51 protein-coding genes and 1 pseudogene (1 of these 52 only partly in view) are annotated in these 56,597 nt (G+C 64.6%); 24 read left to right on the plus strand and 28 right to left on the minus strand.

Going from position 1 to position 56,597, the window contains the following annotated elements; genetic code table 11:
• Positions 1-215, plus strand: partial view of an acyl-CoA dehydrogenase family protein gene (locus NCR39_RS04030; protein ID WP_250450854.1) — the 3' end only. The gene continues 988 nt to the left of window position 1, outside the view; only the last 215 of its 1,203 coding nucleotides appear in the window; its start codon lies beyond the left edge, outside the window; its stop codon occupies positions 213-215.
• Positions 216-229: 14 nt separating this feature from the next.
• A complete protein-coding gene (locus NCR39_RS04035; protein ID WP_250450855.1) occupies positions 230-1,396 on the plus strand; it encodes an acyl-CoA dehydrogenase family protein in 1,167 nt (388 codons plus the stop codon).
• Positions 1,397-1,632: 236 nt separating this feature from the next.
• Here the strand turns inward: NCR39_RS04035 and NCR39_RS04040 are convergent, their stop codons facing one another.
• Both NCR39_RS04040 and NCR39_RS04045 read right to left on the minus strand, forming a co-directional pair.
• On the minus strand, positions 1,633-2,874 hold the full coding sequence (locus tag NCR39_RS04040) for a CaiB/BaiF CoA transferase family protein (RefSeq protein ID WP_250450856.1): 1,242 nt from the start codon (positions 2,872-2,874) through the stop codon (positions 1,633-1,635).
• 29 nt (positions 2,875-2,903) lie between these two features.
• On the minus strand, positions 2,904-4,070 hold the full coding sequence (locus tag NCR39_RS04045) for an acyl-CoA dehydrogenase family protein (protein WP_250450857.1): 1,167 nt from the start codon (positions 4,068-4,070) through the stop codon (positions 2,904-2,906).
• Positions 4,071-4,320: 250 nt separating this feature from the next.
• Here NCR39_RS04045 and NCR39_RS04050 point away from each other — a divergent pair, with 250 nt between their 5' ends.
• The 3 genes from NCR39_RS04050 (at position 4,321) to NCR39_RS04060 (ending at position 7,331) form a co-directional block, all read left to right on the plus strand.
• A complete protein-coding gene (locus NCR39_RS04050; protein ID WP_250450858.1) occupies positions 4,321-5,397 on the plus strand; it encodes a MaoC family dehydratase in 1,077 nt (358 codons plus the stop codon).
• Positions 5,394-6,389 carry an HpcH/HpaI aldolase/citrate lyase family protein gene (locus NCR39_RS04055; protein WP_250450859.1) on the plus strand — a complete coding sequence of 332 codons (996 nt, stop codon included), beginning with the start codon at positions 5,394-5,396 and terminating at the stop codon, positions 6,387-6,389. The genes NCR39_RS04050 and NCR39_RS04055 overlap by 4 nt, the downstream gene beginning before the upstream one ends.
• 204 nt (positions 6,390-6,593) lie before the next feature.
• The gene (locus NCR39_RS04060) at positions 6,594-7,331 is read left to right on the plus strand and encodes a GntR family transcriptional regulator (protein WP_250450860.1); all 738 of its coding nucleotides are present in this window, start codon (positions 6,594-6,596) and stop codon (positions 7,329-7,331) included.
• Between the two features lie 15 nt (positions 7,332-7,346).
• On the opposite strand, the gene NCR39_RS04065 is transcribed toward NCR39_RS04060, so the two are convergent.
• The 10 genes from NCR39_RS04065 to NCR39_RS04110 form a co-directional block, all read right to left on the minus strand.
• A complete protein-coding gene (locus NCR39_RS04065) occupies positions 7,347-7,880 on the minus strand; it encodes a DUF2889 domain-containing protein (protein WP_250450861.1) in 534 nt (177 codons plus the stop codon).
• Between the two features lie 98 nt (positions 7,881-7,978).
• A complete protein-coding gene (locus NCR39_RS04070) occupies positions 7,979-8,749 on the minus strand; it encodes a citryl-CoA lyase (protein WP_040048898.1) in 771 nt (256 codons plus the stop codon).
• A gap of 16 nt (positions 8,750-8,765) precedes the next feature.
• Positions 8,766-9,266 carry a MaoC family dehydratase gene (locus NCR39_RS04075; protein ID WP_040048897.1) on the minus strand — a complete coding sequence of 167 codons (501 nt, stop codon included), beginning with the start codon at positions 9,264-9,266 and terminating at the stop codon, positions 8,766-8,768.
• A gap of 11 nt (positions 9,267-9,277) precedes the next feature.
• Positions 9,278-10,441, minus strand: coding sequence for an acyl-CoA dehydrogenase family protein (locus NCR39_RS04080; protein ID WP_250450863.1), 1,164 nt, complete (start codon positions 10,439-10,441; stop codon positions 9,278-9,280).
• Complete coding sequence (locus NCR39_RS04085) at positions 10,434-11,183, minus strand: SDR family NAD(P)-dependent oxidoreductase (RefSeq protein ID WP_250450864.1); 750 nt, start codon at positions 11,181-11,183, stop codon at positions 10,434-10,436. Before NCR39_RS04085 ends, NCR39_RS04080 begins: the two co-directional genes overlap by 8 nt.
• Positions 11,184-11,229: 46 nt before the next feature.
• Positions 11,230-11,685 carry a MaoC family dehydratase gene (locus NCR39_RS04090; RefSeq protein ID WP_250450865.1) on the minus strand — a complete coding sequence of 152 codons (456 nt, stop codon included), beginning with the start codon at positions 11,683-11,685 and terminating at the stop codon, positions 11,230-11,232.
• Positions 11,686-11,720: 35 nt separating this feature from the next.
• Positions 11,721-12,929 (minus strand): acyl-CoA dehydrogenase, encoded by a 1,209-nt coding sequence (locus tag NCR39_RS04095; RefSeq protein WP_250450866.1) that lies wholly within the window; start codon positions 12,927-12,929, stop codon positions 11,721-11,723.
• 39 nt (positions 12,930-12,968) lie between these two features.
• Entirely contained in the window at positions 12,969-13,880 is a 912-nt protein-coding gene (locus tag NCR39_RS04100) for an SDR family NAD(P)-dependent oxidoreductase (RefSeq protein ID WP_250450867.1), read from the minus strand.
• A gap of 37 nt (positions 13,881-13,917) precedes the next feature.
• Positions 13,918-15,120 (minus strand): acetyl-CoA acetyltransferase, encoded by a 1,203-nt coding sequence (locus tag NCR39_RS04105; protein WP_040048893.1) that lies wholly within the window; start codon positions 15,118-15,120, stop codon positions 13,918-13,920.
• 14 nt (positions 15,121-15,134) lie between these two features.
• Positions 15,135-16,595, minus strand: a complete 1,461-nt coding sequence (locus NCR39_RS04110; RefSeq protein ID WP_250450868.1) for a 3-oxoacyl-[acyl-carrier-protein] synthase III C-terminal domain-containing protein — start codon at positions 16,593-16,595, stop codon at positions 15,135-15,137.
• 356 nt (positions 16,596-16,951) lie between these two features.
• On the opposite strand from NCR39_RS04110, the gene NCR39_RS04115 reads away from it, so the two are divergent.
• The 3 genes from NCR39_RS04115 (at position 16,952) to NCR39_RS04125 (ending at position 21,549) form a co-directional block, all read left to right on the plus strand.
• Positions 16,952-18,508, plus strand: coding sequence for an acyl-CoA synthetase (locus NCR39_RS04115; RefSeq protein ID WP_250450869.1), 1,557 nt, complete (start codon positions 16,952-16,954; stop codon positions 18,506-18,508).
• 60 nt (positions 18,509-18,568) lie between these two features.
• Entirely contained in the window at positions 18,569-19,405 is an 837-nt protein-coding gene (locus tag NCR39_RS04120) for an enoyl-CoA hydratase/isomerase family protein (RefSeq protein ID WP_250450870.1), read from the plus strand.
• 515 nt (positions 19,406-19,920) lie between these two features.
• Positions 19,921-21,549 carry an electron transfer flavoprotein-ubiquinone oxidoreductase gene (locus NCR39_RS04125; RefSeq protein ID WP_250451461.1) on the plus strand — a complete coding sequence of 543 codons (1,629 nt, stop codon included), beginning with the start codon at positions 19,921-19,923 and terminating at the stop codon, positions 21,547-21,549.
• Positions 21,550-21,599: 50 nt separating this feature from the next.
• Here NCR39_RS04125 and NCR39_RS04130 read toward each other — a convergent pair whose 3' ends face one another.
• Positions 21,600-22,145 (minus strand): sterol desaturase family protein, encoded by a 546-nt coding sequence (locus NCR39_RS04130; RefSeq protein ID WP_350029651.1) that lies wholly within the window; start codon positions 22,143-22,145, stop codon positions 21,600-21,602.
• 19 nt (positions 22,146-22,164) lie between these two features.
• Between NCR39_RS04130 and NCR39_RS04135 the strand changes: the two genes are divergently transcribed.
• From NCR39_RS04135 to NCR39_RS04145, 3 genes are all read left to right on the plus strand, one after another.
• A complete protein-coding gene (locus tag NCR39_RS04135) occupies positions 22,165-22,398 on the plus strand; it encodes a Crp/Fnr family transcriptional regulator (protein WP_250451463.1) in 234 nt (77 codons plus the stop codon).
• Between the two features lie 92 nt (positions 22,399-22,490).
• Positions 22,491-23,294 carry a bestrophin-like domain gene (locus tag NCR39_RS04140; protein WP_250450872.1) on the plus strand — a complete coding sequence of 268 codons (804 nt, stop codon included), beginning with the start codon at positions 22,491-22,493 and terminating at the stop codon, positions 23,292-23,294.
• Positions 23,291-24,037 carry a class I SAM-dependent methyltransferase gene (locus NCR39_RS04145; protein ID WP_250450874.1) on the plus strand — a complete coding sequence of 249 codons (747 nt, stop codon included), beginning with the start codon at positions 23,291-23,293 and terminating at the stop codon, positions 24,035-24,037. Before NCR39_RS04140 ends, NCR39_RS04145 begins: the two co-directional genes overlap by 4 nt.
• Positions 24,038-24,087: 50 nt before the next feature.
• Here the strand turns inward: NCR39_RS04145 and NCR39_RS04150 are convergent, their stop codons facing one another.
• Positions 24,088-24,270, minus strand: a complete 183-nt coding sequence (locus NCR39_RS04150; protein WP_035961154.1) for a rubredoxin — start codon at positions 24,268-24,270, stop codon at positions 24,088-24,090.
• Between the two features lie 190 nt (positions 24,271-24,460).
• Here NCR39_RS04150 and NCR39_RS04155 point away from each other — a divergent pair, with 190 nt between their 5' ends.
• From NCR39_RS04155 to parC, 4 genes are all read left to right on the plus strand, one after another.
• Positions 24,461-24,871 carry a DUF4399 domain-containing protein gene (locus NCR39_RS04155; RefSeq protein ID WP_250450876.1) on the plus strand — a complete coding sequence of 137 codons (411 nt, stop codon included), beginning with the start codon at positions 24,461-24,463 and terminating at the stop codon, positions 24,869-24,871.
• Positions 24,872-25,039: 168 nt separating this feature from the next.
• On the plus strand, positions 25,040-26,974 hold the full coding sequence (locus NCR39_RS04160) for an ATP-binding cassette domain-containing protein (protein ID WP_250450877.1): 1,935 nt from the start codon (positions 25,040-25,042) through the stop codon (positions 26,972-26,974).
• A 270-nt stretch (positions 26,975-27,244) separates the two neighbouring features.
• Entirely contained in the window at positions 27,245-29,224 is a 1,980-nt protein-coding gene (locus NCR39_RS04165; RefSeq protein WP_250450878.1) for a DNA topoisomerase IV subunit B, read from the plus strand.
• 37 nt (positions 29,225-29,261) lie between these two features.
• Complete coding sequence (parC, locus tag NCR39_RS04170; protein WP_250450879.1) at positions 29,262-31,580, plus strand: DNA topoisomerase IV subunit A; 2,319 nt, start codon at positions 29,262-29,264, stop codon at positions 31,578-31,580.
• An 81-nt stretch (positions 31,581-31,661) separates the two neighbouring features.
• Here the strand turns inward: parC and NCR39_RS04175 are convergent, their stop codons facing one another.
• Positions 31,662-32,237 (minus strand): PIN domain-containing protein, encoded by a 576-nt coding sequence (locus NCR39_RS04175; RefSeq protein ID WP_250450880.1) that lies wholly within the window; start codon positions 32,235-32,237, stop codon positions 31,662-31,664.
• Positions 32,234-32,701, minus strand: a complete 468-nt coding sequence (locus tag NCR39_RS04180; protein ID WP_250450881.1) for a helix-turn-helix domain-containing protein — start codon at positions 32,699-32,701, stop codon at positions 32,234-32,236. Before NCR39_RS04180 ends, NCR39_RS04175 begins: the two co-directional genes overlap by 4 nt.
• A gap of 119 nt (positions 32,702-32,820) precedes the next feature.
• On the opposite strand from NCR39_RS04180, the gene NCR39_RS04185 reads away from it, so the two are divergent.
• Positions 32,821-33,279, plus strand: a complete 459-nt coding sequence (locus tag NCR39_RS04185; protein ID WP_250450882.1) for a CopD family protein — start codon at positions 32,821-32,823, stop codon at positions 33,277-33,279.
• Between the two features lie 87 nt (positions 33,280-33,366).
• Here NCR39_RS04185 and NCR39_RS04190 read toward each other — a convergent pair whose 3' ends face one another.
• From NCR39_RS04190 to NCR39_RS04220, 7 genes and pseudogenes are all read right to left on the minus strand, one after another.
• Positions 33,367-34,995, minus strand: coding sequence for a WG repeat-containing protein (locus NCR39_RS04190; protein WP_250450883.1), 1,629 nt, complete (start codon positions 34,993-34,995; stop codon positions 33,367-33,369).
• Between the two features lie 136 nt (positions 34,996-35,131).
• Positions 35,132-37,549 carry a bifunctional diguanylate cyclase/phosphodiesterase gene (locus tag NCR39_RS04195; RefSeq protein WP_250450884.1) on the minus strand — a complete coding sequence of 806 codons (2,418 nt, stop codon included), beginning with the start codon at positions 37,547-37,549 and terminating at the stop codon, positions 35,132-35,134.
• A 375-nt stretch (positions 37,550-37,924) separates the two neighbouring features.
• Positions 37,925-38,815: a PhzF family phenazine biosynthesis protein gene (locus tag NCR39_RS04200; RefSeq protein WP_250450885.1), complete on the minus strand. Its 891-nt coding sequence runs from the start codon at positions 38,813-38,815 to the stop codon at positions 37,925-37,927.
• An 83-nt stretch (positions 38,816-38,898) separates the two neighbouring features.
• Positions 38,899-39,360 carry a RidA family protein gene (locus tag NCR39_RS04205; RefSeq protein WP_250450886.1) on the minus strand — a complete coding sequence of 154 codons (462 nt, stop codon included), beginning with the start codon at positions 39,358-39,360 and terminating at the stop codon, positions 38,899-38,901.
• A 27-nt stretch (positions 39,361-39,387) separates the two neighbouring features.
• On the minus strand, positions 39,388-40,584 hold the full coding sequence (locus tag NCR39_RS04210; protein ID WP_250450887.1) for an aminotransferase-like domain-containing protein: 1,197 nt from the start codon (positions 40,582-40,584) through the stop codon (positions 39,388-39,390).
• A 234-nt stretch (positions 40,585-40,818) separates the two neighbouring features.
• Positions 40,819-41,706: pseudogene (locus NCR39_RS04215) on the minus strand (DMT family transporter); the annotation flags it as partial.
• 33 nt (positions 41,707-41,739) lie between these two features.
• Positions 41,740-42,564, minus strand: coding sequence for a VOC family protein (locus tag NCR39_RS04220; protein ID WP_250450888.1), 825 nt, complete (start codon positions 42,562-42,564; stop codon positions 41,740-41,742).
• 187 nt (positions 42,565-42,751) lie between these two features.
• On the opposite strand from NCR39_RS04220, the gene NCR39_RS04225 reads away from it, so the two are divergent.
• Positions 42,752-44,242 (plus strand): aminotransferase-like domain-containing protein, encoded by a 1,491-nt coding sequence (locus NCR39_RS04225; RefSeq protein WP_250450889.1) that lies wholly within the window; start codon positions 42,752-42,754, stop codon positions 44,240-44,242.
• Here NCR39_RS04225 and NCR39_RS04230 read toward each other — a convergent pair.
• The gene (locus NCR39_RS04230; protein ID WP_250450890.1) at positions 44,166-44,747 is read right to left on the minus strand and encodes a Rhs element Vgr protein; all 582 of its coding nucleotides are present in this window, start codon (positions 44,745-44,747) and stop codon (positions 44,166-44,168) included. The genes NCR39_RS04225 and NCR39_RS04230 overlap by 77 nt on opposite strands.
• Positions 44,748-44,926: 179 nt before the next feature.
• On the opposite strand from NCR39_RS04230, the gene htpG reads away from it, so the two are divergent.
• The 7 genes from htpG to NCR39_RS04265 all read left to right on the plus strand — a co-directional run bounded on the left by htpG (position 44,927) and on the right by NCR39_RS04265 (position 52,308).
• Positions 44,927-46,831 carry a molecular chaperone HtpG gene (gene htpG, locus NCR39_RS04235; RefSeq protein WP_250450891.1) on the plus strand — a complete coding sequence of 635 codons (1,905 nt, stop codon included), beginning with the start codon at positions 44,927-44,929 and terminating at the stop codon, positions 46,829-46,831.
• A 129-nt stretch (positions 46,832-46,960) separates the two neighbouring features.
• The gene (locus NCR39_RS04240) at positions 46,961-47,629 is read left to right on the plus strand and encodes a chorismate--pyruvate lyase family protein (protein WP_250450892.1); all 669 of its coding nucleotides are present in this window, start codon (positions 46,961-46,963) and stop codon (positions 47,627-47,629) included.
• The gene (locus tag NCR39_RS04245; protein ID WP_250450893.1) at positions 47,626-48,132 is read left to right on the plus strand and encodes a DNA-deoxyinosine glycosylase; all 507 of its coding nucleotides are present in this window, start codon (positions 47,626-47,628) and stop codon (positions 48,130-48,132) included. The genes NCR39_RS04240 and NCR39_RS04245 overlap by 4 nt, the downstream gene beginning before the upstream one ends.
• The gene (locus NCR39_RS04250; RefSeq protein WP_250450894.1) at positions 48,101-49,000 is read left to right on the plus strand and encodes a class I SAM-dependent methyltransferase; all 900 of its coding nucleotides are present in this window, start codon (positions 48,101-48,103) and stop codon (positions 48,998-49,000) included. The genes NCR39_RS04245 and NCR39_RS04250 overlap by 32 nt, the downstream gene beginning before the upstream one ends.
• Before the next feature lie 289 nt (positions 49,001-49,289).
• Positions 49,290-49,538: a DUF3311 domain-containing protein gene (locus tag NCR39_RS04255; RefSeq protein WP_040048868.1), complete on the plus strand. Its 249-nt coding sequence runs from the start codon at positions 49,290-49,292 to the stop codon at positions 49,536-49,538.
• Positions 49,538-51,088, plus strand: a complete 1,551-nt coding sequence (gene mctP, locus NCR39_RS04260; RefSeq protein ID WP_250451464.1) for a monocarboxylate uptake permease MctP — start codon at positions 49,538-49,540, stop codon at positions 51,086-51,088. Before NCR39_RS04255 ends, mctP begins: the two co-directional genes overlap by 1 nt.
• A 128-nt stretch (positions 51,089-51,216) precedes the next feature.
• Entirely contained in the window at positions 51,217-52,308 is a 1,092-nt protein-coding gene (locus NCR39_RS04265) for an FUSC family protein (protein WP_250450895.1), read from the plus strand.
• 13 nt (positions 52,309-52,321) lie between these two features.
• Here NCR39_RS04265 and NCR39_RS04270 read toward each other — a convergent pair whose 3' ends face one another.
• The 4 genes from NCR39_RS04270 to NCR39_RS04285 all read right to left on the minus strand — a co-directional run bounded on the left by NCR39_RS04270 (position 52,322) and on the right by NCR39_RS04285 (position 56,580).
• On the minus strand, positions 52,322-52,765 hold the full coding sequence (locus NCR39_RS04270) for a VOC family protein (RefSeq protein ID WP_250450896.1): 444 nt from the start codon (positions 52,763-52,765) through the stop codon (positions 52,322-52,324).
• Positions 52,766-52,950: 185 nt separating this feature from the next.
• On the minus strand, positions 52,951-53,904 hold the full coding sequence (gene tal / locus NCR39_RS04275) for a transaldolase (RefSeq protein WP_250450898.1): 954 nt from the start codon (positions 53,902-53,904) through the stop codon (positions 52,951-52,953).
• A gap of 264 nt (positions 53,905-54,168) precedes the next feature.
• Positions 54,169-55,386 carry a benzoate/H(+) symporter BenE family transporter gene (locus NCR39_RS04280; RefSeq protein WP_250450899.1) on the minus strand — a complete coding sequence of 406 codons (1,218 nt, stop codon included), beginning with the start codon at positions 55,384-55,386 and terminating at the stop codon, positions 54,169-54,171.
• Positions 55,387-55,404: 18 nt separating this feature from the next.
• Positions 55,405-56,580 (minus strand): vWA domain-containing protein, encoded by a 1,176-nt coding sequence (locus tag NCR39_RS04285; RefSeq protein WP_250450900.1) that lies wholly within the window; start codon positions 56,578-56,580, stop codon positions 55,405-55,407.
• Positions 56,581-56,597: the final 17 nt, after the last annotated feature.

Here is a 56,597-nt window from a genome sequence, read left to right on the forward strand (position 1 = left end):
TGAGCGCGTTTCTCGTCGAGTGTCTGGGCGATCACGGCGCGGTCGCATGGACGGGTGCGCGAGGCGAGGGCGCGGGCGCGCAGGCGGCGGGATCGCTGCAGGAAGAAGCGCAGGGCATCGCCGCCGAAATGTTCTTCCGTCGCGCGACCACCATTTACGGCGGGACGAGCGAAGTACAGCGCGGCATTGTCGCGAAGATGATGTTTCAGTTCTGAGGATATTGGCCGACATGAATTTCAATCTGAATGACGAGCAGCAGTTGCTTCAGGACAGCGTGCGCCGTTTCATCGACAAGGCCTACGCATTCGAGACGCGCAACGCCATCGTGAAAGCGGCGCGGGGCGGCAACGCGGAAAATTGGCGCATGTTCGCGGACAACGGCTGGCTTGCCGCCGCGCTGCCGGAAGCGTACGGCGGACTGGGCGGCACGCTGCTCGATACCGCGCTGATCACGCAGCAGTTCGGGCGCGCGCTCGTGGTCGAGCCGTACCTGGGCTGCGCGGTGCTTGCCGCGCAGACGCTCGTGGCCGCGGCAGGTCCGGCGGTGATGGACACGTTGCTGCCCGCGATTGCCGACGGTTCGCAACGCGTGGCGCTCGCGTACAGCGAAGCGGCGTCGCGTGGCGATCCCGCGATCGTGCAGACCACGGCGACATGCACGAAGGACGGCTATCGCATCGATGGCACGAAGACGCTCGTGCTCGGCGCGGCCGATGCCGACTGGTTCATCGTGTCGGCGCGGGTGGCGGATGGCGCTAGCGTCGACGATGGCGTTTCGCTCTTTCTGCTGCGCGCCGGATCGCCGGGGCTGACGCAACAGCCGCTTCCGCTGCACGACGGCACGCATGCGGCCGAACTGACGTTCGCGCAGGTGGCCGTGCCTGCGAGCGCGCTGCTGGGCGAGCGCGGCGCGGGTCTTCGGGCGTTGCGGCATGGCTTGTCGCACGGCATCACCGCGCTGTGCGCCGAACTGGTCGGCGCGATGGAGCGGGCTATCGAGATCACCGCGGAGTATCTGAAGGTGCGCAAGCAGTTCGGCGTGGCGATCGGCAGCTTTCAGTCGCTGCAGCATCGCATGGCGGACATGGCGGCAGAACTCGAACTATCGCGTTCGATGCTGTACGCGATGCTCGCTGCGTTCGAGGGCGAATGCGAAAAGACGCAGCGGCTCACGGTATCGCAAGGCAAGGCGTTCATCGGACGCGCGGCGAAGTGGGTCTGCGGGCAGGCCATTCAGTTGCACGGCGGCATCGGCATGACTGAAGAGTACGCCGTCGGCCACTATTTCAAGCGGGCGATCGTCGCGGACATTCTGTTCGGCACCAGCGATCAGCATGAAGCAGCGAACGCGGTCGCGCTACAGGAAGCGTTGCGTGCCGAAAGCGAAGCGGCTTGACGTGGGTTGTCCGTGCGCGTGGCGTTGACATCGGGCACGGACACTAGACGAGCGGTGCGCAGCTGCAACTAAACCTTTCCGCGCGACGGAGACCAACATAATCGTGACCGCTTTTGCGTTTGCATTGCCGACCACGACCGACAGCCGATTCCTCTTCGATCACCCGCAAAAGCACCAACGCGCATGGATGCATTCAATCCATGCGCGTTTTTCTTTCCATGGAACGGAGGCGCGGCTCAGCGAACAGCGCCCGCTTCCCGCAGATGCGCGATCGAAGGTAAATCGTAGCCGGCCGCGAGAAGCACTTCGTCGGTATGCTCGCCGAGCATCGGCGCGCGACGATAAACGCCGCCCGGCGTGCTGCCCATCTTGATCGGAACGCCGGCGATCTTGACGCGCTTCGCCGATCCGGGCTGCTCGACATCCACGAGCATGTCGCGCACGCGATAGTGCGAGTCGTCGAAAATCTCCGCCGATGTGTAGACCGGGCCGAACGGCACGCGTCCGCCGAAGCATTCGGCAAGCTCGGCCTTCGTCCGCACCGACGTGAACGCTTCGACGATCTCCACCACCAACGGCGTGTGCTTCACGCGCGCAGCGTTCGTGGCGAAGCGCGGGTCGTCGATCAGTTCGGGGCGGCCGATTGCATTCGCGAACTTTTCCCAGAAGCCGTCGTGCGCGACGGCAATCGACGCCCAGCCATCGCGTGCCCGAAAGAGCCCGAACGGGCAGAGCAGCGGATGCCGATTCCCTTCCGGCGCCGGCACGACACCCGTGTACGACGTCTGATAGACGATGCGCTCGCACATGGCGAGCACGCAATCCGTCATGGCGACGTCGACGAACTGTCCTTCGCCGGTCTCGCGCGCCCGCAGCACGGCGGCCAGCAAGCCGATGCAAAGCATCAGCGCGGGCACTGTGTCACCCACGCCGGGGCCGATTTTCATCGGCGTTTCGCTATCCGGACCGGTGATGCCCATCATGCCGCCCATCGCCTGGGAGACGACATCGTAGGCGGGCCAGTCCGCGTAAGGGCTTTCGCCGCTGCGCGGATCGCCGAATCCGCGAACCGCGCCGTAGACGAGCCGGGGATTGACCTCGCGCAGCGCTTCCCACGCGAGCCCGAGCCGCTCCATGACGCCCGAGCGGAAATTCTCGACGACGATGTCCGCGCCTTCGATCAGCTTGCGCACCACCGCGAGACCTTGCGGCGTCTTCAGATCCACGGCGACCGATCGCTTGTTGCGGTTCACGCTCTGAAAATAGCCGCCGTATTCGCGCAGCGTGTCGTCGTCGCAATAGGGGCCGTTGGCGCGCGTGCCGTCGCCCGTCAATCCTTCGATCTTGACGACGTCGGCGCCGTGATCGGCAAGAATCTGCGTGCAGAAAGGACCGGCCAGCATTTGCGTGAGATCGATCACGCGTATGCCCTTGAGGGCGCCGCCGGAACGCGCCGCGTCGCTCGAAATGCGCTCCATGTGCTTCTCCAGTGTCTTGCGAAGGATGATTACGCGGCGAGCTTGCCGAGCAGGGCGTCGGAGATGATGCGCATCTGGATCTCCGATGTGCCTTCGAAGATCTTCGTGAGGCGCGCGTCGCGCCAGTAGCGTTCGGCGGCGAAGTGCGTCGTGTAGCCCGCGCCGCCGTGAATCTGCAAGCCCTCGCTCGTCACGCGCTCGGACATTTCGCTCGCGAAGAGCTTCACCATGGCGGCTTCGGTGTCGCAGCGCCTGCCGTCATCGATCTGTTCGCACACGGAATACAACAGCGCGCGCGATGCCTCGATCTGCGTGGCCATGTCCGCGAGCTTGAAGCGAATGGCCTGGAAATGGCCGATGGGCGAGCCGAACTGCGCACGATCGCGGGCATACGCGAGCGAGTCGTCGAGACTGCCCTGAGCGAGGCCGATCGAGCGTGCCGCCGTGTGCGCGCGCGCGGTTTCGAGGCCCGCCGTCGCGATATAGAACGCCTTGCCTTCCTCGCCGACCATGCTGGACGCGGGCACGCGGCAGCCGTCGAACGCGAGTTCCCACGTCGTCCAGCCGTGATAGCCGATCTTCGGAATCGGGCTGCCCTTGACGTTCGCGGGCAATTCGCCGCGCGGCTTTTCGACCATGAACGCGGAGAGCCCGCGATGACGCGCTTTCGGATCGACTTCCGGGTTCGTGCGCGCGATCACGAGGATGAAATCGGCTTCGTCGGCGAACGTGCACCAGTACTTGCTGCCCGTGATGACCCATTCGTCGCCATCGCGCACCGCGCGACAGGAAATATTCGCGACGTCCGAGCCCGCGTTCGGCTCGGAAAGCGAGAACGCGCCGAGATATTCGCCGCGCGCCATGCGGGGCAGATACTCCGCCTTCTTCTCCGGCGAAAGGCTCTTGAGCGCGCCGATCAAACCGTTGCCCCGCGCGATCAGGCTCGCCACGCTCATCCAGCCGCGCGCAAGCTGTTCGGCGACGAGGCAGTATTCGTAAGCGCCGAGACCCAGCCCGCCGTATTCCTCCGGAATGAGGATGCCGAAGTAACCCAGCTCGGCCATTTCATCGATCAACTCGCGCGGAATCGTGCCCTTCTCGGGATCGAGCTTGTTGGCGAGCGGCAGGACGCGTTCCATCGTGAACTGGCGCGCGGATTCCTGAATCATGCGTCGTTCATCGGTGAGTCTTTGCATCGGGGTCTCCTTGAAGATCGGGTCGTGTGGCGGAGCGCATGTGCGCACGCATATGTACGGACATAGTAGCAGCGTGAATCGCGAGCGTTTCGACAAAATCGGGGGGTGTTAAGTGCATAAAAGCGCTTAAACGAAGCCACCTTTCGCGAAGTCACGCCGGCCCGTAAAACGATTGACGAAGCAAACCGTTTTGTCCACTATGTACGGACATATGGCCGAGCGAAAAGCGGCTGTTCGAACCGGAGGACGAATGACGAAAGACAGGAGCGGCAACTTTTTCGAGGACTTTCGCGTCGGCATGAAGATGCGCCATGCCACGCCGCGCACGCTGACCGAGGGCGACCGGAGTCTTTACATCGGCCTGACGGGAAGCCGCGCCGTGCTCGCCACGGCCGAGACCAACGCGCGTCAGCTCGGTCTGCACGCGCGTCCGCTGGAAGATCTGCTGGTGTTCAACACGGCGTTCGGCAAGACCGTGCCGGATGTATCGCTCAATGCGGTGGCCAATCTGGGTTATGCCGACGTGCGTTTTCTCGCGCCGGTCTTTCCGGGCGACACGCTCGCGGTCGAAAGCGATGTGATCGGCCTGAAGGAGAACACGAGCCGCAAGAGCGGCATCGTCTACGTGCGATCCACGGCCAGGAATCAGCACGGCGCGGACGTGCTCACGTGGATCCGTTGGGTCATGGTCCACAAGCGCGATCCGCAAGCGCCGTGCCGTGAAGCCGTCGTGCCGCCACTGGACGCGGTGGTGTCGCCCGATCGCCTGCCGCGCCACGACTTCAACGCCGAGGTGAGCAACATCACCGCGCTGACCGGCGTCACGGATTTCTGGGACGACTACGAAGTGGGCGAGCGCATCGACCATCCCGGCGCGATGGCCGTGAACGATAGCGATCACAGCATCGCCACGCGGCTCTATCAGAACACCGCGAAGGCGCATTTCGACGCGCGCGCGGCATCGGCGGGCGGCGGTCGGCGTCTCGTCTACGGCGGCCACGTGATGTCGCTCTGCAAGGCGCTCGCCTACGACGGACTCGAAAACGCACTGACGATGCTCGCGATCAACGCGGGCAGCCACGTCAATCCCACGTTCGCGGGCGACACGCTCGTGTGCGCGACGACGGTCATCGACAAGTTCGATCTCGGCGGCGGACCGGTCGGCGGCCTGCGCCTGCGCATGATCGGCGCGAAGAATGTGGATGCCGCATCGATCGTCTTCCCCGATGCACAAGCCGGCCGTCCGGTTCACGCGCCCGACGTGGTGCTGGACCTCGATTACACGATCGCCATACCGAAGAAACCTGCCACATGGAGCAACCGATGAGCCTCAACACGCATCCCGAAAGCGCGCTGTTTTCCGGCGAAAAGCCGTTTCCTGTCCTGCCCGCGTGCGAGCACTTCGCCGGCAGCGAGAAGCTGATCGGCAAGGCGCTCGACCTTCAGAGCGAATACGGCCCGGTCTTCGATATCACCTGCGACTGCGAGGACGGCGCGGCGGCAGGGCAGGAACGCGAGCATGCGCAGATGGTCGCGCGCATGCTTCGCTCGGAGCGCAACCGCTTCGGCCGCGCGGGCGCGCGCATCCACGATCCGTCGCACCCCGCATGGCGGCAGGACGTGGACATCATCGTAGGCGAGGCGGGCGATCGTGTCGCCTACATCACGATTCCGAAAGCGACGCAGGCTTCGCAGGTCGCGGACGTCATCGATCATGTTCAAGAGGTTGCGCGACGAAGCGGCGTCGATCGCGCGGTGCCGGTTCACGTGCTGATCGAGACGCACGGCGCGCTGCGCGACGTCTTCGAGATCGCCGCGTTGCCGCATATCGAAGTGCTGGACTTCGGCCTGATGGATTTCGTGAGCGGTCACCACGGCGCGATTCCCGCCTCCGCGATGCGCAGCCCCGGCCAGTTCGAGCACGCGCTTCTGGCGCGCGCGAAGGCGGACGTGGTGGCCGCGGCGCTCGCGAACGGCATCGTGCCGGCGCATAACGTGTGTCTGAATTTGAAGGATGCGGACGTGATCGCCGCCGATGCGAGCCGCGCCCGCAACCAGTTCGGCTTCTTGCGCATGTGGAGCATTTATCCCGCGCAGATTCAGCCGATCGTCAATGCAATGCGGCCGGACTTCGAGGAAGTGGAAGACGCCGCGGCGATTCTGGTCGCGGCGCAGGAAGCCGCGTGGGGGCCGATCCAGTACAAGGGCGAATTGCACGACCGCGCGACGTATCGCTATTTCTGGAGCGTGCTGGAGAAGGCGAAGGTGACTGGCATGCCGATTCCGTCGGAAGCCGAGCGTCGATTCTTCGCGGGCTAGCATCGACGATCACGCGGCGCGATGTCGTTCTGATCGAATGAATGCGACGGCACCGCGCCCCTGAGCCTTGCGACCACAACCTGCCGCCTGTCGTAAAACGCCGCATACAATCGATGCTTCCGCGATCCAGCGCCCCGCGCTTACGCAATGACGATTCCGCCCAAGATGCGCGCGAAGCCCACCCACCATCCAGCCAGTTCTCCCATGCCGACCACCCGCTACGCCGAACTCGCGCAATCGCTCGTGAAGGCCATCTCCGGCGGGCAGTATGCGGTGGGAAGCCTCTTGCCCACGGAGCCGGAACTGGCCGAACTGCACGGCGTGAGCCGGCACACCGTGCGGGCATCGCTCAAGATGCTTCAAGATCTCGGCTATATCTCGCGCAGGAAGTCGGTCGGCACGATCATCGAGAGCGCGAATCCGCGAACGGTGTTCACGCAATCGTTCGAGACGCTGGAAGACCTCACGCGCGTCGCGGCGACCGAAGTGCGCGCCATCGAGACGGTGTCATCGGTCAAGCTGGATCGCGCGCTGGCCCGCAGTCTCGGAGCGCCGCCCGGCAGTCAGTGGATACGCCTTTCGGGTCTGCGCGTGGAAGGCGGGAAGCGGGCGGCGCCCATCGCGTGGGCGGACATTTATATCGATGCCGCGTTCGAGCCCCTCGTCGACGAAATTCGCCGCCATCCCGAGGAACTGGTCAGCGCGATCATCGAACGTGAAAGCGGGCAGCCGTTCGAGCAGATCACGCAGATCGTCAAGGGCGAATTGATCGACGCGCCGCTGGCAAAACGTCTGCGCGTCGAAGCCGATACAGCCGGGCTGCGGATCATTCGCCACTATCGGCGCCACGACGGCCGCATTCTCGAAATCACCGATACGCGTTATCCCGCCGACCGCGTCGCCATGTCTTTTCAGTTGAAGCGAAACCGCGCGCCCGGCTGATTTCGCTTGCCGCATTCAGTTCGACGGCCGCCTGTGCATCGGCCAGAGCACCTTCATGGCTTCGCCGTCCGCGCGGTTCGTGTAGCAGCTATTGATGATGGCGGGCGGATTCATGGTGCCGGATTCATCGGCGGGGCGGCGTCCGTTGCGCTCGACGCGGCCCACGGCGAAGCGCGTCTGCATCGCCGTATTCGCGATCAATCCCAACAGTTCGGTCAGATGCGTGCAACCGTTCACGCCGCCGACGACCGCCTTGATCTGCTTGCGGAATCCCGCGCCGATCTGCATGCCCTTCAGACCCGCATAAGCCGATTCGATGTCCACGCAATAAACGGTCGGTCCGGCCTCGATATGCGCCGACACGTCCTGAATGACCATCGCGGCATCGAGCGTCATCACGATGCGCATGTGATGGATCGGCTTGCCCGCCGGCACGAGTTTGAACAGAAGATCGGTCTCGATCGGCGTGATGTCGCGCAGTTCGCCCTCGACGTCGAAGAGGCCGTCGCTGCGAAGATAGCCGTTGCAGCTCATCGTGCGTGTGTGCATGAGCCGTCGTGTGACGGGGGAGGTAGTCACGTAAGCGCTTCCTTTTCCACGAGTGAGAGTGCGATGCCCCGCGCGGTGACGCGGGGCAGAAGGCGATGTCACGGCAGGACGTTGCGCGGATCGTCTCGCAGCACGAGTTGCCAGGCTTCGCGGGCCATCGGCGCGCTCTTCTCTTCCATGATGTGGGCGAGAAGACCCGCCGATCGTCCGACGAGCGACAGGCCGCGCGCGATCAGCGGATCGAGGCCCATCGCGGCGACGATGGCGGCAATCGCGCCGACCGCGTTCAGCGGAAGCGGCTTCTTCTGCTCTTGCGTGAGCACGTACGCGATCGCATCCATCAGACGCCAGTGCACGTCGTAATAACCGTTCTCGCGCGCGAGTTCGCGCAGCGTGGGCACGCGCGGGTCGCCGTCGATGTGAATCGGGTGCCCCACGCCGTAGATCGCGCGGCGCTGTTCCTTGTGCTGACGGATCACGTTGCGCGCGGCTTCGCGGATTTGCTCGTCGCCGGCGTCACCCGGCAGGCCTTTCGCGCCTTCGATCAGCATTTCGGCGGCGTTTTGCATCGTGCCGAGAAACACGCTGCCCGCGCCGAGCAGCCCCGCCGCGACCGCGCCCTGCAGCGCTTCGGGCGCGCCGATATAAGTCAGCCGGCCCGCGAGCGAACTCGGCGTGATGCCGTGGTCCGCCGTGGTGACGAGCAGCGCGTTGACCATGGTCTTCTCGCGCGGCTCGGGCTTGCGGCCGAGCGTCGTGAAAAAGATCATGTCGATGAAATCGAACTTGCCGATGATTTCCGTCGAGAGATTGAGGCCGCGCACCATGATGGTATCGGTGGTCGTGTAGCCGATTTCGGTCTTTACCATGAGCTTGTCTCCCGATTCACTGTGTGTTCGCCGGCGTGCGCCGCTTGAAGAGGCACGTGGCGGCCATCTCGGCGACGACTTCGTTGCGCTGATTGATCCCGCGACGCATGAACGCGATGATGCCGCGATCCGGACGGCTCGTTTCGCGCTGCTCGACCACTTCGATTTCCACGCGCAGCGTGTCGCCGATAAACGACGGCTTCGGAAACTTGAGCCGGTTTTCGAGCACGCTGAAGAGCGCGCCTTCCATCAACTGGTTCGGAATGGAGCGCGAAGTCAGCCCGGCCATGAACGATGCGACGAGCATGCCGTGCGCGATGCGCTGACCGAAGATGGTGCCTTTCGCGTATTCGGCATCGACGTGCACCTTGTTGAAGTCGCCCGTGAGCGCGGCGAACGCGGCCACGTCGCCTTCCGTGATCGTGCGCGAGGACGTGGTGTAGGTGGTGCCGGGCGTCAGGTCTTCCCAGTAGATCGACGCTTTCGCGATCTCGTCGAGGACGTTGGTTTCGGTCATGCTGTGTCTCCTTAGGTCAGCGCCGAGATGCCGAGAATCTCGCGCCCGATGATGAGTGTCTGGATTTCCGTCGTGCCTTCCGGGATCATGCCGCCGCGCGTATCGCGGAAGATGCGTTCGATCGGAAGCTCGGTCGCGTAGCCCATGCCGCCGTGTACCTGAAGCGCGTGGTTCGCCACTTCGAAGGCGGCTTCGGTCGCGTAGAGCTTGGCGATCGAGCATTCCGTGCGCGCGGTGCCGTTCTGCATGGCGCGTGCAGCGCGATATCCCAGCGCGCGCGCGGCCAGCGTTTTCGCGGTCATATCGACGATATGCTTCTGCACCAATTGGAACGAACCGATTGCGCGCCCGAACTGCTTGCGCTGCTTTGCATACTCGACGGACAGGTCCAGCGCGCTCTGCGCCGCGCCGACCGCGCCCATCGCCACGTTGAGGCGTCCGAAGTTCAGTCCGATCAGAATCTGCCGCAAGCCCGCGCCTTCCTCGCCGATCAGGTTCGCGGCGGGAATCTCCGCGTTTTCGAACGTGAAGGCGGCGGTGCCGGTGCTGCGCGCGAACATCGTTTCGACCGGGCTCACGTCGTACGCCGTCTCGCTGCGTTCGACGAGAAAGAGCGAGAGCGCGCCGTCGCACGCTTCGCTATACGTGCGCGCCACGACGATGCCGAAGTCCGCGAAGAGGCCGTTCGTGATCCACAGCTTGCTGCCGTTCAACACGTAGCGATCGCCGCGCTTGTCGGCGCGCGTCTTGATTTCGGCGACGTTCGATCCGACATCCGGCTCGGAGATCGACACGAACGTCTTGCGCTCGTTACGCAGCAGCGGGCGCATGAAACGCTCTTTTTGATCTTCGCTGCCGTAGGCGTTGATGATGCCCGAGACGATATTGAGCCCGTTGAGCAGGATGCGCAGCGAGAGCCAGCAATAGCCGGCTTCTTCCATCATCACGGCCCACGTCAGGTAGTCGATGCCGAGGCCGCCGTCCGCTTCGCTCAGACAGCCGCCGAGATAGCCGAAATCGCCGAGACCGGTCAGCACTTCATGCGGGAAACGCTTGTCGCGCTCCGCTTGCTGAATGCGCGGCGTGACGTGCTGCTTCAGATAGCGGCGGATGTTGTCGCGCAGCAGTTGCTGGTCGCTGTCGAGGCCGTCGACGTCGCAGGCGAGATCAGCCATAGCGGCCTCCCGTCACGAAGAGCGTCGTGCCGGTGATATAGCGCGCGTGCTCGGAGGCCATGAAGGCGACCGCGCCCGCGATGTCGCTGGTTTGTCCGGCGAACGTCACCGCGTTCTTCGCGAGCGCGTTCTCGCGAATGGTGTCGTAGTTCGGCAGGCTTTGAATGTATTCCGTTTCGATGAAGCCCGGCGCGATGGCGTTCACCGTCACGCCCTTGCGTGCCTGTTCGAACGACAGCGCGCGCGTGAACCCGACGAGGCCCGCTTTCGCGCTCGAATAATTCGCTTGTCCCGGATTGCCGAACAACGCGCGCGACGTGATATTGACGATGCGCCCCCAGCCGCGTTCGTGCATGTGCGGCAGCACGGCGCGGCAGCAATGGAACGCGCCTTTGAGCGTGACGTTGAGCACGAGATCGAAGTCGGCTTCTTCCATCTTCAACAGCGTGCGATCCTTCACGAGCCCCGCGTTGTTGACCAGCACGTCCATGCGCCCGAACGCCTCGACGCCCGCGCCGACCATCTTGCGCACCTGCTCCTCGCTGCGCACGTCGCATTGAACGGCAATCGCCTTGCCGCCGTTCGACTCGATATGACGCGCGGTTTCCGTCGCGGCGTCGAGGTCGAGGTCGGTGATCACCACGGCCATGCCTTCACTCGCCAGCATGCGCGCCGTTTCCGCGCCGATGCCGCGTGCGGAGCCCGTCACGATCGCCACGCGATCTTTCAGTCCCAGATCCATTGTTGTTCCTCCAATACTTGTTGATTTGATTGCGGCTGCCCGGATGTCAGGGATAGCGCCGCATGATCGATTCGGCGACGCAGACCGGCTTGGTCGCGCCTTCGCGCTCGACCGTCATTTCGATCTTGATCTGCGCGCCGTCGTTATCGAGCGGCTCCCACGAGAGCAGCCTGAAATGCGCGCGCACGAGGCTGCCCACCGGCACCGGAGCGGGGAAGCGCACTTTGTCGAGGCCGTAGTTCACGCCCATGCTGCTTTCGACGATATGAAACGCCGTCGACGAGAACACCGGCAGCAGGCTCAGCGTGAGAAAGCCGTGCGCGATCGGACCGCCGAACGGGCCGCTCTTCGCGCGCTCGGGTTCGACGTGAATCCACTGATAGTCGCCGGTTGCATCGGCGAACAGGTTGACGCGGGACTGCTCGATCGCGATCCAGTTGCTCGTGCCGATCACTTCGCCGACGAGCGGCCGCAAATCGGCAATCTTTTGATAACTCTTCATGCGGATTCCTCGAGTTCGATGTCGTGTCTTGGTTGTCAGAACTGGAACAGTGCGCGAGCGACGATGCCGCGCTGGACTTCGCTCGTGCCGCCGTAGATCGTGGAGGCGCGGCGGAAGAACATCTCGTTCGCGAGACCGCGGCCTTGCTCGTGCATCGGCAGCGCGGCGGCGCTTTTTTCCTGCGGCCCCGGATACGCAATCGCCCCGTGATCGCCGAGCGACTCCACGAGGAACGCGCTCAACTGCTGCTGCAGCTCGGTGGCGCGCACCTTGAGGATCGAGCCCATCGCGTGCGCGGCCGAACTGTGGTCCTGTTCGAGCGCGGCCACGCGCTGCACCATCATCACGATGGCGTTCGTCTCGGCTTCGAGGCGCGCGAGCCGCAACGCGAAGCTCGTGCGCTCGAAAAGCGGCCGCTCGCCGTCGCGGGCGCGCACGGCCAGCGACCGCAGTTGCTTCAGATAGCGCCTGAGCACCGGCAGGTCGGCGGTCGATGCGTGCTCGTTGTTGAGCAGGAACTTGGTGATCGCCCAGCCTTCACCTTCGGCGCCCACGCGGTTCGATACCGGCACGCGCACGTTGTCGAAGAACGTCTCGTTCAGGTGATGACAGTCGTCAATGCTGCGAATCGGGCGCACGGTGATGCCGGGCGTCTTCATGTCGACGAGAAGGAAGCTGATGCCGGCTTGCTTCTTCGCGTCCTGATCGGTGCGCACGAGCATGAAGATCCAGTCGGCCCGATGCGCGTAGCTCGTCCAGATCTTCTGGCCGTTGACGACGTAGTGGTCGCCTTCATCGTCCGTGACCCGATCCGCGCGCGTGCGAAGCGATGCGAGATCGGAGCCCGATCCCGGCTCGGAGAAGCCCTGGCACCATTGACGCTCGCCGCTCAGGAGCAACGGCAGATGCGCCGCTTTCTGCTCCGGCGTGCCGAATGCGTTGAGCACGGGACCGAGCAGCTTTTGCGCACCGCCGTCCTGAGTCGGCGCGCCGGCCGCCATGCACTCTTCGTCGAAAACGAGCCGCTCCTGAACGCTCCACCCCGGACCGCCATGCTCGGCGGGCCACGAAGGCGTGCCCCAACCCTGCTCGTTGAGAATGCGCTGCCAGCGCGTCACGTCCTCGCGCGCCGATCGCGTGCCGGTGCGCAGCGGGCGAACGAGGTCCGCGGGCAGGCGTTCGCGCAAGAACGCGCGCACGGTCTGCCGGAAGGCTTCGAGGTTTCGATCAGGCTGGAAATCCATGTGTACTGTTCCTTTGCTTGGGGCTTCGCGCGGCCTCGGTCAGACCGGGTCCCAGGCGAAGACGTCGCGCGAGAGTTCGAGCGTGAAGAACGACTTCTCGAACATCGGAATGGCGCGCTCCACGCACGATTGCACCGTCCAACCTTCCGCCGTGTGCGCGGTGCGGATCGGGCGGGGCTGCGAGAACAGATAGATTTCGTTGTTGCGCACGCCGAAGATTTGCCCGTTGACGTGCTTCGCCTGATCGGTGAGCAGGGCGAGCGTGAACGGCGCGATCTTGCCGGACTCCATCGTCATGTAGACCTTCATGCGCTCTTTCGCTTCGTCCGATTCGGTCGGCACGCTGCCGACCATGCGCGTGAACGCGAACGGCGCGATGCAGTTCGAGCGCACGTTGAAGCGCTGCATGTCGATGGCGATGGACTTCGACAGCCCCACGATGCCCATCTTCGCGGCGGCGTAGTTGGCCTGGCCGAAGTTGCCGATCAATCCCGAAGTCGACGTCATGTGCACGAAGGCGCCGCTTTCCTGCGACTTGAAATGCGGCGCGGCCGCGCGCGACACGTTCCACGTGCCTTTCAGGTGCACGCGCACGACGGCGTCGAATTCTTCTTCGGTCATGCGGTGAAACACCGTGTCGCGCAGATTGCCCGCGTTGTTGACCACGGCGTCGATGCGGCCGAAGGTATCGAGCGCCTGCTGGACGATCTTCTGCGCCGACGGCCATTCGGACACGCTGTCGGTATTGGCGACGGCTTCGCCGCCCGCCGCGCGGATTTCGTCGACGGTCTGCTGCGCGGGACCGGCGCTGCCGCCCGAGCCGTCGATGTTCACGCCGATGTCATTCACGACGACGCGCGCGCCCTGACGCGCGGCCTCGCACGCGATGCCCTTGCCGACACCGGCGCCCGCGCCGGTCACGATGACAACTTTTCCTTCGAGCAAGCCCATTGTGTACTCCTCCTTGAGTCGGAATCCTGACGATCCCTTATGAGTGATGCAGGCCCAGCACGCCGATCGCGGCGATGCCCTGATACGGGACGCCGCCCAGGTTGTGCGTGAGTCCGATGGCGGGCGACTTCAGCTGGCGTTCGCCCGCGCGGTCCTGCAACTGGTTGTAGATTTCGTAGGCCATGCGCAGACCCGACGCCGCGATGGGATGGCCGAAGCACTTCAGGCCGCCGTCGATCTGGCAGGGTACCCCGCCGTCGCGGTCGTAGAAGCCGTCGAGCACGTCGTGCACGGCGCGTCCGGCTTCGGAGATGAAGAGGTCTTCCATCGTCACCAGTTCGGTGATGGAGAAGCAGTCGTGAACTTCTATCAGGTCGAGCTGTTCGCGCGGATTCGTGATGCCGGCCTCGGCATACGCGCGCTGCGCCGCGTTGCGCGTGTTGCGCACGTGGCTGCCGTCCCACACGTTGGTCGTCGATTCGATGCCCGAACTCACGCTCAACTGAATGGCCTTGATCGTCACCATGTCGCGGCGGCCGAGCGCGCGCGCGATTTCAGGCGTCGTGACGATAGCCGCCGCCGCGCCGTCGCTGACGCCGCAGCAGTCGAACAAGCCGAGCGGCTCCGCGATGATCGGCGCGCCGAGAATCTGCTCCATCGTCACGGCTTTGCGCAGATGCGCCTTCGGACTCAGCACGCCGTTCTGATGGCTTTTCCACGACACGCGGGCCAGCGCGCGCTTGAGTTCGTCCTTCGCGATGCCGTGCCGCGTGCGATAGCCGTCCGCCAGTTGCGCGAAGCCCGCGGGCGCGGAGCCGAGCGGCAGCCACAGGTCGTTCATCGTGCCCTTGTACGTGGGCGGCAGTCCGCCGTAGCCGGTGTCCTTGAGCTTCTCCGCGCCGATGGCGAGCGCGATGTCCACCGCGCCCGACGCGACCGCGTAGGCCGCGCCGCGCAGCGCTTCGGTGCCCGTCGCGCACATGTTCTCCATGCGGCTGAACGGAATGCCGTCGAGCCGCAGCGCGAGCGAAGCCGGAATGGCCGAGTTGCCGACGTTCACCGCGTCGAGACACGAGCCGTACCACGCCGCGCCGATCTCGTTGCGGCCGATGCCCGCATCCGCGAGCGCTTCGTCGAATGCTTCCGCCAGCAGGTCGTGCGTGCCCGCGTCCCAGCGCTCGCCGAACCGCGTGCAGCCCATGCCGATGATGGCGACCTTGTCCTTGATACCGTTTGCCATGGCTGTCGCCTCCGTTATGCCGCGAGCGGCGTGGCTTTCCAGAAATAGCGCGGATAGTTGCGCGCCCGGTCGATGTCCTTGATGCGGAACACCATGCGCAGCGGCGTGCCGACATCGAGACCGGCGGCGCCGACATCGGTGACTTCCATGAGCACGCGCGCGCCGTTGTCGAATTGCACGAAGCCCACGTAGAGCGGCGGGGCGGGGTGGTAGGAGAGCCAGTCGGCCGTCATGGTCAGGACTTGCGCGTCGACGTCGTAGAGGGACGCCGGCTCGAATTGCGCGGCGGACGCGTTGCAACCGGCGTTCACGCAATACGCGAGCTGCGGGAACTGCACCGTGCCGCAGCAGCCGCACTTGCCCGCGACGAAGCCGGCCAGTTGATGCGCGCTGCGGTATTGCTCGGTGAACGCGGTCTTGACCTGCTTCTCGGCGCGCATGCCCCATTCGAGGTCGATGGCGTTGTCGTACGAAAGCATGCGCAGATAGTCGCCGTGCACCTGCGCGTCGGCGATGGCTTGCCTCACGCCCCGGCGCGGCCTGAACGACGCGATGTGGTCCGTCGCCTTCAGCACGAGGACGTCGCAGCCCTGGCCGAAGCCCGCGACGACGATGAGATCGCCGGGTTTCGCGCGTTCGAGCGTGGCGGCGAGCATGAGACACGGATGCGCGGCGCCCGCGTGGCCGCATCGTTCGTCGAGATGATCGGCGACGGCATCGGCTGCAATGCCGATGCGTTTCGCCACGGTCGCGCCCACGCCCTTGAGCGGCGCGGCGAAAACGAAATGGGCGATGGCGTCGGCGGGCACGCCCGCGCTGTCGAGCGCGGCCTTGACCGCGGCGGGGATGATCTTCGCGTAGCCTTCGTCGCGAATCCAGCGCTCTTCCCAGTAGTAGTCGTACTTGCCGTCGGCGGCGCGGAAATGATCGACGAAGAGCGCCGTTTCGCTCGCACTGCCGACGAGTTCCGCGATCACGCCTTCGCTGCCGAGCGTGAACGCGGCGGCGCCCGCGCCGTAGGTCAGTTCCTGCGCGCTGGCGGGCTTCGCCGACGGATGATCGCTCGCGACGAACAGCACGTTCTCGCGCGCCGCGAGCAGGTGATTCAGCAGGCCGCTGACGCCCGCGCGCTGCGATTGCCCGACTTCGAGCGTGCGCACGCTGGGCGGCAGTTCGAGCGCGCCGGCGACGATGCTCGCGCTTTGCAGATCGGCGAAGGCGGGGCGCGTGGTGGCGAGCGTCAGCGCGTCGATGCCGGTGCGCGGACGCTGATCGAGCGCGTCGCGGGCCGCTTCGACGGCCATCGTGACGCTGTCCTCGTCCCAGCTGCAGAAAGCGCGTTCGCCTTTGGGCGATGCGCCGGCCGCGCCGCTCATCCAGCGATGCGCCTGTGCGATCGCCGCGCGCTGCATGCGCAGGCGCGGCACATAGCCGCCGTAGCCGGTGATGCCATAGGGGGTGGGCGTTCGGGTCATGCTTACCTCGCGGTCTCGTATGCGTGATGGGTCATGCTGCCGGGCGGACCAGGCCGGTCCGGGACGACACCCGTGTGATCGAATCATCGCTAGCGGCCCGCGCGGGGCCACTCCCCGACGCGGGGGGCGATGACGACGGGACTTAAATCACGGGCGGAAAAGGCGCATGACGTGCGTGAGGCGCATGAGGCGCGCGCACAAAAGCGAAGCGGAACTTAAGCGCATGCTTCGTTTCGATGCCCCCTGAGTCGAGGGGGCGGCGCTTTCGAATCGCGGGCGCAATATGGGCGCAGACGATACTTTCCATTTCAGGGCGGCGCGTCCCGACGTGGAAAACACCAACGGAGACGATTCAGATGTACCTGACCCAATGCCTTCATCGCGCGCTTCAGCAATATCCGCAACGCACGGCGACCATCTTTCGCGGCCGCCGACGCAGCTATGGCGAGTTGAGCGATCGCGTCGCGCGCCTCGCGGGTGCGCTGGTGGGCCTTGGCATGGCGCCTGGCGACCGGGTCGCCATGCTCGCGCCGAATTCGGACCGGTATGTCGAGTACATGCTGGGCGTGTGGTGGGCGGGCGGCGTGCTCAATCCCATCAACGTGCGCTGGAGCGTGCCGGAAATCGTCTATTCGCTCGACGACTGCGACACGCGCATCCTCTTCGTCGATGAAGCGTTCCAGCATCACGTCGATGCCATCCGCAGGCGCGCGAAGCATCCGCCCACGCTGATCTACGTCGGCGACGGCGCGGCCCCGGATGGCATGCTGTCGTTCGAGACGCTGATCGGCACGACATCGCCCATCGACGATGCCTGGCGCGGCGGCGGCGATCTCGCCTGCATCATGTACACCGGCGGCACCACGGGCTTTCCGAAAGGCGTGATGCAGACGCATCTGAACCTTTGGTCCGGTTGCGTGCCGCGTCTCGCCGAAATGCCGCAGCCGCCCAACAGCGTCGTGATGCACGTCGCGCCGCTATTTCACATCGCCGGGCTGGGGCGCGTCGTCACGCAGTTCCTCGCGGGCGGCACGCACGTGCTGGTGCCATCGTTCGACGCGACCGAATTGCTCGCGACCATCGAACGCGAAGGCGTGACCGAATCCGTGCTCGTGCCGACGATGATTCACGCGCTGCTCACGCATCCCGACATCTCCCGCTACAACTTGAGCAGCTTGCACAGGCTCTACTACGGCGCGTCGCCGAGCGCGGGCCAGATGGTCGAGCAGTTGCTCGCGCAGCTTCCGGGCATCGAGCTTTCGCACAGCTACGGGCTGACCGAGACATGTCCCGTCGTGTGCAGCAACCCGCCCGAAAATCACAGCGAGGCGGCGCGTCGCAGCGGACTGTCGCGATCGGTGGGGCGCGGCGGGATCGGCGTGACCATCCGCATCATGGACGGCGAGGGACGCGAAGTGCCGCGCGGCACGGTCGGCGAGATCGTCGTGCGCGGACCCAATATCACGCCGGGCTACTGGAACAAGCCGGAGGAAACGGCGCGCGCCATGCGCAACGGCTGGCTCCGCACCGGCGACGGCGGTTATATGGACGAGCAGGGTTATGTGTTCATCGTCGATCGCATCAAGGACATGATCGTGAGCGGCGGCGAGAACGTCTATTCCGCGGAAATCGAGAACGTGATCGCGCGCCATCCGGCCGTGGCCATGTGCGCGGTGATCGGCGTGCCGCACGAGCATTGGGGCGAGGCGGTGCATGCCGTCGTCGTGCTCAAGCCCGGCGCGCAACTGGACGAAGACGCGTTGCGCGAGCATTGCCGCGAGTTCGTCGCGGGCTACAAGTGTCCGAAGTCGGTGGAGTTCCGCACCGCGCTGCCGCTCTCGGGCGCCGGCAAGATTCTGAAGAAGGACCTGCGCGAACCGTATTGGAGCGACGCGCCGCGCGACGCGAAATAGCAAGCCTCTTCGTTCTATGCCGCTCGCGATAGCCGCCGATCAACGCATGGCGATTTGCTCATGGACACCTCGCTGATACCGCTCCGCGATTCGCAACTCGTCATCACGCAAGGCATCGCGGAATTCACGCATCAGCGGCCGGATATCCGCAACGCGTTTTCCGAGGCGCTGCGGCTCGACTATGCCGACATGCTCGATATCGTGGAGAAGGATCGCGAAATCCGCGTGTTGATCGTCACCGGATCAGGAGGCAGTTTCTGCGCGGGCGGCGACCTGAAGGCGCTCAAGGCGCTGCATGAACACGCGGACCCCTCAACCCGAAGCGCCGACGCAATGAGCCGCCGCGTTCAGGACATGCACACATGGCTGCGTAGGCTGCGTCATCTCGCCATTCCCGTGATCGCGGCGGTCGATGGTCCCGCCGCCGGAGCCGGCTTCTCGCTCGCCTTGGCGGCGGATTTCGTGCTGGCTTCGACGCGCGCGTTCTTTTGCATGTCGTTCGCGCGCATCGGGCTGATTCCCGACCTCGGCGCGTTATACGAGTTGCCGCGAACGGTCGGCATGGCGCTCGCGAAAGAACTGGCGTTCACGGCACGCAGGCTGACGGTGGAAGAGGCGTTGCGACATCGCATCGTGCAGTCGGTGCATGCGCCCGAATCGCTGCTCGACGAGACGCGGCGATTCGCCCGACGCCTGAGCGCCGGTCCGCGCGAAGCGACTGCGCTCGCCAAGCGGATGCTCAACTCGTCCTTCGACGTGTCGTACGAAGCCGCGCTCGAGATGGAATGCCGCGCGCAAGGCCTCGCCGCGACGACGCCGTGGCACGCCGAAGCAGTGGCCGCGTTTCTTGCAGGCGAGCCCGCGCGCTTCGATTGGGAGCGCAGCGGCGGGTCGTGATTTTTTTCGACGCGTCGCACATCTGGATCGGCAGCGAAAGTGCATTCCACCCACGTCGGGGGGTGGGGCAAGCAGCGCAACGCGATACGTTAGCTACACGAATCAGCCATGCCGGATATCTCGCTGAAGGCATCGCGCTGAATGCAGACGTTATCGGAGTGAACGATGCAAACCACCGGTAGATCGTTGCGCTTTCTCGTTGAAAAGTGGCTTGGCACAGGCCCCGAGCGGCATGCGCGGGTGACCGCGTTCGGTCATTGCCATCGACGCGCGTGGCGTTACGTTCGCGTGGAGACGACGCATCCATCGGGCGTCCGTGAGATGTTGTTCTTCCGGCATGAAGACGGTTCATGGTGCGTCTTTCCCCCGGATATCAGACGGCCGGCGATGCGCGTCGCGTGAGTGCGCCGCTTTCCGACACGGCTGTGCAAATCAAATACTGGCAGGCATGGAGGCTTGGCTTCGTGAGTACCTCGACTGTTGAACAAGACGACGTCGCGCTCGTGCGCGATTCGATGGAATACGACGTGGTGATCGTCGGCGGCGGTCCGGCCGGACTCTCGGCGGCGATTCGCCTCAAGCAGCTCGCCGAAGAAAAAGGTGCCGACATCAGCGTGTGCCTGCTCGAAAAAGGCTCGGAAATCGGCGCGCATATTCTCTCGGGCGCGGTCATGGACCCGCGCGCGCTCACCGAGTTGATCCCCGACTGGAAGGAGCAGGGCGCGCCGCTGAACGTGCCGGTGACCGAAGACCGCTTCCTGTTTCTGTCGGAAACCGGCGCGAAGGCGGTGCCGAACTGGATGTTGCCCCACAACTTCAAGAACCACGGCAATTATGTGATCAGCCTCGCGAACGTCACGCGCTGGCTCGGAACCGTGGCCGAAGCGATGGGCGTCGAAATTTTCCCGGGCTTCCCTGCAGCGGAGATTCTCTTCAACGACGACGGTTCGGTGAAGGGCGTGGCTACCGGCAACATGGGCATCGGCAAGGATGGACAGCCGACCGAGAACTTCCAGCTCGGCATGGAATTGCACGCGAAATACACGCTGTTCTGCGAAGGCTGTCGCGGGCATCTCGGGCGGCAACTCAACGAGCGGCTTCACCTGAGCAAGGATTCGGATCCGCAGGTCTATGGCATCGGCATCAAGGAATTGTGGGAGATCGATCCGGCGAAGCATCAGCCGGGCCTCGTGATTCACACGGCGGGCTGGCCGCTCGAATCGGATACTTATGGCGGCTCGTATCTGTATCACACCGACAATAACCAGGTGATGGTCGGCTTCGTGGTGGGCCTCGCTTATACGAACCCGTATCTGTCGCCGTTCGAGGAGTTTCAGCGCTACAAGACGCATCCGGAAATCCGCAAGTTCCTCGAAGGCGGCAAGCGCGTGTCGTATGGCGCGCGCGCCATCACGGCGGGCGGATTGATGTCGTTGCCGAAGTTGGTGTTTCCGGGCGGCGCGCTCGTGGGCGATAACGCGGGCTTTTTGAACGCATCGCGCATCAAGGGCAGTCACGCGGCGATCAAGACCGGCATGCTGGCAGCGGAAGCGGCCTTCGATGCCGTTCAAGGCAATCGTAAGCATGACGAATTAACTGATTATCCCGAAGCGTTCCGCAAGTCGTGGCTGCACGACGAACTGCACCGCGCGCGCAACTTCAAGCAGTGGATGAGCAAGGGCCTGTACCTCGGCACGCTGATGGTGGGCATCGAGCAGAAGCTCTTCGGCGGGTCGGTGCCGTGGACGCTGCATCATCGGCACCGCGATCATGAGATGCTCAAGCCCGCGTCGCAGTGCAAGCCGATCGACTATCCGAAGCCCGACGGCAAGCTCACATTCGACCGTCTCTCGTCGGTGTTCATCTCGAACACGAATCACGAGGAAAATCAGCCGGCGCATTTGACGCTGAAGGACGCGGCCGTGCCCGTGAACGTGAATCTGCGCGCGTATGCGGGCCCGGAAAGCCGCTTTTGTCCGGCGGGCGTGTACGAGTTCGTGAAGGACGATAGCGACGAGGATCGTCTTCAGATCAACGCGCAGAACTGCGTGCACTGCAAGACCTGCGACATCAAGGATCCGACGCAGAACATCGTTTGGGTGACGCCGGAAGGCGGCGGCGGGCCGAACTATCCGAACATGTGACGCGTGTTCGAGCGGCGTCGCCCGGTACTTCCGGCGACGCCGCTTTTCATTCAACGCCTCACTGCAATGGCGATGCCATTGGCCGTGACGATCACCGCGTCAGCGGCGGCGAGTTCGTCATCGGAACTTTGGGTCAACGCGACTTCCTGCTTCGAATCTGCGCGCCTGTCGTTGAAAAGCGGCCAGAACAACTGCACCATGCCGGATTCGACGGGCATGCCCGCAGGCACGCCGTAGGCATCCTGCCGACGCGGTTGCTGCGTGTGAGCCGTGCCGTGCAGCACATCCCAGATCGAAAGGATATTGCCGTAATTGGACGATGCATTGCCATATCGCCCGATGCCGTGATGCACGTGATGAAAGTCCTGAAGCACGATCACTTTCTCCGCGACGTTCAGCAGCAGCCGGCCGGTACGATAACGACGCAGCCACAGATCCCATCGATACCCCGTGTGCTGCAGCAGCGTCACCACGCCCTTGAACCCGAACACCACGGCGGACGCGGTGCCCGCGCCGAGATAGATCAGCACGGGCGCCATCCATAACGCCGGAACGAGGAAGTAGTAGAACGCGTTCTCGCGGCCGGCCATCAGCACGTTGAGGCTTCGCTTGTCGGTGCCGCAACGCGTCGCGCAGTTTCTCGTCGCGGGAATCGAGCGGGGCGGCGGGCAGTCGCTTGCCGTGCGGCAGACGGATATCGCGGAGACGCTCGGCGTGACGCGCGAGGCGGTCGCGGCTGCGTTGAGGCGATTGCGCGAAGCGCGCCTGATCGACACGCGTTACCGCGTCATCGATGTTCTCGATCTCGACGGCCTGCGTCGCGCGATGGAAAGCGGCGCGGCGGTCTGAATCGACGTCGCGATCGTGCCGACATTGAACGCCCGCCCGCTTTCCCGCGATAATGCGACCACCCCACGTCGCGCCTCACGGCTCATGCCTCCATGACCGAAATCCAGTCCGCGGTGCTCGTCTTCGTGCTGCTGCTCGCGAGCACCGGCATCGGCGCGATCGTGCGGCCGCTTCTGCCCGAAGAGCACAAGGCGCAGGAGACGGTGCAACTCGTGCAGTTGCTCGTCGGCATGCTGGTGACGTTCGCGGCGCTGGTGCTCGGGCTTTTGACGGCATCGGCGAAAACGGTTTTCGATACCACCGACAACGACGTGCGCAGCTACGCCGCAGCCATCATCGAGCTGGATCACACGATGCGCGACTACGGCCCCGAACTCGACCGCACCCGCGCGATGCTGCGCGCCTACACCGCCGCCGCGATCGCGAGCACGTGGCCCGCCGAGCCGCCGCCGCCGGGCGATTACTACCCGAAGATCCCGCCGACGCCGCACGCGAACGGCAAACTCGCGGACCGCGGACTCGGCGAGATGCTCGATCGCGGCCAGCGCCAGGTTCGGCTGCTCGAACCCGCGGACGCCTATCATCGCAAGCTCGCCGAGGACAGCGCCACGCGCTTCGACCAGTTGATCGCGCTGCGCTGGAAGCTGATCGAGGAAGCGCACGGAACGATCTCGTATCCGTTCGACCGCATTCTCGTCGGCTGGCTGCTGATCATTTTTCTGTGCTTCGGGCTGATCGCGCCGCGCAACGCGCTTTCGCTCGTGACGATCATGCTCGGCGCGCTGTCGATTGCGTCCGCCGTGCTCGTCATCCTCGATCTCGACACGCCGTTTTCCGGCCCCATCATGATTCACAGCGAGCCGATGCGCGAAGCGCTCGGTTATCAAAGCCGATGACGTCCCCGATTCTCTATTCCGATCCGCGCCTCGTCGCGCTCTACGACGCCCTGAATCCCGCCGGTCCCGATACCGCGTTTTACCTGGCGCTGGCCGAATCGGCGGGGCATGTCGTCGATCTCGGCTGCGGCACGGGACTGCTCGCGTGCGAACTGGAGAAGCGAGGCTATCGCGTGACGGGCATCGATCCGTCGCGGGAGATGCTGCGGGTGGCGCGCGCGCGGCCGGGCGGCGATCGCGTGACGTGGATCGAAGGCGATGCGAGCGCGCTGCCGTTCGTCGGCGCGGCGGATCTGCTCGTGATGACGGGCCACGTCGCGCAAATCTTTATCGACGACGCCTCGCTGCTCGCGACGCTCGTCGCCGCGCGGCGGGCGTTGCGGCCGGGCGGGCGCATCGCGTTCGAGAGCCGCAATCCGGCGGCGCGGGCGTGGGACGGCTGGACGGCGGATCGCTCGTTACGGCGCATCCGCGCAGCCGACGGACGCATCGTCGAAACGTGGCAGCAGCGGCACGAAGCGCCGGATCCGCTCGCGACGGGCCGCGTCGCGTTCACGACGCACTATCGCTTCGCCGAAAGCGATGAAACATTGCAAGCGCCGAGCGAACTGCGCTTTCGCACGCAGGACGAACTCGCGCGTTTGCTGACGCGGGCGGGATTCGCGCAGATCGACTGGTATGGGGACTGGAACCGCGCGCCGGTGGATGAAACGAGCCGCGAATTGATCGCGGTGGCGCGCTAGGAAAGGCGAAAGCGCCGCGACGCACGCGGCGCCAGAGGGTCAATACGGCATCAGAACTCGACGACGACGAAATCTTCCTTGCCGACGTCGCATTCGGGGCAACGCCAGTCGGCGGGGATATCGGCGAAACGCGTGCCCGGCGCGATGCCTTCGTTCGGCAGGCCGTCTTGTTCGTTATAAACCCAGCCGCAAATCAGGCACACCCAGCTTTTGTATTCGATGACTTCGCTCACGACAAACTCTTGATCTGAAATGGAAACATGCCGTCCGCGAAGGCGCTCCGACGCGGCATCCGGCGACCCGGCATCTTACCCGAATCGGCGCGCGCGCTCCCTCGACCCACCGTCGACCCCGATGCGCACGGCGGAAAGCCGGGTGTATGCTGGCTGGCGGTTTGTGGCTGCCCTCGACCAGGAGAACACGATGTTCAAAAACACGCTTTCCGCCGCCGCGCTTTCGGGCGCCCTCGCGCTCGCCGCGTTTTCGGGCGCGGTTCACGCGCAATCGCGCGTCTATTTCGTCGAGCCGAAGGACGGCGCGACGGTCACGAGTCCCGTCCACGTCAAATTCGGCGTCGACGGCATGAAGATCGAACCCGCCGGCACCATGACCGAAGGCACGGGGCATCATCATCTGCTAATCGACAGCGGCCCGCTGCCCAAGGGCACGGTGATTCCCGCGAACGATACATCGCTGCACTACGGCAAGGGCCAGACCGAAGCCGACGTCAAATTGCCCCCCGGCGATCACACGCTGACGATGCAGTTCGGTGACGGCGCGCATCGCTCGTACGGGCCGGAGATGTCGCAGACGATCAAGGTGCACGTCAAGTAGGCGCGTGACAGCATGCCGCCGCGCCTGGGTTCGCGGCGGCTGCCCCTCGTCCGTTCGGCCAACGCGATGCGGGCGCGCCCGGGCGCGGCGGATACATCGGTACAATGACCGCTTCCACGGTATCGCCATTGCTGGCGAATCGTTCACCGTTCGTTCGCAATCATCCCCATGTCGCTTTATTCCATCTCGGACGCACAGCTCGCGTTCGGCCACGTCGCATTGCTGGATCACGCGGATTTCTCGCTCGAAGCGGGCGAGCGCGTCGGGCTGATCGGCCGCAACGGCGCGGGCAAGTCGTCGCTGCTGAAGATCGTCGCGGGGCTGGCCGCGCCCGACGACGGCCTCGTCACGCGCCAGAGCGAGCTGACCACCGTCTACGTGCCGCAGGAACCCGAGTTCGATCTGGACGCATCCGTGTTCGATGTCGTCGCCTCCGGCCTGACCGAGGCGCGCGCGCTGCTGGACGAATACGACGAAGTCGCGCATCGGCTCGCGGACACGCCCGAAGGCGCGGAGCACGACGCGTTGCTCGCGCGCATGAACACGCTGCAGTCCGCGCTCGATACCCGCGACGCGTGGAACTGGCGCACGCGCGTTGCGACGACGCTCGCGCAGATCGGCCTCGACGGCGACGCGCGCGCGGGCGCGCTCTCCGGCGGCATGAGAAAACGCGTCGCGCTGGGGCGGGCGCTGGTCGTGCAGCCGGACGTGCTGCTGCTCGACGAGCCGACCAACCATCTCGACTTCGAAGGCATCCGCTGGCTGGAGGAATTGCTCGTCACTTTGCGATCCGGCTTGCTGTTCATCACGCACGATCGCGCGTTCCTGGATCGCGTGGCGACGCGCATCGTCGAACTGGATCGCGGGCGGCTGTTGTCTTATCCCGGCAATTTCAGCGCGTATCAGGTTCGCAAGGCGCAGCAGCTCGAAGTGGAGCAAGTGGAACAGGCCAAGTTCGACAAGCTGCTCGCGCAGGAAGAAGTGTGGATTCGCAAGGGCGTGGAGGCGCGGCGCACGCGCAGCGTCGGACGCATTGCGCGGCTCGTGGAAATGCGCAAGGAGCGCCAGGAGCGCCGCAACGTGCAGGGCAACGTCAGGCTCGACGTGGGGCAGGGCGAAAAGTCCGGCAAGATCGTCGCGGAACTGACGGACGTGACGAAGCGCTATGGCGAACGGACCATCGTGGATCGCTTCACGGCCACCGTCATGCGCGGCGACAAGATCGGCCTCGTCGGTCCGAACGGCGCGGGCAAGACCACGCTGCTCAAGCTGATCCTCGGCGAACTGCAGCCAGACGAAGGGCGCGTTCGCACCGGCACGAACATCCAGACCGCGTATTTCGACCAGATGCGCGCGCAGCTCGATCTCGACAAATCGCTCGCGGATACCATCAGTCCGGGCAGCGAATGGGTCGAAGTGAACGGCGTCAAGAAACACGTGATGAGCTATCTCGGCGACTTCCTGTTCGCGCCGGAACGCGCGCGCTCGCCGGTACGGTCGCTCTCGGGCGGGGAACGCAATCGCCTGTTGCTCGCGCGGCTCTTCGCGCGTCCGGCGAACGTGCTCGTGCTCGACGAACCGACCAACGACCTCGACATTCCCACGCTCGAACTGCTCGAAGAACTGCTCGCGGACTACGACGGCACCGTGCTGCTCGTGAGCCACGACCGCGCGTTCCTCGACAACGTCGTGACCTCCGTGTTCGCGGCCGAAGGCGGCGGCAAGTGGCGCGAGTATGTCGGCGGCTTCTCCGACTGGCAGATTCAGCGCGAACGTTCGGACCGCATCGCCGAGGAAGCGGCCAAGCAAAGCGCGAAGGAAGCGCCGAAGGAAGACGCGCCGAAGGAAAGCGCGGCGGGCCGCAACGCGCAGCGCACGGTCAAGCTGTCGTTCAAGGAGCAACGCGAACTCGAGGCGCTGCCGGGGCGCATCGCGGAGCTGGAAGAGGAGCAGAAGCGCATCGGCGGGCAACTCGAAGACGGGTCGATCTTCGCGAAGGACGCGAAGGAAGGCGCGCGGCTTTCGGAGCGGCACGCGGCGATCGAAGAGGAATTGCTGGTGGCGCTGGAGCGTTGGGAAGAACTGGAAGCCAAGCGCAGTTGAGGGCGCTTGCACGGCTTTTGCGCCGTCGTCAAGATGGGCGCGGCTCGCGAAAACCGCTATTCTCCTAGCGCGACGGGGCGGGCGCACGCGGCAAGGTCCGCTTGATGCCAGCCTCGTCAGGCAATTCTCGAGCATTCGATCAAGCATTTTCCGGCGTCACGGACGCACGCGCGATGGCCATTCTTGCGCGTTCGTCCGCTGCCGGATCAACGTTCAGCTATGTCCACGAAAAAATCCAGTGCGGCCGAAGCAGTCCCCACGAAGCGCGCCATGAGCGCGAAGGCGGCCGGTTACAGCGAAGCATCGATCAAGGTGCTGAAAGGGCTCGAGCCGGTCAAGCAGCGGCCCGGCATGTACACGCGCACCGAGAATCCGCTGCATATCGTCCAGGAAGTGATCGACAACGCCTCCGACGAAGCGCTCGGCGGCTACGGCAAGCAGATCATCGTCACGCTGCATGCGGACAACTCGGTGTCGGTCGAAGACGACGGCCGCGGCATTCCGTTCGGCCTGCATCCCGAGGAAGGCGTGCCGGTCGTCGAGATCGTGTTCACGCGCCTGCACGCGGGCGGCAAGTTCGACAAGGCCGCCGGCGGCGCGTACACGTTCTCGGGCGGCTTGCACGGCGTCGGCGTATCGGTGACGAACGCGCTCGCCACGCGCCTCGAAGTCACGGTCTGGCGCGACAACAAGGTCGCGCAACTCGCGTTCGCCAACGGCGACGTCATCGAAGAACTCACGACGCGCAGCGCCGAGCGCGGCGCGAAGAAAAGCGGCACGCGCGTGCGCGCCTGGCCGAATCCCAAATATTTCGATTCCCCCAATCTGCCGCTCGGCGAACTCCAGCGTCTCTTGCGCTCGAAGGCCGTGCTGCTGCCGGGCGTCGAAGTGGTGCTCGTCATCGAAAAGACCGGCGAGCGTCAGACGTGGAAGTACGAAGACGGTCTGCGCGGTTATCTGCTCGAAGGCATGGGCGGCAGCGATTTGCTGATTCCGCTCTTCGAAGGCGAGCGCTACGCCGAAAGCTCGAAGAATACCGAGGAAACGTTCGCGGAAGGCGAGGGCGCGTCGTGGGTCGTCGCGTGGAGCGAGGAAGGGCCGCTCTTGCGTGAATCCTATGTGAATCTCATTCCGACGCCCGCGGGCGGCACGCATGAATCCGGCCTGCGCGACGGTCTCTTTCAGGCGGTGAAGAACTTCGTCGAGATTCACAATCTGCAGCCGAAGGGCGTCAAGCTCCTCGCGGAAGACGTGTTCGCGCGCGTGTCGTTCGTGCTGTCAGCGAAGGTGCTCGATCCGCAGTTTCAAGGGCAGATCAAGGAACGCCTCAATAGCCGCGATGCCGTGAAGCTCGTGTCGTCGTTCTCGCGGCCGGCGCTGGAGTTGTGGCTGAATCAGCATGTCGAGTACGGCAAGAAACTCGCGGAACTCGTGATCCGTCAGGCGCAGGCGCGCACGCGTGCCGGCCAGAAGGTCGAGAAGCGCAAGAGTTCGGGCGTGGCGGTGCTGCCGGGCAAGCTGACGGACTGCGAATCGACGGACATTTCGCGCAACGAACTCTTCCTCGTCGAGGGCGATTCGGCGGGCGGCTCCGCCAAAATGGGCCGCGACAAGGAGTTTCAAGCCATTCTGCCGTTGCGCGGGAAGGTGCTGAACACGTGGGAAACGGAGCGCGACCGCCTCTTCGCGAACAACGAAGTGCATGACATCGCGGTGGCGATCGGCGTGGATCCGCACGGTCCCGACGATCAGATCGACCTGTCGAATCTGCGTTACGGCAAGATCTGCATTCTGTCGGACGCGGACGTCGACGGCGCGCACATTCAAGTGCTGCTGCTCACGCTCTTCTTCAAGCATTTCCCGCAACTGATCGAACGCGGTCACGTGTGCGTCGCGCGTCCGCCGCTCTTTCGCGTCGATGCCCCCGCGCGCGGCAAGAAACCCGCGCAGAAGCTCTACGCGCTCGACGAAGGCGAACTCGAAGCGATCCTCGACAAACTGCGCAAGGACGGCGTGCGCGACACGCAATGGAGCATCAGCCGCTTCAAGGGCCTCGGCGAAATGAGCGCGGAACAGCTTTGGGACACGACGATGAACCCGGACACGCGCCGCCTGATGCCGGTGGGCCTGGGCGATCTCGGCTTCGATCTGACCGTCTCGCGCATGACGATGCTGATGGGCAAGGGCGAAGCGGCATCGCGCCGAAGCTGGCTCGAAGAGAAGGGCAACGAAGTCGAAGCGGACATCTGACGCTTAATCGACGCAACGCTTCAAGAACGGATATTCGATGGGAATCACAGACGATCTCTTCGCCGAGCAGACCGCACCGGACGGCGAACAACTGACGCTCGGCGACTACGCCGAACGCGCGTATCTCGACTATGCGGTGAGCGTGGTCAAGGGCCGCGCGCTGCCCGACGTATCGGACGGGCAAAAGCCCGTGCAGCGCCGCATTCTCTTCGCGATGAGCGAGATGGGACTCGCGTCGAACGCGAAGCCGGTGAAGTCGGCGCGCGTGGTGGGCGACGTGCTCGGCAAGTATCACCCGCACGGCGACCAGTCCGCGTACGACGCGCTCGTGCGTCTCGCGCAGGACTTTTCGATGCGCTATCCGCTCATCGACGGTCAGGGCAACTTCGGCTCGCGCGACGGCGACGGCGCCGCGGCCATGCGGTACACGGAAGCGCGCCTGACGCCGATCGCGCGTCTCCTGCTCGATGAAATCGATCAGGGCACGGTCGATTTCATGCCGAATTACGACGGCTCGTTCGAAGAACCGAAGCTGTTGCCCGCGCGCTTGCCGTTCCTGCTGCTGAACGGCGCGTCGGGGATCGCGGTCGGTCTCGCGACGGAGATTCCGTCGCACAACCTGCGCGAAGTGGCGCAGGCGGCCGTCGCGATGATCCGCGATCCGAAGCTCGGCCACGCGGGCGTGATGGAAAAGCTCACCGGCCCGGACTTTCCGGGCGGCGGGCAGATCATTTCGTCGCAGGCGGAAATCTCGGCGGCGTACGAAAGCGGGCGCGGCAGCCTCAAGGTGCGCGCGCGCTGGAAGATCGAAGACATGGCGCGCGGCCAGTGGCAGCTCGTCATCACCGAATTGCCGCCGAACACGTCGGGCCAGAAGGTGCTCGAAGAGATCGAGGAACTGACCAATCCGAAGATCAAGCTCGGCAAGAAGACGCTCACGCCGGACCAGTTGCAGACCAAGCAGACGCTGCTCGGCCTGCTCGACACCGTGCGCGACGAGTCCGGCAAGGACGCGCCCGTGCGGCTCGTGTTCGAGCCGAAGTCGAGCCGTATCGATCAGACGGAGTTCGTGAATTCGCTGCTCGCGCACACGAGCCTCGAATCGAATGCGGCGATCAATCTCGTGATGATCGGCGCGGATGGCCGGCCGCGTCAGAAGGGCATCGTCGAAATCCTGCACGAGTGGGTCGGCTTCCGCTTCGTCACGGTGACGCGAAGGACGCAGCATCGGCTGAACAAGGTCAACGACCGCATCCATATTCTCGAAGGGCGCATGATCGTCTTCCTGAATATCGATGAAGTCATCCGCATCATTCGCGAGGCCGAGGAGCCGAAGCAGGCGCTGATCGCGCGCTTCAGGCTGTCGGACCGGCAGGCCGAGGACATCCTCGAAATTCGGCTGCGGCAACTCGCGCGCCTCGAAGCGATCAAGATCGAGCAAGAATTGTCCGAGTTGCGCGACGAAAAGACGAAGCTCGAAGAACTGCTCAACAGCGACGCGGCGATGAAGCGTCTGCTCATCAAGGAGATCGAGGCCGATGCGAAGCAGTTCGGCGACGATCGCCGCACGCTGATTCAGCAGGCCACGCGCGCGACGTTCGAAACGCGCGTCGTCGACGAGCCGGTGACGGTCGTCGTTTCGCAGAAGGGCTGGGTGCGTGCGCTGAAGGGCCACGGGCTCGATCCGGCGGGCTTCACGTTCAAGGCCGGCGACAGCCTCTACGCGGTGTTCCAGGCGCGCACGCCGGACACGCTCATCGCTTGGGGCAGCAACGGGCGCGTGTATTCGGTGCCGGTCGCGACGCTGCCGGGCGGACGCGGCGACGGCGTGCCGGTGACGTCGCTGATCGAGCTGGGATCGGGCACGCACTTGCTGCATTACTTCGCGGCATCGGCGGATCAGGCGTTGCTGCTGGCGTCGAACAACGGCTTCGGCTTTATCGCGAAGATCGGCGACATGGTGAGCCGCGTGAAGGCGGGCAAGGCGTTCATGACCATCGACGAGGGCGCGGCCCCGCTTGCGCCGATGCCGGTCGTGCCGGGCGCGACGCACGTGGCGTGTCTGTCGAGCATGGGCCGGCTGCTGGTGTTCGGCATGGACGAGATGAAGACGCTGTCGGGCGGCGGACGCGGCGTCACGCTGATGGCGCTCGATCCGAAGGAAACGCTGCTTCAGGCGCTGGCTATCGATGCGCGCGGCGTCGTGCTGACCGGAACGGGGCGCGGCGGCAAGGTGAGGGACGAGAAGCTCAGCGGGTCGCAGTTGCAACTGCATCTCGGCAAGCGGGCGCGCAAGGGGCGCGCGCCGGATACGTCGCTGAAGGTGAGCGAGATGCGGCCGGTGTTCGAGGGGTGATGGCTGCGGTTGTTGCTTGATGAGCGCCCCGCAGCGATGTGCTGCGGGGCGTTTTGTTTTGTGGCCTCTTGCGTTACGGATTCAAAGGACGGCGCGATACGTCGCCAGCGCCCTGCAGGTCTGCACCATGCCTTGCTTGAGCATGATGTCGAGGTATCGATCGATATCGAGCGGCGGATGCCGAAGCTGTTTGCGCTGCCGCTGTGCGGCCTGAATGACGGCGGCGGGGTCCAAGTCGAACAGGTCGTCGACAAAGGTATCGGGATGCTGCGCTTCGATGCCGAACTCGTCGAGCACGGCGGCCGGAAAGTCCTTTTCGTTGAACGTGACGATGACGCTCGCACTGCAACGGATGGCCGCGGCAAGGACATGGCGATCGTCCGGGTCCGGCAGCGTCAAGCCGGCGATGAGCGCTTCGTGTCCGCTTATCATCGCATCGGGAATCGCGTCGTTCATTAACGCCGCTGTGCGATCGAGCTGTTCAGCGCTCAGGTCGGGGCGGTTCTTCAGCAGGTTGCGTTTCCATTCTCCGTGAATCTGCTCGCTCCATCGCGCTCGAAACCGTCCGGACAGTCCCAGCCACATCAGAAAATCGCGCAGAGGTGCGGGGTACAGCACGCACGCGTCATAAATAACCGTGAAGCGGGAACTCCTCATTCGTAGCCCATTCCTAGTTCTTGTGCTTGTCGGGCTAGTGCAGCCATCGCTTCTTCGCTTCCCTGCTCGCGTTCCGCTTTGTAGCGCATCAAATCGGCAAAGCGAATTCGCCGATGCTTGCCGGTCTTGTGAAACGGCAACGCCTGCGCTTCGAGCAGCTTGACGAGATGCGGCCGCGAAACCTGCAGCAGATCGGCGGCTTCCTGCGTGGTGAGCTCCGCATGGACCGGGACGATTCGCACCGCGTTGCCATCGGCCAGTTCAGCGAGAATGTCGATCAGCAGCCGCAGTGCGGAAGTAGGAAGTTCGACCTGATGGGCCTCGTTCTTGTCGTCGTAGATCTGGATGCGCTGGGTATCGAAGCCGGTCGAGAGATAAGCGGCCAGCGCGCGCTGACCCTCGACGGCAAGCTGAACCTCGCGTTCGACGGGCAGGCTGGTCCCGGAAGGGGCGATATGCGTCATGGCTTTCTCCGTGTCGCGTTCGACAAAGCGCCATTTTATTCGAAATAAACGAAACACACATCGTGCGACTTGAAGCGCGTCGCGGGCGCGCCCTCTTACTTTTCAAACTCGGACCCCCCATGACCAAAGCCATCGAAGCCGCGCTCTTTCTCCATCTGATCGGCGTGGCCGTGTGGATAGGCGGGATGGTCTTCGCGAACTTCTGCTTGCGCCCCGCGCTCGGCGATCTCGCGCCGCAACTGCGGCTCCCGCTCTGGGAAGCGGTATTCGCGCGCTTCTTCAACTGGGTCGCGGGCTCGGTCATCGTGATTCTGCTTTCGGGCGGCTTCCTGCTCATGCAATTCGGCGGCGGGCATGCCGCATGGCCGCTTCACGCAATGGCCGGCCTCGGCATCGTCATGATGCTGATCTTCGGGCACATCCGCTTCGCGGTATTCCCGCGCATCCGCCGTGCGGTGCAGGCGCAGAACTGGCCCGACGGCGCGCGGGCGGTCGGCACGGTCCGGCGGCTCGTGGTAGTGAATCTCGTGCTGGGTATCGTGACGATCGGAACGGCGGTGTTGTCGCGCGGGTTTTGATCGACGTGGATTCGCCTTGACTTGCCGCGATCCGGCTGCGTTGCATTTCCGTGGCGCAGCGTTCAGCCGCGCCTTGTCCGTCAAGCGTCAAGACTTCGCATCCGTCGAGTCAGATTCGGTCGAGCAGTATGACCTGACGTCCTTCGGCCAGACCGGATTGCCCGCGCCGTCCACGAGTTGTTGCGCGCCGCACGCAGCGCGCGTGACGGAGAAAAGGGTGTTGCCGTTCAGATCGTACGCCGCACGCAGGGTCTTTTGTTCTTGCATGCCGTCGAGGTAGACGGTGTACCCGAAGATCGCGCCTTTCGCTTCATCGATCACAAGTTTGTCCCACTGCGGAGCAATCAGCGTGTTCCCGTTCAGATCGAGCAGTGCCTCGCCGTTTAGGCTCAATGCGCGCAAATATTTACCCGACTTGTCGAGCGTGATCTGGATATACCGGTCCGGCTTGACGAGCACCGTTCCGCTGCGATCCATGAGACCAAGCAATTCGGACTCGGTCATGATCGTAGGCAAGGGCTCCGAACCGTTCGCGGTGTTTATGGCCGGCTTTCCTTCTTTGGAGAAAACGTAGCGATCCGGCGCGACAATGCCAATCAGATAATAGACAGGCGAAATCTCCTCGCGTGCTTCATCGAGATTGAATATGCCGGCCTTCCATGAAAACAGGCCAGTGGAAGTGAATACCGCTTCATAGCCCGGCACGCTGGACACATTACCCATGATCGTTCTGCGCGCACCGGCGGTGTCGGTGTATTCGGTTTGCAGGATCTGCCTTCCGGACTTGTCGATCGCTATATATTTATTATCGTCATCGCTTTGATCGCGTTGGGGCTGGACCAATGCCGCGCGCTTGCCGAATGTTCCGCACTTGCGGTACTTCGGCGCGATCACCGTTTTGCCTGCGTAGTCCATATAGCCGCAAGGGGCGGAGCTCCCCTCGCGATAAGCGACGAGTCCGCCGCCCGGTGTGCCGAGCCACTCGAATTTCCGTGGCAATACTTGCTTGCCTTGCGAGTCGATCAAACCGTATCCGTCACGGATCATCGACACGACCATATGGTCATCGCCGATGTCGTCTATTCGGCGGAACGCGGCCTTTTTCCGGGCCCCGGTGTGGACATTGACAATCCAGTGTTCGTCGCCGCTGTCGGCCACGACCCAGCCGGCGTGTTTGTCGGGGTCGCCCAATACTTCAGTCGAGTCGAATTCGGCTCCCGTCAGTGTTGTGCCGTCCGCCTTCAGCATGCCGCGCTTCTGGCCGATCTCGAATCCGATGTATTGATTTTCTCCGCCTGGAAAGACGCTATCGAATCGCGGCGGCTGGATTTCGTCGCCTTTGAAATTCGCGACACCGAACTTGTCGCCACGCAAGAAACCGAAATAGCCCGGCGTGGCTTCGTAGAAATCGCCTCCAAAGCTCTTGATGACCTTCCTGCTTTTCTGGTCGACGAGCTGCAATTTATTTCCATACTTCAGCAACATCGTGCCCTGCATGGGGAACGTAACCAGACCCGGTTCGCCCTTTGTGAACGGGATCAGTTCGGATGCGTTCTGATCGATCAGTCCGCATGCGCCGTTGACGCAAACCGCCACGTTGAAATCCGCCGTGGACGGGAGATGTGTTTTCGTTTCTGTCTTGCTCGAACACGCGGCTAGCAGGCCAACGCAGAGTGAAAGGAATATCGGGCGGATATTGGCGTCACGCAGCTTCATCGAATAAACCTTTCGTCGGAAAGGCCCGGATTCTAAGACGTGACATTCGAAAAAATCAGGATTGCAACGTTAATTTACTCCGATGCCGCTTATCGCAATTTTGAACTTCAGTGGCGAAATTCCCCGCGACCCGCTTTCACCCCCCACGCTCACCACTCAGCGCCGCGTCCCTCCGCCCGCGCGGCGCGCGCCCGACCGGCCAGCCGCACACGCCGAAGCGGTCGAGCAGCGCCTGCACGCCATCGGCGGGAACGGGTCGCGAAAACAGGAAGCCTTGCGCTTCCACCGGCCCGAGCGCCGCGAGCCACGCAATCTGTTCCTCGCGCTCCGTGCCTTCCACGACGACCGTCAGCCCCAGCGAGCGCGCGAGATTCACGATCGCCGACACCATCACGCACACGCTGCGGTCTTCGGGAATCGCCTGGATGAACGAGCGATCCACCTTGAGCGTATCGACGGAAAAGCGGTTCAGATACGACAGCGACGAATACCCCGTGCCGAAGTCGTCGAGCGCGATGCGCACGCCCAGTCTCTTCAGCGCGACGATCTTCTCTTCCACCAGCTCGGGATATTCGACCATCACGGTCTCGGTGATTTCGAGTTCGAGCTTCTCCGGCGGAATGCCGGTCGTCTCGATCGCGCGCGCGACCGTCTCCAGCAGATCGCCGCGCCAGAACTGCACCGCCGAGATGTTCACCGCGAGCGACAGCGCGGTATAGCCCGCGCGCTGCCACTGCGCGAGCTGCGCGCAGGCGGTATGAATCACGAAATCGCCGACCGCCACGATCAGCCCCGTCGATTCCGCGACCGGAATGAACTCGTTGGCCGGAATCAGTCCGTGCTGCGGATGATTCCAGCGCACGAGCGCCTCGAAGCCCGTGATGCAGCGGCGCGCCAGATCGATCTTCGGCTGATACACGAGAAACAGTTGCTCCTCCGTCAGCGCGACGCGCAATTGCTGCTCCCACTTCATCAGATGATCCGCGCGATGCGACAGTTGCGGCGAATAGAACTGATAGCAGTTGCGGCCCGCGTCCTTCGCGCTGTACATGGCGAGATCGGCTTTCTTGAGCAGGTCGATCTCGCTTTCGTTCGATACCGAAAAGAGCGCAATGCCGATGCTCGCATGCAGCACGAACGCGCTGCCGCGCACGTCGAAGGGCGTGGCGAACATCGTCGCGATATCGTTGGCGAGCGTGACGGCGCGCTGCTCGACATCGTCGCCCTTGACGACCACGACGAATTCGTCGCCGCCGATGCGCGAAAGCGTCCCGCTATGCCCCACGGTTTCCGCGAGCCGCGAGGCCGTCATCTGAAGCACGATGTCGCCGGCGTTGTGGCCGAGCGTGTCGTTGACGGTCTTGAAATTGTCGAGGTCGATGAACAACAGCGCGAGCCGCCCGATGTTCTCCGTCTGCACGACGTCATGACGCAACGCGCGCAGCGTCGAATAGCGGTTGCGCAGGCCGGTGAGCAGATCGTATTCGACGAGATGCGTCATCTCGCGCTCGCGGCCGAGCAGCTTGCCGATCAGGCCCGTCGCGACCGCGAAGAAGCCGAGCATCGCGAACGAAATGAAGCTCGCCATCAACAGATAGACGTTGCGCGTGTGATGGTAGTCGGCGAACTCCTCGCGCACCGACAATCCGACGAGCACGCCGAGCGGATAGCCGTCGATATGCCGATACGAAACGATGCGCTTCACGTGGTCGATCGGATCGACGTACATGCCCGACGCGTGATCCGATGTCGGATAGACGCCGCTCGCGCTGAATTCGGCCTGGGGCGCGGCAACCGGATTGCGTGCGCTGCCTTTCATGACGGCCGATTGCGACGACGGGTCCGTCAGCGTGCCGCCCGTGCCGCCCGTGCTGCGAGCGAGCACCGCGCCGTTGTCCGACACGACCGCGATCACGCCTTCGCGCCCGATCGACGCGACGTTGTAGAAGTCGTTGGTGAAGTAAGTCGGATCTTCCGACACGACCACCACGCCCGCGAACGATCCGTCCGGATGATTCAGCCGCCGCGTGATCTGCAACGTCCACTTGCCGGAAACGCGCCCGCGCACCGGGCGGCTGATGTAGAGCAGGTCGTCGTTGGAACTCACGTGGACCTTGAAGTGCTCGCGGTCCGAGAGATCGATCGGCCTCGGACGCGGGTCCGACGTGTTCGCGATGAGCTTGCCGTCTTCGTCGATCAGCGAAACCTGCACGAGCGTGTCGCTTTGCACGACGCCCTTGTCGACGGTCGCGATCAGATCGAAGTTCGCCGGCGACTTCTCGTACTCGTACTTGACGAAGCGCGTGATCTGGTCGACCTGATGGATCGCCTTGATCGTGTGCTGTTCGAGCGCGGACGAAAGAATCGCGGCGGATGCCATCGATTCGTGCGTCGTCGCGTCGCGTTCCACCGAAAGCCGCGCGAAGATCACGGCCCACAGCAGCACGAGCACGAGCGTGCCGAGCACGGGAATCGCCAGCAACGCACGACGCCGCCGCGCCGCCGAAGCGCTCGGGCGGGGATCGGTTGCTGTCTGAAAGCGTGTGCGCTTCATAGGGCGCCCGCAGCGAGAGAATCGCTCGGCGTATGCCGTGCCGGAAACCGCGCGGGATGAAAAGGGCGATGCATGTCCTGAGGCGTTCCCCGAAACGAATCATTGAAGCGTAGCGCGCCCGGTGCGCGCGGCCGGTGGTGCGGAAGCGGCGCCTTTCGGACCGGCGCGCGATTTGTCGACGATTTTTCCGACGCGACTGGCGAGCATACGTTTGCGTGTCGACGATTGGCTTCTTTTGCTCGCGACCGGCCGTACCGTCGCGCGCCGAGCCTGTTGTCCGACCCCGAATGTCCGGATAGTACTGAAGGCGCCGGAATTAAGGAAGCGCGATCACGCCGGCTCGGGGTTTACGCCTTGCGCGCGCAGGTCATTGTTTCAGAAGCGGAAAGTGCCGTCGATGACAGTCACGGAATCGCCACCGACCCACACCGGCGAACCGTCCGCGCGGTCGTCGTAGGTGATGCTCACGCGGCCATCGCGATAGAGCGCGGTGCCCTGGCGCACGGTATAGGCATCGCCGGGGCGCTTGTTCTGCGCCGTCAGCAGCATGGCGAGCGCGGCGTTCGCGCTGCCGGTCACCGGATCTTCGACGTTCTCCGCGCCGAAAAGCAGCGCGCGCAATTCGAATGTCGCGGGCGCGCCGTTCTCGTGCGGCCCGTACACGACGATGCCGTGCGTGCCGGTTTCTGCGGCGAGCGCAGTGAGCGCCTCTTTCGCGGCGGGCGAAAGCGATAGTGAAAGACATTGCGCCGCGTCGCGCAGACGGACGATCAGCCACGGCGCACCGTTGTCGACCGCGCACGGCGGCGCGCTGAAGTCGATGGAAGCGGGCGCGAGCGCATCGGCGAGACGCTGGCGCTTTGCGTCGTCGAGCGGCGTCATGCGCGCGGGCGGCGCGGCGAAGGCCCATCGTCCTTGATCGTCCTGCGCGAGCGTCACGAGCCCGACGCCGCATTCCTGCACGAGCTTGCCCGGCGTCTTCGGCGCGTAGCCGCTTTCGAGCAGCGCGTGCGCGGTCCCGAGCGTCGGATGGCCGGCGAAGGGCAATTCGGTCGCCGTCGTGAAAATGCGCACGCGATAGTCGGCGCGCGGATCGGTCGGGCGCAGCAGGAAGGCCGTCTCCGAGAGATTCGTCCATCGCGCGATGGACTGCATGCGTTCGGTCGAGAGATCGTCGGCCTCGAAGACCACCGCGAGCGGGTTGCCCTTGAAGGCGACGGACGTGAAGACATCGACCTGTTTGAAGCGGACGGCGCGAGTGGACATGGTTATCGGCGATGGAAATTAAAAAACCCGGCGCGCGGACACGTCGGGTTTTCGTTGGAACGATGAAAGCGGTGAACGCGTGTTCAGCCCACTTCCGCGATCATCTCGATCTCGACGCACGCGCCGAGCGGAATCTGCGCGACGCCGAATGCGGAGCGCGCGTGCTTGCCGGCATCGCCGAAGACTTCCGCGATCAGTTCGGACGCGCCGTTCGTCACGATGTGCTGCTCGGTGAATTCGAACGTGGAGTTCACGAGGCTCATCACCTTGACGATGCGTTTCACGCGGTTCAGATCGCCCGTGTGCGCGTGCAGCGTCGCGATCAGGTCGATGGCCACGCTGCGCGCGGCCGCCTTGCCTTCCTCGGTGGCGATGTCCGCGCCGAGCTTGCCCGCGTGCACCTTGCCGTCCTTCTTCGCGATATGCCCCGACAGATAGACCGTGTTGCCGCTTTGCGCGCTCATCACGTAAGCGGCGGCCGGCGCGCCCGCCACGGGCAGTTCGATACCGAGTTCCTTCAGCTTGTCATAAACATTCGATGCCATCGTTGCTCCTTGATTGCGATGAAAGATTCAGACGCTCGCGCGAATCAGCGCGCCCAGCTTCGCGACGCCTTCGTCGATGGTCGCGGGCGGCACGGTGACGAACGAGAGGCGCATTGTATTGTGCTCGGCTTCGTTCGCGAAGAACGGACCGCCCGGCACGAACGCCACGTTCTGCGCGATGGATTGCTCGAGCAGTTTCATCGAATCGATGTGCTTCGGCAGCTTTACCCACACGAACATGCCGCCTTCTGGCCGGTTCCATTCGACGCCCGCCGGCATGTGACGCTCCAGCGCCGCGAGCATGGCTTCGCACTGATTGCGATACAGCGCGCGGATGGTCGGCACGTGCTGGTCGAGAAAACCGTCCTTCACCACTTCGTGCACGATGCGCTGCGTGATGCTCGGCGTGTGGAGATCCGTCGCCTGCTTCGCCTGCACGAGTTTGAAGTGCAGTTCCTCGGGCGCGATGATGTAACCCACGCGCAGTCCCGGCGCGAGCACCTTCGAGAACGAGCCGAGATGAACGATGTGATCGGGCGCCATCGAGAGCATGGTCGGGAGCGGGGCGCCGGCGTAATCGAGCGCGCCGTAGGGATCGTCCTCGATGATCGGGAACGCGGCTTTCTGCGCGAACGCGGCGAGCGCGCGGCGGCGTTCGAGCGGCAGGCGGCGGCCCGTCGGATTCTGGAAGTTCGGCTGCGCGTACAGCAGGCGCGCGTTCGCGACGAGCGCGGCGTCGAGTCCTTCGGGAATCAGGCCGGATTCGTCCGTCGGCACCTGCACGTAGGAAGGCTCGAACATCGAGAACGATTGCAGCGCGCCGAGGTACGTCGGCGTTTCGACGAGCACGCGGCTGCCCGGATCGACGAGCACCTTGCCGAGCAGATCGAGCGCCTGCTGCGAGCCGGTCGTGATGAGCACCTGCGTCGGGCGGATGGTCGCGCCGTTCACCGAATAGCGCGCCGCCACCCATTCGCGCAGCGGCATGAAGCCTTCGGTCGCGCTGTACTGGAGCGCGGCGGCGGGCTGATCGCGCAGAATGCGCTCGGACGCGTGGCGCATCTGCTCGACGGGAAACGTCGCCGGCGAAGGCAAGCCGCCCGCGAACGAAATGACTTCGGGCCGTTCCGTGACCTTGAGAATCTCGCGAATCGCCGAACTGGTGAGCTTGCGGGCGCGTTCTGAAAGTTGCCACGGCGTGGCGCGAAGATCGGCTTGATTCATGAAAGGTCTCGTTTGTCTCGGGTTTTAGTCGGGGATCGCGTGCAAAAGGAGGACGCGCAAACCGCGATTATCGCGCGGGCGCGTCGCTGCGTCACTTCGTCACTTCGGTCGGCCCGCGCGCAGGGCGATGGGCGCATTATCGGCCGAGCCGGTAGCGACGCGCGCCGCATCGTTGCCGCCGCCAGCGGAAGTGCGCCGCGCTTGCGGAGCCGGATCCGACGTCGATACGACAGCGGGCGCCGCCCGCACTGCAGCCTTGCGGCCCAGCACCACGGTCACGATGACCGCCGCCGCGTAAAGCCACGTCGACGTGCTCACGTGTTCGCCGAAGAAGAGCGCGGAAAGCGCCATCGTGAAGAAGATTTGCAGGAGTTGCACTTGCCCGACGCGCGCGATGCCGCCCATCGCCAGGCCCGCGTACCACGCGAAGAAGCCGATGAATTGCGAAAAGAGCGTCACGTAGCCGAACGCGAGCCACGTGCGCAGCGCGAGCGGCTCCGGATGCGCCGCGTGATGCGCCCACGCGAGCCAGCCGACCGGCAGCAAGAGGAACGGCGCGGATAGCACGAGCGCCCAGCAGATGACCTGCCAGCCGCCCATCTGACGCGCGAGCCGCGCGCCTTCCGCGTAACCGAGCGCGCCGATGCCGACCGCGACGAGCATCAGCAGGTCGCCCGCCTGCAAGCCGCCGCCGCCCGACTGCAGCGCGAACGCGACGACGATCGCGCTGCCCGCCACCGCGCTCGCCCAGAACGCCTTCGACGGCCGCTCGTGCGAGAGCCACGCCGCGTAGATCGCGACGCACAGCGGCTGCAGGCCGTTGACGACCGCGCCGTGCGAGGCGGGCACGGTTTTCATCGCCCAGGCGGAAAACACCGGAAACGCGATGATCACGCCTAGCGCGACCACGGCCAGGCTCTTGACCTGCGGCCACGTCGGCAGCTTTTCGCGCCGCCATGCGAGCAGGAGCGCGGCGGGAATCGCCGCGACGAGCGCGCGCCCGAGTCCGTTCAGAAGCGGATGCACTTCCTGCACGACGATGCGCGTCATCGGCAGCGTCAGGCTGAAAATGACGACGCCGATCAGGCCCAGCAGCATGCCTTCGGTTTCGCGGGTCTTCATGATGCGGCGTCTCCTTGTGTCGACTGCGGCGCGTCAGTCTGTTGTATCGGTGATATCGATGGAAAAGGGCAATTCGGGTTCGGCGGGCGCGTCGGCGGTTTTGCCGCTTTTTCCGCGACGGCGCTTGCCCGCTTCCTGCTGCGCGGCCCGCGCCGCTTCGGCCGCTTCTGCGGCTTCGCCCAGCGTGAGCGCAGAGCCGTCCGGCAGCTCGAATTCCGCGACGATCACGGGCGCGCCCGCCGTCGCTTCGACGCGCATCAAATGCGACGCGCCGAGCCACGCCAGTTGCTCCGCGACGGCATCAGCGTTCGGATGAAAACCCGTCAGCGAGCGCAGCAGAATGCCGGTTTCGGGCAGCGTGTCGCTAGGATGGCGCGGCGTGTCCCACTGGATCAGCGAGGGCAGCACGCCGTGGCCGGCGTCGCGCCACGCGGGGAACGCGCCGTCGTCGGGAACGGTGAGGTTCCAGGTATTGCCGCCGCGCGACATCGCCACGACGGGCGCGATGCGTTCCGGATACTGCTCGCGCCAGCGCGTGAGCGACTTCGGCCGATCCACGCGCGCCACCCAGTGCACGAGTTGCGGACCGTTCGCGAGGCGTTCGTGCATCGCGGGATCGTCGAGCGCGAAGAGGCGGGCGCGCGGCGTTTCGCGCGGCGCGGCGGCCGGATCGACGGCGATCACTTCCAGATACGCGCCGCCCCACAGGTTCAACAGGCGATTGTGCGTGCCCATCAGCGGATGCGCGCCGCCCGGCGCGGTCTGGACGCCGAACTTCGCGGCGACGAACTGCGCGCCTTCCTCGAGCGTGCGGGCGGCGATCACGAGATGGTCGAGTTTCAGCGGATGAGCGGTCATGGTCAGCGGTGAGCGAAATCGGGCCGTTAGCATAACCGTTCGCCCGGCGGGGCGAAAAGCGCGCTGATTCGATTGCCGGAACGCAAAATGTAGCCTTAACGACCAGAACAGTAACGGTACAATCGGCCAGATTGGATTCGGTACAGTTTTCAGCCGATGGCTTAACGCCGCTGACGAGGAACCCGCGATGTCCGTCCCGCTCGACCAAATTCCCGCGCCGCACGACGCCAGCCCGCTCACGCTCGTCGATCAGCTGGTTCAATGGGGCCGCCGGCGCATCGACGAGCGCGTGTTTCGGCCCGGCATGCGCATGCCGTCCATCCGCAAGCTCGCCATCGATAAAGGCGTGTCGCGCTTCACCGTCGTCGAGGCTTACGAGCGGCTCGTCGCGCACGGCTATCTCGATTCGCGGCGCGGCTCCGGCTTCTACGTGCGCGACCGCGTCGTGTCGGCGGCGAACGCGATTGGTCCTACGGGCGCGGCGGCGCAGAGCGAGCCGGTGCAGAGCGCCATCGACGTCGTCTGGCTCTTGCGCAATATGCTGCATACCGCGAGCCCGGAAAAAGGCCCGGGCCTCGGCTACTTGCCGGGGCGCTGGCTGGACGGCGAACTCATCACCAACGCGCTGCGCTCGATGAGTCGCCTCTCCGGCGCGCAGATGCTCGGCTTCGGCACGCCGCAGGGCTTTTTGCCGCTGCGCCAGCAATTGCAGACGCGGCTCGCGGAACTGGAGATCGGCGCGTCAGAGCAGCAGCTCGTGCTCGTGTCGGGCATCACGCAGGCCATCGACCTGATCGCGCGGCTCTACGTCAAACCGGGCGATGCCGTGATCGTCGGCGATCCGGCGTGGTTCCAGATGTTCGGCCGATTCGCGTCGCAGGGCGCGCGGCTCGTCGGCATGCCGTACACGCCCGACGGCCCCGATCTCGACGCGCTCGAAACGCTCGTCGCCACGTGGCGGCCGAAAATGCTCATCATCAACTCGGTGCTGCACAACCCGACCGGCACGTCGCTGACGGCCGCGCAGGCGTTTCGCATCCTGCAACTCGCGCAGCAATACGACTTCATCGTCGTCGAAGACGATGTCTACGGCGACCTTTGCCCGACCGGTTATCCCGCGACGCGCCTCGCATCGCTCGATCAGTTGAAGCGCGTGATCTTTCTCGGCAGCTTTTCGAAGACGCTCGCGGCGAATCTGCGCGTGGGCTATGTCGCGGCGTCGGCGGACGTGGCGAAGGCGCTCGCCGACCAGAAGATGCTCGTCGGCATGACGAGTCCGGAGCTGAACGAGCGCGTCGTCTACAAGGTGCTGACCGAAGGGCATTACCGGCGGCACGTCGAGCGGCTGCGCACGCGGCTCGACGGCGTGCGCGACAAGACCGCGCGCATGCTCGAACGGACCGGCCTCCGGCTATTCACGACGCCCGAGGCGGGCATGTTCCTCTGGGCCGATGCGGGCGTCGATTCCGATGGCCTCGCCGCGGCGGGTCACGAAGCCGGCTTCCTGCTGACGCCCGGCAGCCTGTTTTCGCCGCAGCAGTCGCCGACGACGTGGATGCGCTTCAACGTCGCCAATTGCGGCGATCCGGCGCTGCCCGCGCTCATCGCGGGCCATCTGGAGAAAGTCGCGCGGCGCGGCGTTTCGGCAGATGACGGCGATCGGACGGCGCGTCGATGAAATCCGCGAGCACGGTCTCGAAAAGCGCGAGCGCATCGGGCGCGTGCCGGTAGCGCGCTTCGTAGAGGCGGCTCGGGGCGTCGCGAAAGCGCAGCGCGAAATAATCGGCGAGCAGGTTGCCTTGCGCTTCCATGTTGTAGTCGGACAGGCGCCTGCCCACGCCCAGCCTGTAGCCGTAATCGAGACCGATGCGGATCGCGCCGCGCGTGCGCACCCAGTAGCCGAGCTGGAATTGCCAGACGTGCGTCATTTCGTGGATGAACCACATCTGGTCCGGGATGCCGCACGCGGCGAAATCGTCCTGATGACAGGCCGGCGGAAAATAGAGGCTGCCGTTGGGCGCCATCGCGGTGTGCGGCGGCTGCAGTCCGAACGGCAGATACGGCCGCGCGTGGACGCGGACCGTCGAATAATCGATCGCATCGCGGAAAACGAGACGCGCGAGCGCGATTTCGTCCGGCGTGAGCGGACGGACACGGCGATCGGACGTGCGCGGCAAAGGCATGGCGTTTCGTTTCGATGAATCGGGATGCGAATCCTGGCGAAGCGCGGGCATCGGCTCTTGAAAAGGAACGGATCGGCCTCATATCGGACGAATTCGCCGGGGCGCGCAATTTTACGCCGCACGAAAGCGCGCCCGGCGGCCCGACAGCTATTGACGAACCCAACACAGAGGACCCGACCATGGCGCAAGAAACCATGAGCTTTCAGGCGGAAGTGAAGCAGCTTCTGCACCTGATGATCCATTCGCTCTACAGCAACAAGGAAATTTTCCTGCGCGAGCTGATTTCCAACGCGTCCGACGCCGCCGACAAGCTGCGCTTCGAAGCCCTCGAAAACGGCGCGCTGTACGAGAACGATCCCGACCTGCGCATCCGCGTGTCGTTCGACAAGGCCGCGCGCACGGTCATCATCGACGATAACGGCATCGGCATGAGCCGCGACGAAGCCATTTCGCACCTCGGCACCATCGCGCGTTCGGGCACCAAGGAATTCTTCTCGAAGCTCTCCGGCGACCAGCAGAAGGACGCGGCGCTCATCGGCCAGTTCGGCGTGGGCTTTTATTCGGGCTTCATCGTCGCGGACAAGATCACGGTCGAGACGCGCCGCGCCGGTCTGCCGGCGAGCCAGGGCGTGCGCTGGACGAGCGCGGGCGAGGGCGACTTCGAGATCGAGGACATCGAGCGCGCGCAACGCGGCACGACCATCACGCTGCATCTGCGCGCGGACGAGGACGAACTGCTGTCGGCGCATCGGCTGAAGTCGATCATCCAGAAGTATTCGGATCACGTCGCGCTGCCCATCCTCATGAAGAAGGAAGAGTGGGACGCCGAGAAGGGCGAGATGGTCGAGAAGGACGAGGACGAGACCGTCAATCAGGCGAGCGCGCTGTGGACGCGTTCGAAGAACGACATCACGGACGAGCAGTACAAGCAGTTCTATCAGCACATTTCGCACGATCACGACGACCCGCTCGCGTGGACGCACAACCGCGTCGAAGGCCGCAGCGAGTACACGCAACTGCTGTATGTGCCGAAGCATGCGCCGTTCGATCTGTGGAACCGCGAGCATCGCGGCGGCCTGAAGCTCTACGTGAAGCGCGTGTTCATCATGGACGATGCCGAGCAACTGCTGCCCGCGTATCTGCGTTTCGTGAAGGGCGTGGTCGATTCCGCCGATCTGCCGCTCAACGTCTCGCGCGAAATCCTGCAGGAAAGCCGCGACGTGAAGGCCATTCGCGAAGGCGTGACCAAGCGCGTGCTGTCGATGCTGGAAGAGATCGCGACGTCGTCGGCGGAAGCCACGGAAGACGCCGACAAGCAAAAGTATCAGACGTTCTGGAACGAGTTCGGTCAGGTGCTGAAGGAAGGCATCGGCGAGGACTTCGGCAATCGCGAGCGCATCGCGAAGCTCGTGCGCTTTGCATCGACGCAAAACGACAGCGACGCGCAGAACGTGTCGCTCGCGGATTACGTCGCGCGCATGAAGCCCGAGCAGACGAAGATCTACTACGTGACCGCCGACAACTGGCAGGCCGCGAAGAACAGCCCGCATCTCGAAGTGTTCCGCAAGAAGGGCGTCGAAGTGCTGCTGATGACGGATCGCGTCGACGAGTGGATGCTGTCGTTCCTGAACGAGTTCGACGGCAAGCCGTTGCAGAGCGTCGCGCGCGGCGATCTGGATCTCGGCGCGCTGAACGACGAGGAAAAGCAGCAGCAGGAGAAGGTCGGCGAGGAGATGAAGCCGCTCGTCGAGAGGATGAAGGAAGCGCTCGAAGGCAAGGCGAAGGACGTGCGCCTCACGTTCCGCCTGACCGATTCGCCGAGCTGTCTCGTCGCGGATGAAGGCGACATGAGCGGCTATCTGCAGCGCATGCTGAAGGCGGCGGGGCAGAAGGCGCCGCAAGCGGAGCCGATTCTGGAAGTGAATCCGGATCATCCGCTCGTGAAGGCGCTGAATGCCGACGACGCGAACTTCGGCGACTGGTGTCATCTGCTTTTCGATCAGGCGATGCTGGCCGAAGGCGGCGTGCTGGAAGATCCGGCGAGCTTCGTCAAGCGGACGAACGCGTTGCTGCTGGCGCGTTGATGGTTCGATGAGGTGAAGGAGAGCGCGCCGCCGGGGAACCGACGGCGCGTTTTTTATTGGGCTTTTGCAGCGCTGGTCGGTCGTGGCCGAGCGTCATCCGAACTCCGGCGCGGTTCTATAATCTCCGCCATGTCGATTCCCAACGATCCCGTCGATGCTCACTGGCGCATCGCGCCGCATCCCGCCTGCACCGACGATCAAAAAGACTGGCTCACGCGCGGCGGTTCTCTCACCGCCCACTTGCGCACGCTCGGCGCGGTGACCGTCGACGTGACGCGCGAAGCCGTCGATATTCCCTGGCGAGACGAATGGCGCGCGATCGGCGTCACGCCGCGCACGCCCGTCTGGACACGCGAAGTCACGCTGAAAGTCGATGGCGTGCCGTTCGTCGCGGCGCACAGCATCGTCGCGCTTTCGCACAGCACGGGCGTGTGGCAATCGATGCGCCGTTTGCGCACGCGCCCGCTCGCGGAACTGCTTTATAGCGACAGCAGCGTGTCCCGTTCGATGCTCGCGAGCCGCGTGCTGACCGCGCGTCATCCGCTGTACCGGCTGGCCGCGCAAAGCGCGAAGCAGGCCGATGCGCCGCACGCACCGCACGCACCGCATGCACTTGTGGCGCGCCGATCCGTCTTCGTGCGCCACGGCGCGCCGCTGATGGTCACCGAATGCATGCTCGATGCGCTCTGGCGCAAGCTCGCCGCGTCGCACGGCGAGAAGCATCATCGCGAACATGCGCGCGCTTACGGGCATCTCGCGTCGCATGCAAAGCGCGTCGTGCGCGGCGAGGCCAAATGAAACTCGCAGGCTTTCCGCCGATCGGCGATCACGCGACGCACACGCTCATTCTCGGCAGCTTTCCGGGCGTCGCATCGCTGGCCGCGACGCAGTATTACGCGCATCCGCGCAACCAGTTCTGGCGGCTCGTCGGCGCGGCCATCGACGAATCGCTGCACGAACTTCCGTACGACGCGCGCCTTTGCAAGCTGCTGGAAAAAGGCATCGGCTTATGGGACGTGCTCGCCGCATGCGAACGCGAGGGCAGCCTCGACAGCGCGATCCGCAACGCATCGCCGAACGACTTCGCCGCGTTTCACGTGCGCTTTCCGAAGCTGCGCAAGGTGTGCTTCAACGGCAAGACATCGGGCAAATTCGCGCCCGTGATCGGCGCGGCGGGCTACGCCACGCTCGTGCTGCCGTCGTCGAGTCCGGCCAATGCTATCCTCTCGTTCGACCAAAAATTGCGCATCTGGCGCGACATCCTCACTCATGACGAATCTGATCAAGCGCGCGTCGGCTGAAGCCCGCGCGTTCGGCCGCAAGAAAGACAGCGGCAAGCAAGCACGCCGTAACAAGTCCGATGCCGACGACCTCGCCAACGCACCGCGCATCGACGCGCCGCGCAAGCCGCGCTTCGCGCCCGTGACGTTCTCCGAAGAAGGCGGCGTGCGCTTCCTGCACTTCGGCACCGAATGGGTTCAGGGCGCGATGCGCCTCAAAAAGCCCGATCACATCGAACTCGAATACGCGCAGCAGATGATGGCGTGGCTGCTTTTCGTCGAAACGCCCGAGCGCATCGTGCAACTGGGCCTCGGCGCGGCGGCGCTCACGAAGTTCTGCTACCGGTTCCTGAAGCGCGCGAAAGTGGAGGCGGTGGAGCTGAATCCGGCTGTCGTCATCGCGGCGCGCGCGATGTTCGAGTTGCCCTACGACGACGCGCGCCTCACCGTCACCGAACGCGATGCCTGGGAGTTCGTCAACGACCGCGCGAATCACGGAACCATCGGCGCGTTGCAGATCGATATCTACGACGCCACCGCGCGCGGCCCCGTGCTCGACAGCGTGTCGTTCTATCGCGCCTGCCGCGCGTGTCTCACGCCGGAAGCGGGCGTCGTCACCATCAACCTGTTCGGCGATCATCCGAGCTTCGTGCGCAACATGCGTCACTTGAACGAAGCGTTCGATCGTCGCGTGATCGCGCTGCCCGAAGTGCACGACGGCAATCGCGTCGCCATCGCGTTCGCCGGACCCGCGCTCGACGTGCCGTTCGCCGCGCTCAACGAACGCGCCAAACTGCTCGAAGCGCAACTCGGCCTGCCCGCGCGCAAGTGGGTGAAGGGCCTGGCCGAAAGCGCGGGCGTCCCGGCGAACGGCTCGTTCACCATCTGAGCGCATCGGTACATATCGCGCATAGCGGGGCGCAATCCCGTTACAACGGCCTTTCACGTAAGGAGAATGGTCGGGATTCCCCCTGCTTGACCGTGTTTTGGCGGTCCCTATACTCCTCCTGTTATTTCGGGGGCGCTTCCAGCGGCGTGACTGCCTGCCCGCCGCACCGGACGAGCCCGCAGGCTCGCCGGGAGCGGCTCGAGAAGCGCATGCTCAAAACAAAGCGAACAATTTGCATGGAACCGGAGTAACGGGCAATGTCCGACTCTGGCCGCAAGAGGAGACGGTCATGGCTTCCGATCCAAGCCGAACAGGACAACCGCGCAACAAACATTGGCTCTGGCTGCTGATCCTTCCGTGGATCGGCGTCGTATGGGTGCCGTTCTACAACAAGATCGAGCCCGTTCTCTGGGGCTTTCCGTTCTTCTACTGGTATCAGCTTCTCTGGGTGCTGATCAGCGCGGTCATCACGGCGCTCGTCTACAAGAAGACCAAGGCGCTGCCTTCGGGCCGTAACGCCCAGGGAGGTGCGCGATGATGAACGCCACCGCAACCTTCGTCTTCGTTCTCTTCTTCGTCGGCGTGACGATCCTCGGCTTCATTGCCGCTCACTGGCGCAAGGGCGATCTCGCCCAGCTCGACGAATGGGGCCTCGGCGGCCGGCGCTTCGGCACCATCGTCACGTGGTTCCTGCTCGGCGGCGATCTCTACACCGCGTACACGTTCGTCGCGGTGCCGGCGCTCGTGTTCGGCGCGGGTGCGACGGGCTTCTTCGCGCTGCCGTACACCATCCTCATTTATCCGTTCGCGTTCGTCGTGTTTCCGAAGCTGTGGAGCATCGCGAAGCGTCACGGCTATGTGACCGCCGCCGACTTCGTCCACGCGCGATACAACAGCCGCATGCTCGCGCTCGCGGTCGCGTTGACGGGTATCGTCGCGACGATGCCGTACATCGCGCTGCAACTCGTCGGCATCGAAGTGGTGATCGGCGCGCTCGGATTCAGCACGCAGGGCTTCGTCGGCGATCTGCCGCTCATCATCGCGTTCGCGATTCTCGCCGCGTACACGTACACGTCGGGGCTGCGCGCGCCCGCGATGATCGCCGTGGTCAAGGACGTGCTGATCTACATCACGATCATCGCCGCGATGATCGTCATTCCCGCGCAGCTCGGCGGCTTCGGACACATCTTCGGCGCGGTGCCGCCCGCGAAGCTGCTGCTGAAAGCGCCCGACGCCGCGAGCCTCAACGGCTACAGCGCCTATGCGACGCTCGCGGTCGGCTCGGCGCTCGCGCTCTTCCTGTATCCGCACTCGGTGACGGCGATTCTCTCGTCGAACTCGGGCAACACGATCCGCCGAAACATGGCGCTGCTGCCCGCGTATTCGCTGGTGCTCGGGCTGCTCGCGCTGCTCGGCTACATGGCGCTCGCCTCGGGCGTGAAGGACATGCCGGAGTACGCGTCGTACTTCAAGGCCTACGGCGCGAACTTCGCGGTGCCGGCGCTGTTCCTGCACTACTTCCCGTCGTGGTTCGTGGGCGTGGCGTTCGCGGCCATCGGCATCGGCGCGCTGGTTCCGGCGGCGATCATGTCGATCGCGGCGGCGAACCTCTACACGCGCAACGTGCATCGCGAGTTCGTGAATCGTTCGATGACGCCCGAGCAGGAAACCAACGTCGCCAAGCTGGTTTCGCTGATCGTGAAGGTCGGCGCGGTCGTGTTCATTCTCGCGCTGCCGCTGACCTACGCCATTCAGCTTCAACTGCTCGGCGGCATCTGGATCATTCAGACGCTGCCCGCGCTCGTGCTCGGGCTGTACACGCGCGTGCTCGATCATCGCGGCTTGCTGATCGGATGGGCGGTGGGTATCGGCGTCGGCACGTGGATGGCCGTGGCGCTGCAACTGAAGGGCTCGATCTATCCGCTGCATCTGTTCGGCTACGTCGTGCCGGGCTATGCGGCCGTCTGGGCGCTGATCGCGAACCTGGTCGTGTCGATTGTCGTCAGCGTGCTCGTGCGCGCGCTCGGCCTCAAGCGATCCGACGACCGCACGCGGCCGGAGGATTATCTGGACGTCGTGGAAAGCTGACCTCGCGCGGCCGCGCATCATGCGGCATCGCGTCTGCTACGCTAACGCCCGTAATGGCCACCGGCCGTTGCGGGCGTTTTGTCTTCAAGGCAAGCGAAACAGCAAGCACTCATCGACGCGAGCGAACCATGGCTTCATCGACATCGGCGTCATTGCGCAAGGGCCGCGCGCGGCGGTTGTGGCACGGCGTCACGTCGCCGTTTTTCCGATACCGGCACGCGAAGACGATTCACGCGGTGCGCGTCGCGCTCGGCATGGCGACGTCGTTTCTCGTCACCACGGGCATCGACGTGCCGCACGGCGTGTGGGCGTCGGTCTCGCTGATCGTCGTGATCGGCGGGCTGCAGCACTACGGCAATATCCGCAAGAAGGCGGCCGAACGCGCGATCGGCACGGCGCTCGGCGCGGCCATCGGCCTCGTGCTGATCCTCGTGCACATGCTTTTCGGCTCACTCACGCTGTTCTTCGTTCTGATGTCGGCGATCGCGGGCGCATGCGCGTATTACGCGATCGGCAAGGCGGGCTACGTCGCGCTGCTGACCGCGATCACGATGGTCATCGTCGCGGGCCACGGCGATTCCCCGTTCGATGTCGGCCTGTGGCGCACGGCGAACGTGCTGATCGGCATTGCAATCGCGCTCGCGTTTTCGTTCGTCCTGCCGCAATACGCGACCTATTCCTGGCGATACCGCCTCGCCGACAACCTGCGCGAATGCGCGCGTCTCTATGGCGCGCTGCTCGACGGCAAGCCGCTGATCGCCGAGGAAACCACGCGGCGCTTTCTCGTGATGAGCCAGCGGCTCGTGCAGTCGCGCGCGCTGATGGATTCCGTCGCGAAGGAAACGCGCGTGCCGATCGCGCGGCTGGAGGAGATTCAGCGGCTGCATCGCTCGATACTCGCGGCGCTGGAGATGCTCGTGACGTCGCTGCCGGAAGCATCGCGCGATGCGCACGGCTTCGCGCTCGACTGCACGCCGCGCGAGCAGCAGGCGCGGCACACGCTGCTGCAGATGGCGCGGGCGCTGCGCTTCGGGCGCGTCGGCCTGCTTTACGTGCACGCCGGCGCGACGACAGAAATCCGCGAGGAAGCGGAATCGGCGCAGCCGGGCATGCATTGGCTCGCGATGCGTTTCGACGAGCAGGTGGATCGCCTGCGGCTGCGTCTGAGTGAAATAGAACGGCAGTGGAATATAGAAGGCGCGCGGCCCTTCAACGGCTGACGCGCCTTGCGCGTTACGCCTGAGGCGCGGGCGCAGCGGCGGGTTCTACCGAATCGACCACGTTGATGAGCCAGGGCACGCCGAAGCGGTCCTTGAGCATGCCGAAGCCCGTCGTGAAAAACGTGGATTGCCACGGCGTCAGCACGGTGCCGCCTTCGGCGAGGATCTTGAACGTGCGCTCGCCGGATGCGGCGTCGTCGGCGCCGATGGACAGCGTGAAGCCGTGATATTCCTTCGGCGGCTGGCCGAACTGCCCGTCCGACACCATGATCGCGCTGGAGCCGAGGCTAAAGAGCCCGTGCATGACCTTGTCCTGCCACTCGGGCGGCACGTTAGCTGCGTCGGGCGTGTCTCTGAAGCGGATCAGCGTGTGAATCTGCGCGCCGAACGCGGACTGATAAAGCGCGAGGGCGTCCGCGCACCCGCCGTTATAAAAAAGATACGTATCCAGTTGCATGACTGACTTCTCCGGGCCTGGCGGCGTACCCGCCAAAGCAGGAAAGTCTATTTCAAGCGGATGGCGTACCGGCCGTGAAACGGTCAATTTAGGTCAAAGGCGACCGAAAATGCACAGTTTCGGGAAGCGATGTGACGCGAAGGCGCGAAGGAAAAGGCGGGCGCCTGACGCGCCCGCCAGCGCGCTTATTGCAGCGCGGTGATCAGCTTTTCGAGCTTGATGGCATCGGCGGCGAATGCGCGGATGCCTTCCGCGAGCTTTTCCGTCGCCATGGCGTCTTCGTTGACGAGGAAGCGGAAGGTCGGCTCATCGACACCGACTTTCTCGATGTTCTCGTTCGAGACCGCTTCCGGCGAGAGCTTGCGCTCGACCTTCTCGTCGCTGTCGGCCAGTTTCTTCAGCAGGTCGGGGCTGATCGTCAGCAGGTCGCAGCCGGCCAGTTCCGTGATCTGGCTGACGGTGCGGAAGCTCGCGCCCATCACTTCGGTCTTGTAGCCGAACTTCTTGTAGTACGCGTAAATGCGGCGCACCGACTGCACGCCCGGATCGTTCGCGCCGCCGTTCTTCACTTCGTCCCATTCGGCGCCGGCGGATTTCTTGTACCAGTCGTAGATGCGGCCGACGAACGGCGAAATCAGTTGGGCGCCCGCGTCCGCGCACGCGGCGGCCTGTGCGAGCGAGAAGAGCAGCGTCATGTTGCAGCGGATGCCTTCCTTCTGCAGCACTTCCGCCGCGCGGATGCCTTCCCACGTCGACGCCAGCTTGATCAGCACGCGCTCGCGCTTGATGCCGGCGTTTTCGTACAACTGGATGATCTCGCGGCCCTTGTCGATGGACGCCTTGGTGTCGAACGAGAGGCGCGCGTCGACTTCGGTCGAAACGCGGCCCGGCACGATCTTCAGAATTTCGGTGCCGAAAGCGACCAGCAGATGATCGATGACCTGACCCATCGGCTTGCCCGCGTGCTCTTTCACGGTCTTCTCGAGCAGCGGCTTGTAGTCGTCCTTCTGGACGGCCTTCAGGATGAGCGACGGATTCGTGGTCGCGTCCTGCGGCTTGAACTGGATGAACTGCTGGAAGTCGCCCGTATCGGCGACGACCGTCGTGTATTGCTTGAGCTGGTCGAGAGCGGATGTCATGTCGATTCGTCGGCGCAGTGCGCCTTGTCAGAGTGCGGTAACCCGCGGTTGTCCATGATCGCGATGCCGCGCCGTGCGGCTCGCCCCTGAAAGCGTTGAGCTATTCCACCATTTTAGTCCCGGGCGAGGGGATCGCGCTGAGCGCCGTGCGCGCGCCTTCGCGTTCGGCTGGTTCGACCGGGCGGGCGTCGCGGCGTTCCTCAGCCGATGGCGCTGGCCGCTTCGTGCCGGCGGCTTTCGAAACCGTAGGCATTCTAGGTTACGTCAGCGTCGGCGGGCGTTCAGCACGAGATGCGTGACGACGCCCGCGATCAAGCCCCAGAATGCCGAGCCGATGGACAGCAGCGTGAGTCCCGACGCCGTCACCATGAACGTGACGAGCGCGGGTTCGCGCTGGCGGGCGTCGTGCATGGCGTTGGCGAGGCCGCTCATGATCGAGCCGAAGAGCGCCAGCGCCGCGACCGACACGACGAGCGCCTTCGGAAACGCGGCGAACAGCGCGGCGATCGTCGCGCCGAAGACGCCCGCGATCAGATAGAACACGCCGCACCAGACGGCTGCCGTGTAGCGCTTGTCGCGATCGTCGTGCGCTTCGCGGCCCGTGCAGATGGCCGCCGTGATCGCCGCGAGATTGACGCCGTGCGAGCCGAACGGCGCGAGCACGAGCGACGCGATGCCGGTCGCCGAGATGAGCGGCGCGGAAGGCGTCGTGTAGCCGTCCGCGCGCAGCACGGCGATGCCCGGCACGTTTTGCGACGCCATCGCGACGACGAAAAGCGGCACGCCGATGCTGACGATGGCCGAAAGCGAAAACGCGGGCATCGTGAAGACGGGATGCGCGAGCGCGACGTGAAAGCGCGAAAAGTCGAGCAGCCCGAGCGCGCCCGCGACCGCGACGCCCGCGAGCAGCGTCGCCGGAATCGCGTAGCGCGGGGCAGCGCGTTTGCCGATGAGATACGTGAAGAACATCACGAGCACGAGCGCCGTCTGGTGCTCGGCGGCGCGGAAAATCTCGATGCCGATCTCGAACAGGATGCCCGCCAGCAGCGCCGCCGCGATGCCCGCCGGGATGCGCTTCATCAGCGCGTCGAACCAGCCGGTCAGCCCGACCGCCGTCAAGAGCGCGGCGCAGACGATGAACGCGCCGATCGCATCGGCATACGGGACGTTCGGCAGCGACGACACGAGCAGCGCCGCGCCGGGCGTCGACCATGCGACGACGATCGGCGCGCGAAAGCGCAGCGAGAGGCCGATGGTGCAGACCGCCATGCCGATCGAGAGCGCCCAGATCCACGAGGAGATTTGCGCGTCGCTGAGATGCGCGGCCTGGCCTGCCTGGAACATCAGCACGAGCGAACTGGTGTAGCCGGTCATCATCGCGACGAAACCGGCGACGACAGCGGAAACGGAAGTATCGGCGAAAGGACGGAGCGGGGCGCGCGCGGACGCTGCGCCGGGCGCGGAGGACGGTGTTGCTTTCATGCGAGTTCGGATGATGGATTACTTGGACAGCGCGCGCATGGCGTTTTCGAGGCCGGCCAGGGTGAGGGCGTACATGCGGTTGCCGAGAATCTGGCGGATCGCCGATATCGACTGGCGATATTCCCACAGCCGCTCGGGTTCGGGATTGAGCCACGCGTGATGCGGAAACTGGTCCGCGAACCGGCGCAGCCAGACCGCGCCGGCTTCCGCGTTGTTGTATTCGACGGAACCGCCCGGCTGAAGCACTTCGTAGGGGCTCATGGTCGCGTCGCCGACGAAGATGAGCTTGTAGTCGGGCGTGAACTTGTGCAGCACGTCGAAGGTGGACGCGCGCTCGGTGTGGCGGCGGCGATTGTGCTTCCACAGATAGTCGTACACGCAGTTGTGGAAGTAGTAGAACTCGAGATGCTTGAATTCGGCCTTCGCCGCCGAGAAAAGCTCTTCGACGCGCTTGATGTGATCGTCCATCGAGCCGCCGACATCGAGCAGCATCAACACTTTCACGTTGTTGTGGCGCTCGGGCACCATCTTGAGATCGAGCCAGCCCGCGTTCGCGGCGGTGCTGCGGATGGTATCGGGCAAATCCAGCTCTTCCGCCGCGCCTTCGCGTGCGAAGCGGCGCAAGCGGCGCAGCGCGACCTTGATGTTGCGCGTGCCGATCTCGACCTGATCGTCGTAATCGCGATACGCGCGCTCGTCCCACACCTTCACCGCCGTGCGATTCCCCGACGATTCCCCGCCGATGCGAATGCCTTCCGGGTTATAGCCGCCATGCCCGAACGGCGACGTGCCGCCCGTGCCGATCCACTTGTTGCCGCCTTCGTGACGCTCCTTCTGCTCGTCCATCAGTTCCTTGAGGCGCTCCATCAGCTTGTCGATGCCGCCGAGCGCCTCGATGCGCTTCTTCTCTTCCGCCGTGAACTCGCGTTCGAGCCGCTTCTTCAGCAAGTCGAGCGGAATGTCGAACGCTTCGTCGGGAAGCTGCGTCACGCCGTGAAAGTACGCGCCGAACGCGCGATCGAACTTGTCGAAGTATTTCTCGTCCTTCACGAGCGTCATGCGCGCGAGGAAGTAGAACTCGTCGAGCGAAGGAGAAATGACCTGCGCCTTCAGCGCTTCGAGCAGCGTCAGATATTCCTTCACGGACACGGGCAGCTTCGCGTCGCGCAGCGAGTAGAAGAAGTCGATCAGCATGGCGCGCTCCCCTTCGT

Origin of the sequence: Caballeronia sp. ATUFL_M2_KS44 (genome assembly GCF_023630965.1) — a bacterium.
In the GTDB taxonomy this organism is placed as follows: domain Bacteria; phylum Pseudomonadota; class Gammaproteobacteria; order Burkholderiales; family Burkholderiaceae; genus Caballeronia; species Caballeronia concitans.

Coding starts and splice junctions, on each gene's coding strand:
- NCR39_RS04140 (WP_250450872.1), top strand. CDS start 22,491: ATGACCGAAATCCAGTCCGCGGTGCTCGTCTTCGTGCTGCTGCTCGCG.
- NCR39_RS04145 (WP_250450874.1), top strand. CDS start 23,291: ATGACGTCCCCGATTCTCTATTCCGATCCGCGCCTCGTCGCGCTCTAC.
- NCR39_RS04210 (WP_250450887.1), bottom strand. CDS start 40,584: ATGAATCAAGCCGATCTTCGCGCCACGCCGTGGCAACTTTCAGAACGC.
- htpG (WP_250450891.1), top strand. CDS start 44,927: ATGGCGCAAGAAACCATGAGCTTTCAGGCGGAAGTGAAGCAGCTTCTG.
- NCR39_RS04110 (WP_250450868.1), bottom strand. CDS start 16,595: ATGACCCGAACGCCCACCCCCTATGGCATCACCGGCTACGGCGGCTAT.
- NCR39_RS04220 (WP_250450888.1), bottom strand. CDS start 42,564: ATGACCGCTCATCCGCTGAAACTCGACCATCTCGTGATCGCCGCCCGC.
- NCR39_RS04245 (WP_250450893.1), top strand. CDS start 47,626: ATGAAACTCGCAGGCTTTCCGCCGATCGGCGATCACGCGACGCACACG.
- NCR39_RS04280 (WP_250450899.1), bottom strand. CDS start 55,386: ATGAAAGCAACACCGTCCTCCGCGCCCGGCGCAGCGTCCGCGCGCGCC.
- NCR39_RS04255 (WP_040048868.1), top strand. CDS start 49,290: ATGGCTTCCGATCCAAGCCGAACAGGACAACCGCGCAACAAACATTGG.
- NCR39_RS04070 (WP_040048898.1), bottom strand. CDS start 8,749: ATGGTAAAGACCGAAATCGGCTACACGACCACCGATACCATCATGGTG.
- NCR39_RS04195 (WP_250450884.1), bottom strand. CDS start 37,549: ATGAAGCGCACACGCTTTCAGACAGCAACCGATCCCCGCCCGAGCGCT.
- NCR39_RS04080 (WP_250450863.1), bottom strand. CDS start 10,441: ATGGCTGATCTCGCCTGCGACGTCGACGGCCTCGACAGCGACCAGCAA.
- NCR39_RS04105 (WP_040048893.1), bottom strand. CDS start 15,120: ATGGCAAACGGTATCAAGGACAAGGTCGCCATCATCGGCATGGGCTGC.
- NCR39_RS04155 (WP_250450876.1), top strand. CDS start 24,461: ATGTTCAAAAACACGCTTTCCGCCGCCGCGCTTTCGGGCGCCCTCGCG.
- NCR39_RS04095 (WP_250450866.1), bottom strand. CDS start 12,929: ATGGATTTCCAGCCTGATCGAAACCTCGAAGCCTTCCGGCAGACCGTG.
- NCR39_RS04085 (WP_250450864.1), bottom strand. CDS start 11,183: ATGGATCTGGGACTGAAAGATCGCGTGGCGATCGTGACGGGCTCCGCA.
- NCR39_RS04175 (WP_250450880.1), bottom strand. CDS start 32,237: ATGAGGAGTTCCCGCTTCACGGTTATTTATGACGCGTGCGTGCTGTAC.
- NCR39_RS04200 (WP_250450885.1), bottom strand. CDS start 38,815: ATGTCCACTCGCGCCGTCCGCTTCAAACAGGTCGATGTCTTCACGTCC.
- NCR39_RS04060 (WP_250450860.1), top strand. CDS start 6,594: ATGCCGACCACCCGCTACGCCGAACTCGCGCAATCGCTCGTGAAGGCC.
- NCR39_RS04125 (WP_250451461.1), top strand. CDS start 19,921: ATGGAATACGACGTGGTGATCGTCGGCGGCGGTCCGGCCGGACTCTCG.
- parC (WP_250450879.1), top strand. CDS start 29,262: ATGGGAATCACAGACGATCTCTTCGCCGAGCAGACCGCACCGGACGGC.
- NCR39_RS04190 (WP_250450883.1), bottom strand. CDS start 34,995: ATGAAGCTGCGTGACGCCAATATCCGCCCGATATTCCTTTCACTCTGC.
- NCR39_RS04205 (WP_250450886.1), bottom strand. CDS start 39,360: ATGGCATCGAATGTTTATGACAAGCTGAAGGAACTCGGTATCGAACTG.
- NCR39_RS04120 (WP_250450870.1), top strand. CDS start 18,569: ATGGACACCTCGCTGATACCGCTCCGCGATTCGCAACTCGTCATCACG.
- NCR39_RS04045 (WP_250450857.1), bottom strand. CDS start 4,070: ATGCAAAGACTCACCGATGAACGACGCATGATTCAGGAATCCGCGCGC.
- NCR39_RS04270 (WP_250450896.1), bottom strand. CDS start 52,765: ATGCAACTGGATACGTATCTTTTTTATAACGGCGGGTGCGCGGACGCC.
- NCR39_RS04035 (WP_250450855.1), top strand. CDS start 230: ATGAATTTCAATCTGAATGACGAGCAGCAGTTGCTTCAGGACAGCGTG.
- NCR39_RS04230 (WP_250450890.1), bottom strand. CDS start 44,747: ATGCCTTTGCCGCGCACGTCCGATCGCCGTGTCCGTCCGCTCACGCCG.
- NCR39_RS04180 (WP_250450881.1), bottom strand. CDS start 32,701: ATGACGCATATCGCCCCTTCCGGGACCAGCCTGCCCGTCGAACGCGAG.
- tal (WP_250450898.1), bottom strand. CDS start 53,904: ATGACATCCGCTCTCGACCAGCTCAAGCAATACACGACGGTCGTCGCC.
- NCR39_RS04115 (WP_250450869.1), top strand. CDS start 16,952: ATGTACCTGACCCAATGCCTTCATCGCGCGCTTCAGCAATATCCGCAA.
- NCR39_RS04250 (WP_250450894.1), top strand. CDS start 48,101: ATGACGAATCTGATCAAGCGCGCGTCGGCTGAAGCCCGCGCGTTCGGC.
- NCR39_RS04225 (WP_250450889.1), top strand. CDS start 42,752: ATGTCCGTCCCGCTCGACCAAATTCCCGCGCCGCACGACGCCAGCCCG.
- NCR39_RS04100 (WP_250450867.1), bottom strand. CDS start 13,880: ATGGGCTTGCTCGAAGGAAAAGTTGTCATCGTGACCGGCGCGGGCGCC.
- NCR39_RS04065 (WP_250450861.1), bottom strand. CDS start 7,880: ATGCACACACGCACGATGAGCTGCAACGGCTATCTTCGCAGCGACGGC.
- NCR39_RS04285 (WP_250450900.1), bottom strand. CDS start 56,580: ATGCTGATCGACTTCTTCTACTCGCTGCGCGACGCGAAGCTGCCCGTG.
- NCR39_RS04075 (WP_040048897.1), bottom strand. CDS start 9,266: ATGACCGAAACCAACGTCCTCGACGAGATCGCGAAAGCGTCGATCTAC.
- NCR39_RS04265 (WP_250450895.1), top strand. CDS start 51,217: ATGGCTTCATCGACATCGGCGTCATTGCGCAAGGGCCGCGCGCGGCGG.
- NCR39_RS04160 (WP_250450877.1), top strand. CDS start 25,040: ATGTCGCTTTATTCCATCTCGGACGCACAGCTCGCGTTCGGCCACGTC.
- NCR39_RS04185 (WP_250450882.1), top strand. CDS start 32,821: ATGACCAAAGCCATCGAAGCCGCGCTCTTTCTCCATCTGATCGGCGTG.
- NCR39_RS04050 (WP_250450858.1), top strand. CDS start 4,321: ATGACGAAAGACAGGAGCGGCAACTTTTTCGAGGACTTTCGCGTCGGC.
- NCR39_RS04090 (WP_250450865.1), bottom strand. CDS start 11,685: ATGAAGAGTTATCAAAAGATTGCCGATTTGCGGCCGCTCGTCGGCGAA.
- NCR39_RS04040 (WP_250450856.1), bottom strand. CDS start 2,874: ATGGAGCGCATTTCGAGCGACGCGGCGCGTTCCGGCGGCGCCCTCAAG.
- NCR39_RS04165 (WP_250450878.1), top strand. CDS start 27,245: ATGAGCGCGAAGGCGGCCGGTTACAGCGAAGCATCGATCAAGGTGCTG.
- NCR39_RS04055 (WP_250450859.1), top strand. CDS start 5,394: ATGAGCCTCAACACGCATCCCGAAAGCGCGCTGTTTTCCGGCGAAAAG.
- mctP (WP_250451464.1), top strand. CDS start 49,538: ATGAACGCCACCGCAACCTTCGTCTTCGTTCTCTTCTTCGTCGGCGTG.
- NCR39_RS04240 (WP_250450892.1), top strand. CDS start 46,961: ATGTCGATTCCCAACGATCCCGTCGATGCTCACTGGCGCATCGCGCCG.